We start from the raw sequence: 57,671 nt of genomic DNA, 5'->3' as shown, positions 1-57,671 counted from the left end.
TGACCGAATTCATGATGACAAAGCTCGCTTGACCAGTTTTTGGCTGGCACCCGATCTTGACTATCTACCCATCAAAGTCAGCCAAACCAATGACGGCAGAACCATCTCGATGGAACTTACCCAAAGAAATTGACCATGTTTCATTTGAGTTTGTCAAGATTTGACCTGCTTGTGCATGGGTGGCAATCGCCTTAATAAGATGAACAGATGATGATTAATCACGCATAGCAATAACAACTCCAACACATACATCAGCCAAACTGCCATCGGTGCAAGCTCATAGTAGCGAATCAAGGCCATCACGCCTGACACGCCTAAGTATGTGAGTGTGATGATGCTCAAATATATGAGTTTGGCTGGCTGATTGCCACGCATTACCGCAGGTGTCAATGCAAGTGCAGGGGCGAGAATGATGAGTTTCATCATCACAGCCATCATTCCTGATGCCTGCGTCGTTGTCATCAATGCCAAGGGGTGGCCCACCAATACCAACATCAGCCACAGCCACCAACATTTGATGAGACGCTGATGAATGGGCTTGGTGGGCTTATGAATGGGTGATTTTTTCATAAAAAAAACGGTCTTTATTTGATTGATTTAGTGATGACTGGACAATTTTTTAGCAATGATCGCAAGTCGCTCACCTTGATGAATAGCCAAAATACGCTCATCTGCTGTCATGGCAAGCTCATGCGATGTGCCAACCACGCTACTCACCCCATAAGGCGTACCACCACGAACCGTACGACTTAGCTCACCATACTCATAAGACAACCCAACCATGATCATGCCATGGTGCAACAATGGGAGCATCATGCTAAGCAAAGTTGCCTCATTGCCACCATGCATGGTACCAGTACTGGTGAACACCGATGCAGGCTTTCCTTGCAGACTGCCCGAAAGCCACTGCGAAACCGTATTATCCCAAAAATATTTCATCGAACCTGACATATTGCCAAAATGTGTAGGACTGCCCAACGCCAACCCCATGCAACCAGACAGCTCATCAGCAGTACAATAGGTATCACCTTGTTCGGGAATGCTTGGACTCACTTGCTCACTGACAGCTGAGACTTTCGGAACACAGCGAATTTTTACTGTTACGCCCACATTCATCACGCCTTCAGCAATCGCATAAGCAAGCTCTTTGGTGCGACCCTGTCCAGTATCATATAAGACAAGAATGTAAGGGTTGGTCATGGTCATACTCCTTCGGATTGTCTTTAATATTCATGTCATTATACCCACATATGCCAACCATTGCCAAATAAAATTACGCCAACCATCATCGCATGATCAGACAGTCTTTAATGAAAATCCAGCTTTCACCCTAAGGATTTTTGTCGTCAGAAGATGAGTATTGGCATGATGTATGGCTGACTAGGTGTGAATCATCATGAGCTTGTATGTTTTAAACAAACATTTGAAACATCGGTATTATTGATGAATTTTGTAATATTTCTCCAAAAAACCTTTAAAAATGTGTGATATTTGCTACACTATCAACTTGAAGATTTGGCTGATAAATCTTAATATTTTTTTTTTTGATTATTGAATTAACACTTAAAGAGTATGATGAGTTTTTTAAATAAATTACCCTTTGCCCATCACGGCTGGTTCATGTATCTGCGTCTTTTGGTGCGTCATTTTATAGAAGACGACTGCCAACAAAAAGCCGCCAGCCTTACCTACACCACCTTATTATCACTGGTGCCAATTTTAACAGTGATGTTGGTGGTATTTTCTAGCGTGCCTGCCTTGTCAGGCATGCGTGAACAGATGCAAACACTGATTTACAATAACCTACTGCCATCATCAGGAGCACAGCTTGGACACTATTTTGACAGTTTCGCTGAAAAATCCAGCAATCTGGGTATTGTCGGTGTGATCGGCTTATTCATCACCACCATCATGACCTTGGTTACCATTGAGACAGCATTCAATAAGATTTGGCGTGTCAAAGAGCGTTCTGGCGGCACTGCAAGCATCATTCGTTATTGGGCGTTAATTACCTTAGGACCTGTCGTTCTTGGCGTGGCATTTGGTGCATCCAGTGCCATGCAAAGCTTAGATTTTCTCAATCGTCAAATCGGTGGCTATGGTATTGACTGGTCCATTTGGGCTTATTTGGTCTCCATGTGCATTACCATTGCAGGCTTTATTGGCATGTATTGGTTCATTCCAAAAGTACAAGTACCCATCAAAAATGCCGTCATTGCTGGCATCGTCTCTGCACTGCTGTTTGAGATCTTGCGTACCATTTTTGGTACAGTGATGAGCAACTTTACCAGTTATGAAGCCATCTACGGTGCATTTGCCGCATTACCAATATTCTTGCTTTGGATATACCTATCGTGGAACATCATTTTACTGGGTGTGGAAATCAGCTACACGCTTACCATCTTTGATAATAAGGAAGTGCCTGTACGCCACCCATTACTCAGCTTGCTTGACATGCTCAATTTGGCTTACAAACGCTACCAAGAATCCAAAACAGTCAGCGAACATGAATTGCGTGAAATACTAGGTCGTAGGGAATTGCCTAAGTGGAGCTTATATATTGATCAGCTTGTTGAAAGCGAACTCATCACACGCACCAAAGATGATGACTATGTCCTAAAAACCGACCTAAACAGCATCAGCCTTTGGCAATTTTATAAAACACTGCCGTATCCATTACCCATTAAAGAAGAGCTTGATGCTCTAAAAGCAGCGGATTACGATCCTTGGTTCATTGAGCTTTATCACAACTTAACTAAGATTGAACGCACCGCCAAAGACGAACTGAACATGCGTTTGGCTCAATTGTTTGATAGCGCTCCGCTTCGACAAAAAGAAGAGATTGTACATATCACAGATGCAGATGCGGATGCAAAAAGTGATGTTGATGGCTTTAATCATGGCACACGCCGTGAAATTGACGAAAATGGTGAAGTATTCATCGTACCTGCTGGTAAGGCAATGTTGACCGAGAGTCGTCTTACTAAAGTCATACGCCTACTCAAAAAGGCTTATCATTTATTTAGTCAGGGTAAAAAAACTGTCAACGATGTCAAGCACGGTCTGAAATGATCAGCTTCTCAATAACAAATCGCCAAACAAATGTTTGGCGATTTGTTATTGACTTACCCATTACCAACAATCATCATGCTTGATGGTGATTTGTTGACATGAGTGATTAACATGTTCATTCATTAAAGAAAGTCGCAATCACTTTGCCAGTCAATCGCTTTTCTAAAAAAGGTGTGTTTTTGCCATTTGACAGCATGGCATCTTGACCAACTTGCCATGAAAGATTCGGATCAACCAAGACCGCCCCACCAATATTTTGATATGCTTGAATGCCTGCAATCTTGGCAGGTTTTAGGCAAATTTTATCAATCAACTGCTCAGCACTTAACATGCCATCAGCCACCAACTGACAACCCAAAGACACAAAAGTATCAAAATTGCTGATGCCTGCAACGCATTCGCCAAAAGGCGCTTGTTTGGCATTCGCCGACAATGGCTCATGATGGGAACAAATGGCATCAATCGTACCATCTTGCAAACCTGCAATCAATGCTTGCTGGTCGGTGTTGGAGCGAAGTGGTGGATAAACGAAAGCGTTGGTATTATAGCCTTCCAAATCGTCATCGGTCAGATGCAGCTGGTGCATGGCAACATCACAAGTGATTGGCAGACCACGCTGTTTTGCCCATCTGATCAGCTCAACCGAAGTGCGGCAAGTAATCTGACTAAAATGAGCAATAACCCCAGTCTCCTCCACCATCAATAACTGCTTGGATAAGGCAATGGTCTCTGCCAGCCAAGGAATGCCCTCCAATCCATGAAAAGAAGCGATGTAGCCATCATGTGCCACGCCTGTTGATAGGCTTGGTTCATTCGGATAAAAAAATACCTTAAGTCCAAAATTGGCAGCATATTCCAAGGTACGCAACATCACCAAATCAGAATCGAACCCACGGGCGGTATTCGTTACCCCAACGACCCCACCTTGCTTCAACCCTGCCAAATTGGCTGGCTGCTTACCCTCAAGTCCTAAAGTAAGAGCACCTAAAATGTGTAAATGCACACCACCATCATGGTAGGCTTTTTCACGCAATCCCTTAAAAAGCGAGCCATTTTCCAATACTGGATTGGTGTCTGGCGGCAATACAATATGCAAAATGCCATTTTCTCTTGCCGCCCTGCCTTCACTTGCCAGATTGCCATGAGACTGATGACCTGGCTCACGCAGGCGTGCGCACAAATCCACGATGGGCGGAATGAGCCATTTACCATCAGTATGAACACCATCTAGGTTTGGCTGTTGCCAATTGTGAGGGAGTAAATTTTTCATTGTTTCTCTCTTTGATTATCCGTATTTAAGCGATATGATTGTCAATCACAGCTTGATGTCTTAGTCATCACCATAAAGCCCCCAACCATGTGTCTGTTAGCCTAAGAGCTTTGGTTTGTGTGGCATTACTGTTCTTAGATCACCGACCTTTACCCTAAATCAGACCCTTCGCCTTATCCTGACCTTGCATCGCCATCGCCATGACCGCCATACGCACAGCAATGCCATTATTCACTTGTTTTAAGATGACCGATTGATGACCATCTGCCACACCAGAGGCTATCTCCACCCCACGATTCATCGGGCCTGGATGCATGACTAAGGCATTTGGCTTGGCAAGCTTGACACGGGACTCTGTGATACCATAATTTTTAAAATATTCATTGGTTGATGGCAATAAAGGTGAACCGATGCGTTCATTTTGAATGCGTAATCCAATGATGACATCTACGCCAGCCAAGCCCTGCTCCATATTTTCAAACACACTGACCCCATAACGCTTAATACCCTTTGGCAATAAAGTCTTAGGCGCAATGACTCGCAAATCCTTGACACCCAAAGTCTGCAATGCACAAATATCCGAGCGTGCGACACGGCTATGCTTAATGTCGCCAATGATCGCCACCGACAACTCATCAAAGGATTTTCCGTATTTGACACACAACTCACGATGAATGGTCAGCATGTCTAGCATGGCTTGAGTTGGGTGTGCATGCCAACCATCGCCTGCATTGATGATGGCAACATTTGGTGTAACTTCGGTCGCCATAAAATGAGCCGCCCCACTTGATGAGTGGCGAACCACAAACATATCAGCACTCATCGCTTCAAGATTCCATAGCGTATCACGCAAAGTCTCCCCTTTATTGGTGGAAGATTTGGCAATGTCAAGATTAAGAACATTTGCCCCAAGTCGTTTTTGTGCTGCTTCAAAAGTCGTACGGGTGCGGGTGGAGTTTTCAAAAAACAAATTCATCACTGTCTTACCAGCCAGCTCGTCGGTATTGACCAATCGACCATGGGCATCAAAATACCCCATCGCCTTATCAAGAATACATTCCAGCTGAACACAAGACAGCCCCTCCACACAAATAAAGTGTCGAATACCCCCATCAGAAGTCAGCTGAGGATGAGCCAAAGACTGATGTAGCCTAGTGCGAGTGTCAATGTCATTCATGGTGCTTCCTGTTATATAAAATTAAAATTTGCAACCACATTCTACCAACTTCACCCATGTTTGAAAAGTAAAATATCTAAGCCTGGTTACACGCATCAGAAACACCACCAACACCAACTACCCAATCCATGTCATGACCACCCAACACCCCACAATAAAATTACTGACGCTTGATTTTTTCGTACAAACAATGACCATATCGGACAAATCTCTTAAAAATCATGTTAAAATAAGCCACACCAATCATCAACCAATCATCTTGTTAACAAAGGACATGACATGACCATTTTTGCTCAAAATCTAGACCAATATCTAAAAGAGCACACCTCACCAGAGATCGCCAGTACCGTGATGACACTTGCTGATTCAAGCATTGCAATCAGAGACTTACTCAATAAAGGCGTACTGGCTGGTATCCACGGTGAGGCAGGTGGTCAAAACATCCAAGGCGAAACACAAAAAAAACTCGATGTCATCTCTAACGATCTGTTATTAAACGCCCTAACTCAAAACTCAAACTGTGCGGCAGTTGCCTCAGAAGAACTCGACGACATCAGTCCTGCCAATCAAGACGGCACACTGTTGGTTACTTTCGACCCACTTGACGGCTCATCAAACATTGACATCAACATGACCGTTGGTACGATTTTCTCCATATTGCCTTATCATCATCAAGGTCAAGTCGCTACTGAAACTGACTTCTTGCAAGCAGGCAAACACCAACTGGCTTCTGGCTATTTCATCTATGGCACCTCTACCATGCTGGCATTGACTTTTGGGGCGGGCGTGGCCATGTTTAGCCTCGATCCAGCCTCCAGACAATATGTTTTGATTAATGAACGAATCACCATCAGCCAACAAACCGCAGAGTACGCCATTAATGCCTCCAATCGTCGCTATTGGCTAGCCCCCCTAGCCCAATACATTGAGGAATTGACACAAGGGGATACTGGTGTACGCAATAAAGATTACAACATGCGATGGGTGGCGGCGATGATTGCTGATGTGCATCGTATTTTGGTGCGTGGCGGAGTATTCATGTATCCATTTGACACCAAGATTGCAGGCAAGGCAGGCAAACTCCGCCTCATGTACGAAGCCAATCCGATGAGCTTCATCATTGAGCAAGCAGGTGGTGCCAGCACAGATGGCGTACAGCGCATCATGGATATTGAGCCTGCTGGCATTCATCAGCGTATCCCAGTGGTATTAGGTGCAAAACAAGAAGTGGAGTACATCAAGTCACTGCATGATCAAGCAGGAATTTTGGCAAACGGTGAAAAAATCTAACTCGCCGACATCGCAGGATGGGTGGCATGATGACCGCTGATGGTCGGTTCCACTCTCTGATAACATCGCCGCTACCGACATAATGGTCTTGTCTTGATGGTCAAAACCAGCAAAACCCAAGATGAGACCATCATTAATATGGTTTTTTACATCATAACCAATGCCAAACATCAACACTTAAAATGACAACATCAAGCCATCCATGAATCCAATCACCTCCCTCAAAAACCCCATCATCAAACACGCCGCAACCTTACTCATCAATCACCGCCACCGCAAAAAGAACGGTCAGACAGTCTTAGAAGGCGTACATCTGTTAGATGCCTATCTAAAACAGGGGCTGGCGGTCGACAAAGTCATCGTCTCTGACACCGCATTGCACAATGATGAGGTCATTACTTTGATTCAACACATCAACAAAACAGACATCATTGTCGCTACTGACACCCTCTACAAACAGATCCGAACCTTGGGTGATGGCGTGGACATCATGGCAATCATTCGCACTCCCACTCCCACACTCGGCATCATTACTGGCGATTGCTTGATTTTAGACGGCCTACAAGATGCTGGTAATATTGGCACACTGCTACGCACCGCCTCAGCTGTCGGCATCACGACCATCATCACCACACCACATACCGCCCACCTTTGGTCACCTAAGTGCTTGCGTGCTGGCATGGGAGCAAACTTCGCCTTAGACATCTACGAACACATCAGTATTAATGACATCTTAAGTCAAGTCAAGACTCCTTTATACGCCACCAGCAGTCATACCAACAAAGTCATCTACAATCACGATTTGACATCGCACATCGCTTGGGTATTGGGGCATGAAGGACAGGGGGTGTCTGATGTTTTTTTACAAAACGCCACGCCCATCGCCCTACCCCAGCCAAATGGTCAAGAAAGCCTGAATGTCGGGGTGGCAGGCTCAATATGTTTTTATGAAATGTTGCGTCAGCGTCAATTTAATGAAAGTTTGAGTTGTTTATCATGAAGCATGCATCTAAAATTTTAGTAACCGCCGCCATCTTAGCGGCATTGACCGCCATCACACTCATCGCCATTGATGACAGACTCATCAAGCAAGACTACACTGCCAGCCATGTCAACAGCCAACATGAAATTACCATAGCCATCATCACCGACCTGCACAGTTGTTTTTATGGCGATGAACAAAAAGAAATCATCAACCCTTTAAAGAATCGTCGCCCTGATGTCATTTTATTGGGTGGCGACATTTATGATGATGATTTACCGCCGACGCATACGGACATACTGCTTCGCCAACTTACCAAAATTACGCCAAATGTGTACTATGTCAATGGCAATCATGAACTGTATCTGCCTGCCGCTGACTATGCCAACATAGAAAATAAAATCAAAAGTTACGGCATTACAATTTTACACGGTGAAAGCACTGCCTTATCGATTGATGGCAAACCCAGCAACATTCACATTCATGGCGTATCCGATCCTGTTTTTATCGATAAATTCAACCAAGACTTACGCACCGTTGGAAATCTTGCCAACTCAGATCACATTAATATCCTACTGACTCACCGACCAGAGTACATTAATGATTATCTACAATACCCTTTCGACTTTGTCGTCAGTGGGCATGCACACGGCGGTCAATGGCGTATCCCCTACATACTCAATGGACTGTTTGCTCCAGATCAAGGACTATTTCCAAAATATGCCGGTGGTAGCTACCATTTTGATAATCAACAATCACACAGCCATCACACTCAACTGATCGTCAGTCGTGGACTGGCCAAAGAATCCACACGCTTCATACCCAGAATATTTAATCGCCCAGAATTGGTATTCTTAACCATTCCCAACGGTTAGGTTAAACAAAATCCCCATTGAGCCATGGGGATTTTTATTCAGATGCTCAAGGTCCATCATAGTTTTGTAGTCAGCTCTGGCAATGCCGTGAAGATGTCCGCTTCTAGGAAATAATCTGCCACTTGAGCAATCGGTGCATCTGGATCGTTATTGATTGCCACGATGACTTTAGAATCTTTCATGCCTGCCAGATGCTGAATGGCACCAGAAATACCAGCAGCAATATAAAGATTCGGTGCGACGATCTTGCCTGTTTGACCTACTTGCATGTCATTTGGCACAAAACCTGCATCTACCGCAGCACGACTGGCACCAACCGCAGCACCCAACTTATCAGCCAATGGCTCTATGTACTTAGAAAAATTCTCACCACTGGCCAACGCACGACCACCAGAGACAACGACATCGGCCGAAGTCAATTCAGGACGATCTGATTTAGCAAGCTCTTCTTTGATGAACACCGATTTACCAGCATCGCCGCCCAGGGACACATTCTCGATACTTGCATTGCCACCAGTTGCCGCCGCTGCATCAAATGCGGTGGTACGCACACTTAGAATGATCTTATCCTCACTTGTTTGAACGGTCTGTATGGCATTGCCTGCATAGATAGGACGGTCAAAAGTATTGGTACTGATCACAGCAACGATGTCTGATATCATGCTGACATCTAGCAATGCCGCCACGCGTGGTAAAAAGTTTTTACCTGTGGTGGTTGCAGGGGCGATGATATGACTGTATTCTCCAGACAAATCCTTAACAAGTGGTGCCACATTTTCAGCCAGCTGATTGGTAAAAGCGACATTATCAGCAAGCAATACTTTACTCACGCCAGACACTTGAGATGCTGCATCTGCGACATTTTGAGCATTAAAGCCTGCCACCAATACATGAATGTCATCACTAATTTGGGCAGCGGCAGTAACGGCGGATAGTGTTGCATTTTTTAGTTCTTTATTGTCATGTTCTGCATAGACTAGTACGGTCATGATTTTTCCTTTGAAATTTTATTAATGATGATGAAAATATCTTGATGTCAGATGACCTTGGCTTCGTTTTTTAGCTTATCGATCAATTCATCAACGCTTGCCACTTTCACGCCCACGCCACGCTCTGCTGGTGCTTTGACTTTCAAAGTGGTCAGTTTGGAAGTCATTTCCACACCAAAGTCGGCTGGTTTTTTGATGTCGATTGGCTTTTTCTTGGCGGCCATGATGTTTGGCAGCTTTGGAAAGCGAGGTTCATTCAAGCGAAGGTCTGTGGTGATGATGGCGGGCAGCGTCAACTCAACTGTTTGCAAGCCACCGTCAATCTCACGCGTTACCATCACTTTATCACCCTCAACCACCACTTCAGATGCAAAAGTACCTTGCGAAGCAGACATTAAGGCTGAAAGCATCTGACCTGTTTGGTTATTATCATCGTCAATCGCCTGCTTACCCAAGAGAATGAGTTGGGCATCTTCAGACTCTGCCACGCTTTTTAAGATTTTAGCGACTTGTAGTGGATATGGTTTTTCATCAGTTTCAATCAATATGCCACGGTCAGCACCCAATGCCAAAGCCGAGCGGATTTGCTCTTGAGATTGTGTCGTACCCACCGACACAGCGATGATTTCAGTTGCCACGCCTTTTTCTTTGAGACGCACCGCCTCCTCAATGGCGATTTCACAAAATGGATTGACACTCATTTTAGCATTGGCAAGCTCTACGCCCGTCTCATCAGCTTTGACACGCACTTTGACATTATGGTCAATAACGCGCTTGACAGCAACTAATACTTTCATAAGGACTCCGTTTTTTGTAGATTTTTTAAAAGCGAATTTGATAAAATATATCACACTTGATTGTTTTATGCTAGAACGATTGTCTAAAATTTCCCAACCTTGGTCAAATATTTATCATGAACGCACAGTCATTTTTTATCCAAATCAAATGACCAAGTTCATACCATTCAAAAAAAGCACCCAAACAGTGGGTGCTTTAGTGCTCAAACGGCAGCGATCATATTTTCTCAATTTCTTCAGCTTGAGGACCTTTTTTACCTTCACTTGGGATAAAAGCGACCTTTTGACCTTCAGCCAAAGTCTTAAATCCACTACCAGTGATGGCACTGTAATGAGCAAAAACATCTTGACCGCCATTATCTTGAGCGATAAAACCAAAACCCTTGGCCTCATTGAACCACTTGACCGTACCTTGAACTTTATTTGACATAGCAAATTTTCCTATATGATTGAAAATGTGGCAAAAATTACCAGACTTAAATATTTATGTTGCCAAAACTGCAAAAAGCCTTAGTATCAAAGACGCTTAATTTTCAACCAATACAAAACAATGTTCAAATATTGCTCAAATACGCCCAAAAACCCACTCATGTACAAGTTTTAAAGTCGTTTTTACATCCGCCAAAGGCACTGTGCAAAAGCTACTAATGGTACATAAATACCATGTTTAAGTATAACAAACTTCACCTTCAAAAGGGGAATTATTTTAAGAAAACAGCATTTATTTATAACCAAACACCGCAGCAATTGGCAAATAAGAACTGCTAATCACAAAAACACACAACAACGCAAAGACCAGAGCGAATGATCGACCAAAATTTAAATATTTGGGAGGCATCACCAAATCCATGGGGTCGTCAACATCAGCCACAGAAATCAGCTTAGCACCATAAATCCAGCTCACCAAAAAATAAATGCCATAAGAAACAGGCACACTCATCTGTAAGTTAGTAAAATCTAAGAAAAACAACGCCAAGCCTGACACGACCAACCACGATGAAGTGATAAGACTGATGATGGCAAAACTGCTTTTTTGTGGCAATTTTCCTTGGTTGTTTAGTATCCAAGTCGTTTCAATCCACAGCAGCACCGCCACCACCAGACTGGCAAGTACATACATCCGCCCAAAATCCAATTCACCAAACATACTCATCATGCTTTACAACACTCACTGACAAAATTTAAAACATCGCACATGCCACTCACCTGATCATACGGCAGACCACAACCCACCTTAATCTTTATGGTAAAGTCAACTTCTGGCATCATCGCTTGTGCTGGGCGTATTGTACATGAATTTGAAGAGAAAGTTAGGATTTTTGTCATCAATGCCATCATCTCATGCGACTTGATCCACAAGATGATTACATTAACAATTAAGCACACACCTCACTCAGTCCTCTTACTCACTCAAAAAACCCATCAATCCACCCATCTGGCATGTTGTCAAGCGTGTATCGCCATTGTGGGTTTTTGTCTTTATCAATCAATAAGGCTCGCACACCTTCTTTAAAATCACCCTGAATAACACAATGAACTGCCACCATGTTTTCAATCTCAAACATTTGGCGAATCGATTTGGGTCTCATGCCATGATACAACCGCCAAGTGATTGCTTTGGTCGTGTCCGAACCTTTCAGATAACTGTCAATGGCATTTTTGATGAATGGACTATCGCCTTGATAATTTTTTAACGCTTTATCCACCTCCATGAGTGTTCCTTGATTCATCAGATGGTTGATTTCATGAAAGCATTCGATGACTTGACTGGACTTGGTGGGATTTTTGTGAAAATGTGTCAAAATCTTCGATACCTCACCATGGTGATTGCCCTGCCAATCATTATCAACCAGAGCTTCTAAGACCGCATCAAAATGCTCATTTTCCAAATACGCATCACCCAAGCCTAAGTACAACGCATCCACTCCATGAAAACGACCACCAGTCAAACCCAAAAACAACCCCACCTTCCCCATCATGCGATTCAAAAACCACGAACCCCCTGCATCAGGAAACAGCCCAATAGACACCTCAGGCATTGCCATCATCGTATCGGCGGTTACTACCTTATGACTACACGCTGACAACAAGCCCAATCCACCACCCATCACCACGCCATGACCCCATGCCAACACTGGTTTTGGGTATTCATACAGCATTGCCATCAGTTCATATTCTTGCTCGAAAAACTGTCGCACACTGTCCACATCATGAGCCTGTGCCAGCGACTTGATGTCGCCCCCTGCACACAACGCACGATTCCCCGCCCCATGAATGACAATGACGACAACGCCTTTGTCATCTCGCCATGCTCTCAACACCTGTCTGACAGTCTGCACCATGTCAAGATTTTGAGCATTAAGAGCCTTTGGGTTGTTCAGCATGATGACACCAATCATTTTGCCATCTTTGGTAAGGATTTTATGAGCATTAATCAAATCTGTCATGGCACTCTCCTTGCTTATCAGATTGGACATGCTTGAGCATAGCAAATTTGACACCCCAAGACAAGTCAATCAAAAAATCAACCAACCAGCTTGATGGATTTAATTTTGCGTTTTGGCAAATTTTACCTATAATAAGGCATCTGTGTGAATCGCATTTAAAACAACCATCATCAACATTGGAAATCTCAGATGTACTTCTTATTGTCTCCTGCCAAAAACCTAGATGAAAAAACCCCTGTCCCACTAAGCCTTGACACTCAATACAGCCAGCCCGCTCTCATTGAGCATGCCATTGATTTGATGACAACTTTAAAGACCAAAGATGTCATAGACCTTCAAGAACTCATGCACATATCCGCCAACATTGCCCAGCTCAATGTCATGCGTAATCAAGCCTGGACCTACCCTTTTGATCACGCTGCCAAGCCTGCCGCCTATCTATTTGATGGCGATGTCTATACAGGGCTGGACGCCTATGCACTCAACCAAGAACAAATGCTTTATTTAAACAAACATCTGGGGATATTATCAGGATTGTATGGGCTATTAAAACCGCTGGATTTGATGATGCCTTACCGCCTAGAGATGGGTACAAAATTAAAAGTTGGCGATGCTGATGATCTGTATCACCATTGGGGAGATTTGATTACCAATTTGGTCAATCAACGCATTCATGAAAGTGGCGATGATGTCTTGGTTAACTTAGCCTCCAACGAATACTATAAAGCAATCAATCCACAAAAAATTAATGCCAGCATCATCACGCCAAAATTTCTTGACCAAAAAAATGGGCAGTATAAAATCATCAGCTTTTATGCCAAAAAAGCTCGTGGCCTGATGGTGAATTTCGCTGCCAAAAACACCATCACCAACCCAGAACACTTAAAGAATTTTGATGTTGATGGTTATTATTTTGATGACTTGGCAAGCACAGATACCGAATGGATATTTAAAAGAGATGAGTCAAAATAAAAGTTAAGGACTTTGATTTTAGTGGCTTGTTTTAATCCCAACAGACACTAAAACCCAAAAATAATGGCGAAAAAAAATGACATTTTAAAAAGCAAGTCAAATGTTTGGCGTCATCATTAAAGACTGATGGCAACCACCCACACAAAAAGACAATAAAACATCAATCGTAAGAAAAATTTGGATCACTCATGCTTACCTGCCCCATCTGCCACACTCTCTTAACATTACAGGATAAGACCTACATTTGCCAAAACCGACACAGCTATGACATCAGTAAGGACGGCTATGTCAATCTGCATGTCGTTCAGCACAAAAACAGTCATCATGCAGGAGATACGCCAAAATCAGTGCAAGCTCGCAGGCGATTTTTATCCAATGGGCATTATCAGCCATTACGCGATAAAATTGCGACCATCATCAAAGACCTATCGCCAAAGACGATACTAGACATCGGTTGTGGCGAAGGTTATTATACCCAGCATTTGGCTGGTGATGGCAGGCATGTCATCGGACTGGACATTGCTAAAGTAGCCATCATCGCTGCTGCCAAAGCTCACAAAAGACAGGCTTATTTTGGCAATGTCTCATGGGTAGTTGGTACAGGTAAGGTTTTACCTGTGGCTGATGGCAGCATGGATATTTGCACCAGTTTTTTTAGCCCCTTGCCAAAAGCAGAGATGCTTAGGGCGTTGCAAGCAAAAGGGCATGTGTTGGTCGCAACGCCAGCACCAAATCATTTGCATGCGATGCGAGCCAAGTTATTTAATGTGGTCAAACAACACAACCCCAAAAAATTCATCGCAGAACTTTCTCCTGAATTCACACTTATCGATGAATGGCATGTGAATGCACCAATGATGCTAGACCAGCAGTCTTTGACCGATTTGATTGACATGACACCTTATACTTATAAAGCAAAATTAGAACACAAAGCAGCATTAAAATCCCAAGATAGCTTTCAAGTCAATGCTCAATTTTGTGTGTATTTATTCAAAAAATCATCTCAATAACACACTGTTTTATCAAGGATATTTACCCAGCCATATTTTTTGATTGACATCAATCACTGAACGGTTTTTTGAAAAAGCCGCACATCATAGCCGTTTTGCTTGGCGATTTGTAAATATCGCTCATAATCATCATCACCAAGCGTTTTATCACGAGACAAAATCCATAGGTATTTATGATTGGGCGTACCCACCAAAGCTGATTGATAGCTACCACCTTCACCATCTAGAGCCAGCACCCAATAGTCAGCCCGCCCAAATGGCAACTTTTTAAGAAACGATGGTAAGAATGAGACTTTCAGTTTGGCATTGGTGTCATCAACCACATAAGCTTCACCATTGGCGACACTGATGCTGCCCTTGTGCGTCAAACATTCGTTTTTAATACTGATGGTATTGCTTGATTTTAGTGTGTAAGTGGCTTTGACTTTGGCCACACATTTATTTTGAAATGGCATGGGCAATCTACCAATTTCATACCACTCGCCAAGATACTCATCCAGCATCACATGTGGCACAGTGGCAGGCACCAGAGCGGATGCTAATGGTGCATACCACATGGCAGATAATAAGACAAACATCATCAAAGATTTTTTTAAGGTCATTTCTCATTCACTCCAACAGTCAACATAAGCTTCACTCTTTTACCCAAGCATCATTTCGCCACACCAAAGCAAAACGAGTTGCCCTACCGTTTTTTTCAGAGCCAATGTATTGCTCGGCATTTTTACGAGACCAGCGTAAAATGGTAGGATTGCCCTCATCATCCACATCAGGTGCCAAGAACAGATATTGAAATTTATCTTCTAACTGCTCTTTGATTGGACGCAATTCAGCAAGTTTTGGTGGGCGAGTTTCACGAATTTTAGGGAATTTGCTGGCCGCCAAAAATAAGCCAGTCGCTCCCTCACGCAATACATAATGGTCATCAAACTTTGTTGAACGCAATTGCGGCATTGCAATTGCCGCCATTCTTGGTGGTGCAGGTTCGCCATTTTTAAGCATCTTGCGAGTATTCTTACAGCTGTTGCAGGCAAAATATGCCCCAAATCGACCTGTTTTTAGACTCATCTGCCCATCACATTTATCACACGGAATGCTTGGCGCATCATCTTTGTTACCAGCCCCGGACATCTCAAACACACCTTTTTCTAGCAAATACCCATCACAATCTGGGTTGTTGCCACAGATGTGTAGTTTTAGACCACCATCAACGATGTAGCCTTCCATAGCGGCGTTGCATTTTGAACAGCGTTTCTTTTCCATCAGTGCGTTCACTTCCGCCGAGTCGTCTTCAACTTCAACATCAAAGACAAAAGAAGCAACTGGCATCAGGTTTTTTGTACCCTTGCAGCGTTCTTTTGGTGGCAAATTGTAACCTGTACAGCCCAAAAACACACCTGTTGAACCCGTGCGAATTTGCATTGGACGGTCACACAAGTCACAATGAATGTCTGGCACATTGGTTGGATTATTTGGACGCATGCCATCTTTGCCTTTGGCAGTATCAAGCCTTCCCTTAAAATCGCCATAAAAATTATCAAGCACTCGCTTCCAGTCTTGATGACCTTGAGCAACCTCATCCAGCTTATCCTCAAGACCTGCCGTGAACGCATAATCCATCAAATCTGGAAAGCTCTCCACCAATCGTTCAGTAACAATGTCGCCCATCTTTTCTGCATACAGGCGTTTATTTTCCAATCGAACATAGCCACGCTCTTGAATCGTTGAGATGATGGAAGCATAGGTTGAAGGTCTGCCTATACCAAGGCTTTCTAGTTCTTTGACAAGACTGGCTTCAGAATATCTGGCTGGCGGCTTAGTAAAGTGCTGACTTGGCTCTACACTCACAAGTGGCAATCTCTCACCCACTTGAACATCAGGCAGTAACACATCATCACTTTTGGCAGGTGGTTGTACTTTGGTGTAGCCATCAAAGACAAGGGTTCTACCCTTGGCTTTTAGTTCCACATCACCTGCCTTAACAATAAGGCTGACCGAGCGATACCGAGCAGGAGTCATTTGGCATGCCACAAACTGTCGCCAAATCAGCTCATACAGACGCTGAGCATCTCTTTCCATCGTTGTCAGCTGGCTGGACTTGATGGTAACATCAGATGGGCGAATCGCCTCATGTGCCTCTTGGGCATTTTGCTTATTTCCATAAAAATTTGGCTTTTCTGGCAAATAGGCATTGCCATAATGTTGCTCAATATGCGTACGCACCGCCACCAAAGCATCTTGACTTAAAAATGTCGAGTCTGTACGCATGTAAGTAATATGACCTGCTTCATACAGACGCTGAGCAAGAATCATCGTTTTTTTGACACTAAAACCTAGGCGAGTGCTGGCAACCTGCTGTAAGGTTGATGTGATGAAAGGTGCAGATGCTTTTGATTGTGTAGGTCTTTCGTCAATGGCAGAGACGATGAAATCGGCTTGATTTAGGGCATCAACAACGCCATCGGTCTGCTCTTTATTAGCAAGCCTTAAGGTCTTTCCTTGATATTTGGTCGCTTCTAGGCGTAGGTTTTCGCCAGCGGCGATGTTGTTGGTGTGTATTTCCCAGTACTCCACAGGAACAAACGCCCGAATCTGCCTTTCTCGCTCCACCACCAAACGAGTCGCCACCGATTGAACACGACCAGCCGACAAGCCACGAGCCACTTTCGCCCATAAGAGTGGCGACACCATAAATCCTACGACACGATCTAAAAATCGGCGTGCCTGCTGGGCATGAACACGGTCAAGATTGATTTTGGCAGGCTGCTGAAAAGCGTTTTGTACGGCAGTTTTGGTGATTTCATTGAACACCACACGGCTATATTTGGCATCATCACCACCAATGACTTCTTTGAGATGCCAGGCAATTGCCTCACCCTCCCTATCTAAGTCCGTTGCCAAATAAATAGCACCAGCATCTTTGGCCAAGGATTTTAATTCCTTAATAACCTTAGTTTTATTGGGTAAAATTTCATATACCGCCCGCCAGTCATGTTCAGGATCCACCCCCATGCGACGCACCAAAGCACGCTGGGCTTTTTCTTCACGACTCAACCCTGTTTCATCGTCTTTATTCTTGGCTCTATCAGTACCCGAGACAGGCAAATCTCGCACATGCCCCACGCTTGAACGCACGATGAAGTCATTCCCCAGATATTTATTGATGGTCTTAGCTTTGGCAGGCGATTCCACAATGACGAGCGACTTGCCCTTGGCCAATGGCTTAGCACTATTGGCCTTGTCGGTCTTTTTGGTCGTTGTTTTTACAGCCATGAAGTTACCTTTGTTATTTTCATTGTTAAATGGTTCATACAATCAAAAAAAAAATTGACAAAAAAATCGTATCAATTTTTATAAAATAGCACACAAAACCCAGCATGACAAGATGGCAAACGCATCAATGATCAAGCCCAAATCAGTGCGTCAAGCCTTTTTCATGCTCACACAATCACCCAATTTTGTTAATACTTGATGCAACGCCTGCAAGTCTTCTTTGGCAGCGTCAGTATTGAGCTGATGCTTTTCATGCTCCTGATAGCGAACATCTGACCAGTACAGTGCCGCATTATTGGCTTTTAACTGTATCGCTAAGGCATGATTTGCAATAGACTTTGGTAACTGATTGATGATGGATTGACATTCATCACTTAACGCACCACCAATCATCTGCCATCTGCCATCTTGACGCACCAAGCGATATTGGGTCATTCGCCATTCATCATTGATGATGCCGTACATTGCCACAAGGTCGATTTTGGCAACATGATGATTTTGCCTTTGGGGTCTGGCAGGCAACCAATCTGGACGCACGGTAAGCTTAGGATTAAATCCAAACTGGCGAGCGAGCAGGCGAAAATCTGCCGAACGCATCTCATGAGCTTTGGGCTTTAAAGCAAAGATATTACCCAAAAAAAACCCAATCACCCCAAGCACCACGATGATGGGCAGATGTTCTTGAATGTCCATCTCTTCAACCTCAATTCATCATCATTCACATTAAAATTTGGCGTTTGCCATTATTGTCCGCCGCAGAGACAATGCCACGCTCTTCCATCATATCAACAATGCGAGCCGCACGGTTATAGCCAATGCTAAACTTGCGTTGCAATGCTGAGATGGATACCTTGCGAGTCTCTAAGATGTGCGACACCGACAAATCAAAATATTCATCATCACCGCCACTACTGGTATCTCCAGAACCCTCACCTTCAAAAGTATAGCTTTCACTAAGATCGATATAATCAGGTGCTCCCCGCTCTCGCCATGCGTCCGTCACGCGATTCACCTCATCATCTTTAACGAATGCCCCATGCACACGCACGGTCTCAATCGCACCAGGAGCTAAGAACATCATGTCGCCATGCCCCAGCATGTTCTCTGCACCAGACTCTTCAATGATGATGCGGCTGTCGGTCGCTGAATTGACACGCAAGGCAACACGCACAGGAATGTTTGACTTGATCAAACCTGTTACGACAGTAGCCACAGGTCTTTGAGTGGCTAAGATTAGGTGAATGCCAGCAGCACGAGATTTTTGGGCAAGGCGGACAATCGGCTCTTCGGCAGTTTTGCCAAGCTGCATGATCATATCAGCAAACTCATCAGCCACCACCACGATCTTTGATAGCGTCTTTTGCTGCGGCACAGAATCACTGACATGGTCAGAAGCATTCCACATCAAATCTAAGATCGGCTCGCCAGCATTTTGTGCATCTTTAATTTTTTGATTAAAAGCAGCGATATTACGCACACGCAATTTACTCATCAACAAATAGCGACGCTCCATCTCTGTCACACACCAATTAAGAGCGGCGGTTGCCTCCGTCATGTCAATGATCACTGGAGTCAATAAATGCGGAATGTCGCCATAGTTAGCAAGCTCCAACTGTTTTGGATCAATCAATACCAACCTAAGCTCCTCTGGCGTGTATTTTAAGAGCATGGACATTAAAAATGAGTTGACCAATACGGATTTACCAGAACCTGTTGTGCCAGCGACAAGCATGTGCGGAGCTTTGGCAAGATCAGCAATCACAGGATTGCCATTGATGTCTGCACCGATGGCGATGCTGATACCTGCGTTAGGATCTTGATAGTCTTTGGTGTCTAATAATTCAAGCAAACTGACGATTTGGCGTTTTTTGTTCGGCACTTCAATGCCAATATAAGGCTTGCCTGCAATCACAGGAATCACACGCAATGAAGTCATGCTCAATGAACGAGCCAAATCCTGTGCGATTTTTATCACACGACTTGCTTTTACCCCTGCTGCCAAGTCCACCTCAAAACGAGTCACCACAGGTCCCACCATCGCACTGACAACATTGGCTTTTATATTAAATTCTTGCAGCTTAATTTCAAGCAGTTCAGAAAGCTCTTGAAGTTGCTCTGATGTGTAGATGGCGAACTTTTGAGGCTTGGGATCCAAGATGTCCAGCGACGGTACGGGGCTTAGGCTCATGCGATACTCAAGCGTACTCATGGCATGAGATTTTGGTCGAACCGTGCCAGTTGCCATTGAGGCTGGCAGATGGCCAACCGTGTCGCTGATGACAGGTGGCGTGTTAGTCTCCTGCGACACATCGCTTACTGCTAAGATTGGCGTTGGCGATTCCACCTCTTGTTTGGCGGCGTCATCATGCCACTGTTGCCATTCGTTGATTGGATGATTGCCCTCTTCGTCTGTTGTATCGCATGATACTACCAAATTGGGCTTTTGAGAAAATACCTCATTACCATCATCATTAAAGACATCTTGTACTGGGCGATGGATTGGGACATCTTGTCCGATGACCATGTCATCAGTGATGGCAGTAGCTACAGACGATTCATTCATTTGGTCGCTTTGATCAAATGCCTCTAGAGTGTCCTTATCTGCCCACAACACCTCCATGACCTGATTAATATCAGCGGTCTTTGTGTTGTGTTGCTCGTGTTGTTCATCATGTTTTTTAGCAATCAGATCATCACGCAATCCTGAATTAACCAAAAAACTCTCTAACGCCCCTTCGTGATTATGTGATGGATAAACAGGCGTCTTTGGGAGGTGTTTGCCAAGACTGCTTTCATCATGACATTCCTCGTGATTGTCCATCTCCTGCTTTTCGCCATCTGACACACATACCATGGCATGCTTAGATTTTCGCCATAGTCCAGACCAGCGAATATCAAAAGTTAAGGTCGCTATGACAAACCCAAACAGTGTCAAAAATCCCACTGACAACGCCACGCCCAGCATGCCCACCAACGCCATCATCAGTTCATACCCAAGCATGCCACCAAAAATTACTGGATCAGCTGACCACCACACACCCAAATATGCAAGCATCGCACTGATGCACAACAATAAAAAGGCATAGGCAATCAGTCTCAATGGCCAAAACACGCTTTTAGACATCTGCCATGAACGCACCAACTCATAACCAAGCACCGCCACCAAAAACCAAGCACCAATCCCAAACAATGATCGAAAAATATCTGCTGTCCATGCCCCCAAACGACCGCCAACATTCGTCATGCTTTGGCGGCTGCTCATGTGCGACCAAGCAGAATCCATCGGATCATAAGAAAATAAAGCGATGAACAAAAAGACAAAGAACACCCCTCCAATCACGCTAAAAAATAAGCGTTTGATGGTAGGCAGATGGCCAAGCATTCGATTGACAAAATCGTACTGTAATAATTTCATGATGGTTGATGGGTTGTATGAACAATGAATGAAAAGCTCTACATTATATAGGATAACAGTATGACGCCGCAAAGTTTTTAATCAAGATTTGCAAAAATTTCATACGCTAATGATTCTTGGGCAAAACTCCTATTGTCAAAACCGATATTTTCACGCAATGGTCTTGCAATTTTCGGCGTATTTGCCCTATACTAGATCAAATTTATTCACTTGGAACTCCCCATGACTCACCACAAACTCATCATTTTAGGCTCTGGACCAGCAGGATATTCTGCTGCCGTCTATGCTGCTCGTGCCAATCTAAACCCCGTCATCATCACAGGGTTGACCGTAGGTGGGCAGCTGACCACCACCACCGAAATTGATAACTGGCCAGGTGGTCGCCATGGTCTGACTGGTACGGCACTTGTCGAAGAGATGAAAGAACACGCTGAACGCTTCGGCACGCAGTTCATCTATGATCACATCAATGCCGTGGACTTAGGCAGTCGCCCATTCAAACTCACTGGCGATGACGGCAATTACACTTGTGATGCTCTCATCATCGCCACAGGAGCAACTGCTCAATACCTAGGCTTGGAAAGTGAAGCCAAATTCATGGGCAAAGGTGTATCTGCATGTGCAACTTGCGATGGATTTTTCTACAAAAATCAACAAGTCGTAGTGATTGGCGGTGGCAACACCGCAGTCGAAGAAGCACTGTATTTATCTAACATTGCAAAACATGTCACACTAATCCACCGTCGTGATGTTTTGCGTGCCGAAAAAATCATGCAAGATCAGCTGTTTGAAAAAGTAAAAAGTGGCAACATCTCTATTGAATGGAACAGCACAGTCAAAGAAGTGGTTGGAGATGACATGGGCGTCACTGGCGTTGTGATTGAAAATACTGATGGCAGTAGCAAAGTTCTTGATGCCATGGGCATGTTTGTTGCCATCGGTCATACGCCAAACACTGGCATATTCAACGGTCAACTGACCATGAAAGATGGCTACATTGTCGTTAATAGCGGTCTAAACGGTAATGCCACAGCCACAAGTGTCGAGGGTGTTTTTGCCGCAGGCGATGTCGCCGATCACATTTATCGCCAAGCCATCACTTCTGCTGGCACAGGGTGCATGGCCGCCTTAGATGCCGAAAAATATTTGGATAATTTATGATTGGATAAGCTTGTCCATCAGATAAAAAACTCAAATGCCATGATGATTGACATTTGAGTTTTTTAGTGCATTAATCTACCCAAAACGCACCAAATCAAGCGGATTTAAGGGCAGTGAGGTGGGTATGGTGGTTTATTAACCAACACTTTTTGGTGCGATGATGGCAATCTCCACACGACGGTTAGGCTCATAAGCCATGCCGAATTTCGTGGTTGCCCCATGACCCAGTGAACTGATGCGAGTGGCAGAAACCCCTTGATTGATCAAATGGCGAGCCACAGCATCTGCACGGTCTAATGAGAGTGTTTGGTTAAATGCCGCATTGCCTTCAATTGAAGCGTATCCGTTGACGATGACTTGAGTTTGATTGTACTCATTCAAGGTTCTTGCCACTTGATTTAAAGTACCATAAGATGATGGCTTGATGGCGTACTGCCCCTTATCAAAGGTAATGGCTTCTGGAATGGCAAGATTGATGTTATTGGTAACAGGATCGCGGGTAACCTCAATGCCAGTGCCAGCGGTCTGCTGTTTTAGTTTGGCTTCTTGCTTACTCATGTATGCACCAACGCCTGCCCCTAGCACCGCACCAATGGCAGCATCACGACCAGTTTTCTCACCGCCAGTAGCTTTAGAAATGGCAGCAGCACCCAAAGCACCTGCCAATGCCCCCAAGCCAGCTTTTTTGGTGGCATCATCGTTATAATTGCCAGTACTTGCACAGCCAGAGATAACCATACTAGACGCCAATGCTGATACAGCCAATAGATTTAATTTACTCATGACAAACTCCTAGGTTGTTGCTAAATGATGTGATCTCTGCAAAGCTTAAAAGCCTGCACAACATGAATTTGACATATTATGAACCAAAAAAAATTCTTGTCTGTTGTAAGTGTGTATCTCATCGGTTAGATTTTAATGATCATCACACAGCCTCCACCTCATGGCAGACAATGACAGCTTAGTCTGATATGATCACAGCCATCAATGGACCTGATTGCACCTCCATTCACCATGGCCGAAACTTTAATCATTAAAAAGATTACTCATTAATATTGTATCAAAAATTTTCAAGCAATCGCTTTTACACAAATTTATGGTGAAATCTTGCTGATTTGTGATAAAAATTTGGTAAAATAAACAACAGTTTTTATTTGTACACTGATTTTAATGCTCAATTTAATGACTTAACGCATGATGACCGCACAAACCAACCCAATCAGGCACAATGATTTATAGGATAACCCATGATTAAGACCAAGCGTAAGACCCTACCATTTTTTCAAAAATTGCACGACACAACGCCCAATTTGGCTCGTAAGCTGTCTTTTGTCGTCAGCACAGGCGGCATTGCGGCCAACAGCTTGGGGCTGTCTGTGCCAATCTATGCTGCAGGGCTTGCAAAGGTTTTTGGCAAATCAAAAGTCGCCGATGATGCCATTGTCAGTATGGCTGACTATTGGATTCGTTCAAACAACTTCATGATTGACGCCATTCTACCCAAGAAAGATTGGCGTATCAGCTTACCCAACAACCTTAAATCCGATGGCAAATATCTGCTCATCTGCAATCATCAATCATGGGTGGACACCAGCATCATTCAATATGTCAGCGAAGGCATTTTACCCATCACACGCTTTTTTGCCAAACATGAGTTGCTATATATTCCTGTTGTGGGTCAAGCTTTTTATTTTTTAGATTTTCCAATGATGAAGCGTCACAGCAAGGAACAAATTGCAAAAAATCCAGCACTGGCTCATCGCGACATCGCAGAAGCACGCCGTGCTTGTGAGTTGCTTGCCAACAAGCCTTTTGTGTTACTCAATTACTTAGAAGGTACTCGTTTCACGCCTGCCAAGCACGCCAAACAACAATCCCCCTACCACCACCTACTCAAACCAAAAGCAGGCGGTTTGGCACTTGCCATCAGCAGTCTTGGCGAGAAGATTGATGGCATTTTAGACATGACGCTTGTCTATCCTGATGGCATACCTGAGTATGGCGATCTGTGGCAAGGAAAACTGACACGACTTGGTGTGGACATTCGCCACATTGAACCAAACCCAAGCTTATTTGACGCACTTAAAAATGGCGAATATGATCATAATGCTGATATTAAAGCCGAGTTTTTTAAATGGCTTGACGACATTTGGCTGGACAAAGATGCACGCATCAATGAAATGCTGGCAGATTTTCAACATACCCATCATAGGCATCATCAATGCAACACACCTCACAACCAAAAAACCTAAGCATTCCTCAAGCACACGAAATCCCTGATGATGTCGTACCGCTATATGGTGGCGATCATGACGACAAGCCCAACCGCCCAAAAATCATCTACGACATCATCATGCTTGGTTTGCTGATCATAGACTTATTACTGATGTTCATCGATGGCGTAATGATGAGTACGATGACTGGATATGTCTCCGCATGGCTTGGGGCAGATGATATTTTAGCAGTCTATCACACCCAGCATCACACGGCAGTGGCGACCATCAGCGGTGCATTCACACTATTTTGGGTGGCAGAATTGACCACTCGCTGGGTACTTGCGATTGTCAATCACACCTATCACCGCTGGTTCTTTTTTCCTTTTATGCATTGGTATGAGACCTTGGCGTGCTTTCCTGCTCTGCGTGCACTCAGATTGTTGCGTGCCGGCATCATCATCAAACGCCTACATAAAGTCGGAATCAAAATCATTCCAAAACGATGGATTAATTCAGGGAAATTTTACTATGGCGTGCTGCTAGAAGAGCTTTCTGATCGTGTCATTTTAACAGCCACAGATAACATACGCACACAGATCAAACGCTCAAAAAAACATGACAAACTCATACAAGACACACTCAACAAAAACCGCCCTGCAATTGAACAAGCGGTTTTAGAGTTGTTGCGTAGCGAGCTGACACCAAGATTGCAAAATGCCTTTAATCATGCCGCTGGCGAACAGCTATCTAAAGACATTGGCATTGCCGTAGAACAGGCACTCATTGACACGCCAGAGATTGGCAAATACTTAAAGCTCATTCCTGTGGCAGGATCTCTCATAGAAAACCAAATCACCACGATTGGTAAGCGCATCGGAGTCAATGTCGCCACATCGGTCAATGCTCATCTTTTTGACCAAGAGACATTGGACGGCTTGATGATGCAGATTGCCCATGGCATCGCCAGCATTGACATCAACCGCCCCGCCCTACAACAATTGGTAGCCAACATCACCGAAGATGCACTCGACGCTTTTGAACAGCAAATCAAAGCCCAGCAATGGAAACATACCGAGCAAATCAAAGTGGCGGTATCCGAACACCACTGATGGCATGGTAACAACAAAGAACATAAAAACCGCATGAATTAATGGAGTTTATTGTTTTTTCATGATGAAAAAAATGCTACAATTTAACTCCTTGATTGATGAACATCTGTTGAGCATCTGCATTGGTATTTTGACATTTTTGTTTATGGTTGATGATTATGAGTAAACCCATTCAGTTATCTGGTAAAATGCTGGCATTTAGTCGCATCAAAATTCTTTCAGACAGCATGAGCGACATTCAAACAGCACTGGGTGAGCTGGTTAATAGCAATAAAGCGACGACTGGCATTCCTGTAGTCATTGACAGTAAATCCATGCTTGCGTTAGACACACTCATTGATTTTATGTGGTCAATCGGCATACAGCCAATCGGCGTGATTGACGGCATCTTAAATGCACAAGCCAAACAGTTACGCTTGGCAATCTTTCCTGCTGATGGCAAACGCATTGAGCGTTTAGCACCAAAAACAGACAGCATTGAGCAACCAATTCAACAGGCTCAACAGACTGACACATCACCCATCACATCCAGCATACACACCCAAATGGTGCGTTCAGGACAAAGCATTCACCATTTTGGTGGTGATTTGACAGTTGTTGGCGGGGTCAATCATGGGGCTGAGGTCATCACAGACAATAGCTTGCATATTTACAGTCATGGTTTGGGTCGCTTGGTGGCTGGTGCGACTGGCGATAAGCATGCACGCATTTTTTGCCAAAAATTCAATCCGACTTTGGTGTCAGTAGCAGGGACTTATTGCTTGCGTGAAGACATTCCAAGTCAGATGATTGATCAAGCCGTGCAAGTCAGCTATGATGAGGTTAAAGGACTGGTCTTTTCTTTAATCAACAGTTAAATGGTTGGCGTTATTTCATCTTAAGATTGACAAATGTCATTGATGTCATCAATACATGTTGTCGCATTCTCATAATGACAGCGAAGATGCCTTGTGTGTCCAATTGCCGTCATGAATATTTACATTTACCATGGGTCTGCTTGGTAAGTGAACTTTTATTGCATTAAGGAGTGCCGTTGTGGCGAAAATCATCGTAGTAACTTCAGGTAAAGGTGGTGTTGGTAAAACCACCACCAGTGCATCATTCGGTGCGGGTCTTGCCAAACATGGTCATAAAACCGTCATCATTGATTTTGATGTGGGCTTGCGCAATCTTGATCTCATCATGGGTTGTGAAAATCGCATTGTGTACGACTTTGTTGATATCATCAATGGCAACGCCAAATTAACCCAAGCTTTGGTAAAAGACAAACAACTTGACAACCTGTACATTTTACCAGCTTCACAGACCCGTGATAAAGATGCTCTGACTGATGAGGGTGTGGCCGCAGTCATGAAAGAACTTTCAGAGGATTTGGGCTTTGACTACATCATCTGCGACAGCCCAGCTGGAATTGAGCGTGGTGCTCAACTTGCCATGTATCATGCTGATGAAGCACTCATTGTTACCAATCCAGAAGTATCAAGCGTACGCGACTCCGACCGCATCATCGGCATTTTACAATCTCGCACCAAGCGAGCTCAAGAAGGCAGTAGCGTCAAAGAGCATCTCGTCATCACTCGCTATAATCCAGAGCGTGCCGCCCAAGGTGAGATGATGGACATTGACACCATCGCCAATGAAATTCTACGCGTGCCTTTGATTGGTGTGATTCCAGAGAGTAATGCGGTGCTAGAAGCATCCAACCATGGTCAGCCTGTCATTCACTATCCAGAATCTGCCGCAGGGCAATGCTATGAAGACATCGTGGCAAGATTTTTAGGTGAAGAGCGACCACTTCGCCATCTGGAAGTGAGAAAAAAAGGCTTCTTTACAAGATTGTTCGGAGGTTGAGATGAAAAAAGGATTTTGGGCATCATTATTCGGTGGTAACGACACGCCAAGCAGTGCCGACATCGCCAAGGACCGTCTGAAAGTCATCGTTGCCAGCTCTGACAGACTTAATAATCGCTTGACTGCTGAGCGTATCGAACAAATGAAACGAGAGATTTTGCAGGTAGTCAATAACTATGTCAATGGTGTACAAATCAGCGATGTGAACATCAATCATCATCATGAAGATGACATTGACATGTTAGAGATGAGTATCAGCCTGCCCGATCGCAAATGATGTTTTGAAACCTTGAATATTTGGACATTTGATTGTTAAAATAAAAAAACAGCCATCAATTGATGGCTGTTTTTTTTCGTACTGAATTAGAATTTTAGATGAGCACTCACACCCCACATAGAAGCGTCTGAACCTAAGTAGTCATATCCTGCTTCAAGACCGACATTTGTGGTGGCATTAAAGCCTACTGCCACACCGCCTGCCAAACCAGTCTTGTCAGATACAGAGATGCTGTTGACACTTAGACCCTTGTTTTTCACCTTGGTTTTTGCAATGCCCAGTTTACCCTTGGCATAAACTGGTGTGTTATTAAAATGGTAACGATAAGTACCATACACGCCATAAGTTTTTGCATCGTACTCGTAGTTATTTAAGCCTTTGGTATAGCCTTTGGTTTCAGAACCCACATATTCCACTTGTGCACCGATGTTTTGATCGAAGTTATAGCCACCGTACACACCGTACGAAGTTGCTTTGCTTGGCAGACCATCAGCATTTATTTGACCAAGTTTGACACCAACATAAGGCTGACCTTGTGATGATGAGCCATAAGTGATGGCCGCGTTTGCACTCATTGCTAGGACTGATGAAGCACCCAATGCCAAAATTGCTTTACTTAGAGTTTTCATGATTTTTCTCCTAAAAAGGCGGTTGAGTCGCCATTTGTTGTGTTTTAACCAAAGAACAATTCATACTGCTCTTTGTGTTGGTATCATAGTAACAAAATATTTCTTAAAAACTGTGCTTGTTTATGGATTAAAGTGTAAAGTTTTGCAAAGATTCTCTGTTGCTCAACAACATTTGCCACTTTTGGCGATTGTTTGTTACGCATTTTTTAAAGATGTTCAACACGCTATCAAACACCATCATTCGTATCAATTCCATATGATGCGAACGGTCAATCAAATAAGCAGAGTGTCATACGGATGGCATCAGACAGCCAACTTAGATTTTTATTTAATCAATTTATGCTACAATACCTCAAGTATTTATTTTAAAAATCAAGGCATGATTAAAAAACCATGACTGTTTTAACAAAGAAATCCCTCATCATTTTTGATCTTGATGGCACCCTCATTGACAGCTTGCCAGATTTAGCAACAGCAGTCAATGCAACCTTGACAACCCTAAATGCACCAAATGCAAGCACGAATGACATACGAAATTGGGTGGGTAATGGTTCGCAGGCACTCATCAAGCGAGCGTTAGCATGGGCAAATTTATCCGCAGACATGCTTGATGAGGCTCATGCAATCTTTCTAAATCATTATGCCAACACTCATGATGACACACGACAGTACCCAGGTGTGACAGCTGGGCTAGAACAGCTATTGAAACAAGGCTTTCTGCTTGCTTTATGCACCAATAAACCAACACAGTTTCTACCAGACATCATTCAACGCATGGGATGGGAAGATAAATTTGCCTGCATCTTAGGCGGAGACAGTCTGCCTGTCAAAAAACCAAGTGGCATGCCCTTGTTGCACATCTGCCAAACACTTGACATGGATGTGGCGCACACCGTCATGGTGGGTGATTCACAAAATGATGTCATGGCGGGTAAAAATGCAGGCATGACCACACTGGGCCTCACCTATGGTTATAATTACGGCAAGCACATCAGCCAAAGCAATCCTGATGCGGTCTTTGATGACTTTGAAAGTTTGGTCAATCACCTCACAAATCAGTTTAGGAAATGACGCCAAATCACTGCATTTAGCCTCGATAACTCAATGCCTCTGCCACATGTACCGTACCGATGTCATCTGCTTCTGCCAAATCTGCAATCGTACGAGCCACCTTTAAAATTCTATGATAGCTACGAGCAGACAAATTAAGACGAGATTGGGCTGCCTTGATGAGATTTTTTTCATCATCTCCAAGTCGAATTAGACGGTCGATATCGCCTGGACTAAGCTCATTATTGGATTTTCCTTGACGCTTTAAAGCAACATCACGAGCTTTAGCCACACGGATGCGGACATTGGCAGACGACTCACCACAAGGAGCATTTTGTAAATCATCCAGCGGTAAAGCTGGCACATGAATATGCAAATCAATGCGATCAAGAAGCGGTCCTGAGAGTCGGTCTTGATAACGACGCACTTGCTCATTTTTGCAATGGCAACGGTTCGTGCCATCGCCATGGTAACCGCACGGACAAGGATTCATTGCGGCGATGAGTTGGAAATCTGCTGGAAAGGTTACCTGACTGCTTGCACGACTGATGATGATTTGTTTGGATTCGATTGGTTGACGCAACACCTCAATGACTTTTTTATCAAACTCTGGCAACTCATCCAAAAACAGCACGCCCTTATGCGCCAAAGAAATCTCTCCAGGTTTTGGGCGAGAACCCCCACCGACCAGTGCCACGCCAGACACCGTATGATGCACTTGGCGGAATGGACGAATGCCATAATCATACTCCATGCCCGCCACCGAGTAGATACTTGCCACTTCCAAAGCCTCTTCGTCTGTCAAAGATGGCAGAATGCTTGGCAATCGGCTTGACATTAAGGTTTTGCCAGAACCAGGTGGACCTTTAAACAACAACGAATGTCCACCTGCTGCTGCAATCTCCAAAGCACGGCGTGCATGGTGTTGACCTTTGATATCGGATAAGTCTGGATAACCATTCATTTGGGCTTGAGTGATGGTTCTTACAGTAGGCAAGATGACATCTGACTGATTTTGACTCACGCCACTCACCACATCCAAATGACGGCATACCGCCTGCAAATTGTCCGCACCAAGCACAGCAACTCCCAATACTCGAGCCGCCTCTTCAGCATTCGCCTTTGGAACGATGAGTGTTCGTTTTTGTGGAGAGTTTTTCATTGCCAAAGCAACAGACAATGCACCAGCCGTGGGACGCAACTCACCGTTTAGAGCAAGCTCACCAATGAACTCAAATCCATCAAGGACTCGATCGTCTACTTGACCGCTGGCGGCCAAAATTCCGATTGCAATCGGCAAATCAAGGCGAGAACCATCTTTTGGCAAATCCGCAGGAGCAAGATTGATGGTGAGTCTGCGGCTAGGAAAGTCAAACCCACTATTTATCAGTGCCGAACGCACTCTATCTTTACTCTCTCGCACCGCTGCCTCAGGCAGCCCAACTATCGTCAAAGCTGGCATACCTTGGGACAAATGCACTTCTACCGTTACTGCTGGTGCGTGCAATCCTACCACCGAGCGTGTCAAAACCTGAGCAAACGACATTGATCATTCCTTGTTAATATTTACCAATGGCAAATCCGTAAAACACCGCATGTCATCGTCATTTGCAGCATCGACTCATCAGATTGCCAGTTTTGTTAATTTCTAGCATCAAGACACCAATCAAAACACCATGAAAGCATTACGATGGTTTGACACACACCAGCACACGAATGCTATCAGGCACTAATGACAGAGCAGACAGTGCCTCCACCCCCTGATCCAACATTTTTTCAAGTGCATTGATTTCCTCATTTCGGACATTAGGATTGATTGCTCGCAAGCGTCTTAAACGACCAATCTCCTTATTCAAATACTCACTGTATTGAATGATTGCCTCACGGCTGATTTGCTCAAGCTGAGCACAGGCCAACTCTTTTGCATGAGCTGCTTGTTTTTCGATCACGGACGCACGAGCCTTGATGACTTGTCTGGCTTTTGCTTTGTCTAAGCGTTCGATGAGTGGCAGTATTTTTTCACTGGTGGCAACTTTGGTCAAGTCATCACCTCTTTCAGTCAAAAACACTCGTAAGACTTGCTGTGGCAAATAGGCTGACAGATTAAAGTGTTTTGGACAAATCGCTTCAATGCGGAAATGAGTCTCAATCAACAGCATGCCCTGCGGCATGGCGGCGGACTTTAAAATGGCGACCTGAGTGTTGCCAAATGTTCCTGACACAATCATGTCTAAAATACTGGTGATCAGTGGGTGTTCATAAGTCATGTAATCCATGTCTTCACGAACCAATGCCTGCTTACGGTTAAAAGTCAAAGTCATGCCATCTTCACTAAATGGTAAAGACTCAATCCCTTCAATATTCACCTCCTGGGCATCAATGGGGTGCACAATCCATGAGTGATCACGCTGAATGCTATAATCGATATTCACCGCCTCAAAATAGCGATCTAAAAATAACGGCAGTAGCTTATCATTATCAAGCTCCATCATCGCTTGTGTGATTCGACCAACCACATTAGGGCGACAAGAATTATATTCAAGCAACCTGTCTCGCCCTGCCTGCAATTCCTCTTCCAACTCAGCTCTTAGCATGGCACCTTGTGCAATCAGCTGTGCCAGTGCTTCACGATTTTCTTCGCTGTCTTGCGATTCTAGTAACGGCTTTAATTGGGTGATGAAGTGTTCTTGTACCGATTGGGCGGTTGGGCTGATTTGGTTAAAGATGTTCAGTGCGCCATCATACCAATGGTATAGCCGCTCCTGTGCCGTTCCCATCACAAAAGGCACATGCAGACGAATTTTGGCCACCTGCCCTATGCGATCAAGCCGACCAATACGCTGCTCAAGCGTGTCAGGATTGGCTGGTAAATCAAACAATACCAAATCCTGTGCAAACTGAAAATTACGCCCCTCTGAGCCAATCTCACTACATAGCAATATCTGAGCCCCATTGACATCAGCAAAATATGCCGCTGCTTGGTCTCGCTCCAAAAGACTCATCTGTTCGGTAAAAATGGCTGTGCGTATGCCCGCATGCAGTCTCAATACCGCCTCAAGACTCTCAGCCGTCGCTCCACTTCTGGCGATGAGAAGGACTTTTTTATGACGCAATGATTCTTTTAGTAACTCAATGAGCCATTTAACACGAGGGTCGGATTCCAACCAAGAGCCATCTGGATAATTCTCTTCACCCCAAAGTTGTTCACGCAACTTACCGTGTGTGTAGTGAGTACCTTGCCAAGCTGTCGGTAAAGGTAATTGATAAGGAATGCTGGTTCTACCATGGAATCCTTGCACACTATCACGAGTGTTGCGAAATAACACACGACCCGTCCCATGTCGATCCAGCAATTCATTAATGATGTGCGTACGAAGCTTGTCATTATCGTTAATGTCAGCCACCTGCTCCACACCAAACCCAAGCAAGCCAGCAATGGCAGTGATTTGCTTATCAGATAAAGTCTTACCCTCTATCAGTAAAGTCGCCACAGCTGCCACATCGCTAAACGCCTCTTGAGCGGCAATAAACTCTTCTAAATCACCAAAACGATGGGGGTCAAGCAGTCTTAGACGAGCAAAATGACTCTCAATACCCAGCTGTTCTGGCGTTGCGGTCAGCAACAAAACACCTTCAGTCTGTGCTGCAAAATCTGCCACAAGGTTGTATTTGTCATTACCCCCTTGCTCCTCGTCCCATTGCAAATGATGCGCCTCATCAACCACCAACAAATCAAAACCCGCAGCGAATGCTTGCTCATACAAATCATGATGATCCAGCAAAAGTTCGATGCCTGCAATGATGTATTGCTCGGTAGCAAAAACATTTTGGTCAGGATTATGCTCTTTAATAGATGCCGTACGAACCAAGTCAAAAATAGAAAAATCCAGATTAAATCGGCGTTTTAACTCAATCATCCATTGATATTGCAAACTATCAGGCACTAAGATGAGCACACGATCAGCCTTACCTGTGATGATTTGCTGGTGAATGATGAGACTGGCCTCAATGGTTTTTCCCAGCCCCACTTCATCAGCCAATAGCACACGAGGAGAAAGACGCTTACCAACTTCATGGGCGATGTATAATTGATGACTGATGATGTCAACCCTAGCACCCATCAAACCCCTTAAAGGATGACGAGACAGCATGGCTTTTAATCGCAATGCGTCTTGACGCAAGTCATACCACTCACCATGTTCGATACGCCCAGCCAACAGACGCTCCAAAGGCTTGGCCAAGGTAATGTTCGCCGCCAGACGAGTTTCCATGAGTGACTTGCCACAAGTCAGGTGATAACGCATCACGCCGCCCAGATTTTCACAGCGAGCCACCGTGTGCTGATTGCCTTCTTGGTCAGTGATGACATCGCCTTCAAAAAATACCACACGAGACAGCAACGCAGATGCTTTGGCATAAACACGCGTTTCTTCAGAATGCGGGAACAGCACCGAAACCGTCCGCTCATCCACATCAATGATTACCCCAAGCCCAAGATTGCTCTCAGAATCTGATAAGTAGCGTTGACCAATGGCAAATTGACTCATAAAATACTCTTTATTTATCTAATTAGGGTTTTGTAGTGATTGCGTTTTAAAACCCTTTATTTTACTAAAAAAAGTAAAATTTATCATCAGTTTTCGCATTTTTAAGCCATACTCACTCAACATATCGAACTTTTCTGTTCCTATGATGCCGTTCAAAAACCCAGTCAGGCATGAATGCTTGCGTTGGTGCCACAAAAAGTCGCTGAATTTTATTCCAACCCAGCATCAGTGTGTGATACACTAAAAAAAACGACAAGCATCAAAAAAACAGACTCAAAAAGGCATTTGCTGGCTTTTTGGTGTGTCGTTCAATCGCCGAATGTCGCCCAATGTATGGATGCACGACGGACAAATCGCCCTAAAATTATTTGATTGGAATATCATTCATGAAAGCTGTATTTTTAGACACCAATACTTTTTCTGCCCAAACCGACTTATCTTTACCAGCAAGCATCACCGACTACATCAAACATGACAACACCCCCAATGATGCCAAAACAATCATTGAACGCTGTCAAGATGCCGACATCGTCATCACCAATAAAGTTGAGATGAGTGCTGATGTCATCGCACGCCTTCCAAAGCTAAAACTCATTCATGTTACCGCCACAGGCATCAATAATATTGACACCAAAGCTTGCCAAACGCATCAAGTAGCCTGGAAAAATGTCGCAGGCTACTCTACGGTCAGTGTGCCAGAGCATACTTTCATGCTCATACTCACCATCATGCGAGCAGGTTTGTTTTATCATCAAAAGGCGACTGATGGCACATGGCAAGACGATGGACGATTTTGCCTAATTGATGAGCCAATTTTTGATTTATCAGGCAAAACCTTGGGCATCATAGGTGCAGGTAACATTGGTCGTAGCGTTGGTCGCATCGCCACCGCTTTTGGTATGAATGTGCTGTATGCCGAACATCGCAATAAACAACCAAGAGACGACAGCCGTACGGACTTTTATGAAGTGTTGGCAAACTCAGACATCATCAGCCTACACTGCCCTTTAACTGATGATACCACCCACCTGATCAATGATGAAACCATCGCAGCAATGGGTAAAAAACCCATCATCATCAATGTTGCTCGTGGTGGCGTGGTGGACAGTCAAGCCATCGTTACCGCCATTAACAGTGGGCAGATTTTAGGCTATGGCTCAGATGTCTTTGAATCTGAACCTTTCGATGCCAAAGAACCCCTACTGACACTAAAAAATCACCCACGAGTATTTTTCACACCACACAATGCTTGGGGCAGCCTACACGCTCAAGTAAGACTGTGGGAGATTTTATGCACGCAAATAGACGAATTTGTCAAAGCTTACCAGCCAGAGCAGTCGTCTTAAGCCATCAAATCAACAAAGGCATTTCTTGGCTACTTTATTCATGCCAAGTTTGTTATAATATTTAAAAGTCAAAGTTTTGGGTAACAATCATAAAAGGCATGGCTGTCTTGAACGGCCAACACGACTTTCTGTCGTCTATAACGAAGTGTTTGAGATGATTTTTCCAAGACGAAATCAGCCATGCCTCAATAGGACAGACGCCTTATGACGATCACACCCATGATACAGCTACACCAAGTTAGCAAAGTATTTCATACACAAAAAGACGGTGAAATGGTGGCATTGACCGCCATAAAGCCGACCGACTTAACGGTCAATCAAGGTGAAATATTCGGCATCATTGGCTCATCAGGGGCGGGTAAGTCCACACTTATTCGCTGCGTTAATTTATTAGAAACCCCAACCACAGGCACGGTAACTGTTGATGGTGTTGAACTGACCGCCCTATCTCAACAAAAGCTCATCATAGCACGCCGATCAATCGGAATGATCTTTCAGCATTTTAATCTGTTGCATTCTCGCACAGTCTTTGACAACATTGCTTTACCACTTGAATTGTCAGGCAAATCCAAAACCATCATCAAACAAAAAGTCAGTGAGCTGACCAAATTGGTTGGATTGAGTGATAAGCATGATGTCTACCCTGCCAACCTTTCAGGTGGACAAAAACAGCGGGTTGCCATCGCCAGAGCTTTGGCTTGCGACCCAAAAGTCCTACTGTGTGATGAAGCCACCAGTGCTTTAGATCCTGCCACCACACAGTCCATTTTAACACTTTTAAAACAGATCAATAAAACTCTTGGCATCACCATCTTACTCATCACGCACGAAATGGATGTGGTCAAACGCATTTGTGATAAAGTTGCCATCATTCATGACGGTGTGCTGATTGAACAAGGCAAGGTAAGCGATATTTTTGCCAATCCGCAAACCGACCTTGCCAAGACTTTCATCAACTCAACTTTTGACATCGGCTTGCCTGATGAATTTTTGGCCACGCTAAAACCCACAGCCACCCACCTGACCCACCCTGTCATCAAATACGAATTTACAGGAAGTTCGGTAGATTCACCCTTATTTTCACAAGCAAGCAAGCAATTTGGTGTGGAATTTAGCATCTTAACCTCGCAAATGGATTATTTGGGGGGCATCAAGTTTGGTTTTACCATTGCAGAGATCATTGGCGATGATACTGCCATCATACAAGCCAATGAATTTTTGGCAGCACATGGTGTTACTTTGGAGGTTTTAGGGCATGTGGGATAAGATTCTTACTGATTTTATGACAGAAATGCACCCTAGAATGTGGCAAATGGTCGCTCAATCCACTTATGAGACCATCTACATGGGTCTGGCAGCGACAGCAATTGCCGTCATTTGTGGTGTGCCGTTTGGATTTTTGGCGTTTTTAAGTGGCAAAGGGCGCATTGTAGAAAATGCCATCTTATTTAAAGTCTTAGATGCCATCATCAATATCGGTCGCTCCATTCCTTTCATCATTTTGCTCATCATTTTAATGCCCGTTACTCGCCTGCTTGTCGGCACAACCCTCGGTACGACAGCCGCCATCGTGCCTTTGAGTGTCGCAGCAACCCCTTTTGTCGCCCGCTTGACCGCTAACGCCTTAATGGAAATCCCCACAGGTCTGACAGAAGCTGCCAAGTCCATGGGGGCAACCAACTGGCAAGTGGTGAGTAAATACTACCTGCCAGAGAGCCTACCCATGATCATTAATGCCATCACACTCACTTTGGTTACGCTCATCGGCTATTCAGCGATGGCTGGCGTGGTTGGTGGTGGTGGACTTGGCAATCTTGCCATCAGCTACGGCGAACATCGTGGCATGACCTATGTCAAGTGGATCGCAACCATCATCATTGTGGCCATCGTGATGATCTGTCAAAAAGCAGGGGATATGATTGCCACATACACCGATCATCGCTAATTTGATCAAGAGTTGATATGCTTATTTGGCATATGAAATTCCCAAAAATAACAACTTTGCCATATTGAATTGACGCATGCTTTATGGTTTAATATATAAAAATGTTACAGTCTTATGACATTTTTGTATTTGCTGGTTAATCCATTCATCTATCCTAAAAGGCATTCTTATGAAATTAAATAAATTTTTCGGTCTGTGTGTATTGGCGTCTGGCATTGCCTTAGCTGGGTGCAGTGCTGACAAAAAAGCTGAGCAAGTTACCGCTCCTGCCGACACCGACAACATCGCCCAAACCATCAAAGTGGGTGTGATGAGTGGGCCTGAGCATGCTGTGGCAGAAGTGGCCGCAAAAGTCGCTAAGGAAAAATACGGTCTGACCGTTGAATATGTTGAATTTAATGACTACGCTCTGCCCAACGAAGCAGTATCTAAAGGCGACTTAGATGCCAATGCCATGCAACACAAGCCTTATCTTGATGAAGAGATTGCCAAAAAGCATCTTGACAATTTGGTCATCGTTGGCAACACTTTCGTCTACCCACTGGCTGGTTATTCTAAGAAAATCAAAAGCCTTGATGAGCTAAAAGATGGTGCCACCATCGCTGTGCCAAATGACCCATCAAATCTGGCTCGTGCATTGATTTTGCTTGAAAATCAAGGATTAATCAAGTTAAAAGACAATAAAAATCTGCTATCCACTTCGCTTGACATTGTCGAAAATCCAAAAAATCTCATCATCAAAGAAGTAGACACCTCGGTCGCCGCTCGTGCATTAGATGATGTGGACTTGGCGGTCGTTAATAATAACTACGCAGGTCAAGCGGGTCTGAGCGCAAAAGACGGAATATTCGTCGAATCTAAAGAGTCGCCCTATGTGAATATCATCGTTGCTCGTAGCGACAACAAAGATTCACCAGCCATTCAAAATTTCGTCAAAGCATATCAGACGGACGAAGTTGAAGCCGAAGCAAAAAAACAATTTAAAGACGGTGTTGTCAAAGGCTGGTAATTCACCATATCAAAAAACCCTTTTGATGTTCTCAAAGGGGTTTTTTATGGGCAAAGACGGCTTAAGAATGACATGCTGATTACCACATGGCAACATGGCTAAAAATCTACTTCCGATAAGCATGGTTTAGCGTATTTGTTATCATGTCAAGCACTTCTGGCTGTGCAGTCTGAGCAGTGTGGCGAATCAGTTTTGATGGTGCGTGCGTTAGCGTCTGTGTTAAGACTCTGGCAAATTCAGTCATCACTTCTGCAGCAGAATCACCTTGGGATAAACGATACAATGCGGTTGCTAAGAGTCGGTTCTTATGAATTTCAGCAGCTTGCCGATAATTAATAATCTGCGTGCGTGCAGTTTGTACCTGCATCTGATGTTCAATATCAAGCACCAACTGACTGACCAAAAGCTCTGCTTCTACCGCTGCTTGTTTGCGTTCCTCCAGATTGCCTGCGATGACATGCTGCAAATCATCAACAGAGTACAGATACACATCATCAAAATCACCCACTGACGGCTCAACATCTCTTGGCACCGCCAAATCAACCATCAAAATCGGACGATGGCGGCGCATCTTTAGGGCGGATTTGACCATATCGCATGTGATGAGTGCGTTCATGCTACCACTACAACTACTTACCACATCAGCTTGCGATAAATATCCATCCAACTCCTCCAATGGCACCAACTCAATTTGCACCACACGATTGGCATTTTTTGACATATCCGTCAACTCAGCCGCTAGAGATTCGGCACGCTCACGGCTACGATTGGCGATGATGATTCGTCCCACACCAAGTGCCGCCACATTATGAGCAACCAAACGATTCATCTCGCCTGCTGCCACCAACATGAAAGTCAATCGGTATGGATCTTCAAAGATTTGTGTAACCAGTTTGGCAGTCGCAAAGCCCAGCGTTACCGCTTGAGCACCGACTTTGGTATCACGACGCACCACCCTAGCAGCGGCAAAAACTTGCTGGGTCAGCCAGTCAAAACCACACCCCATAGCACCACGCTCACGAGAAATCGCCACCGCTTGACGAATCTGCCCTAAAATCTGCGGCTCTCCCAAAATCATTGAGTCAAGACCCGCTGCCACACGCAGCCAATGATTCAACGCTCGGTCATCTTCATAAATATACAAAAATGGTGCTATTTCATCTAACGCCAACCCCTTAAAATCCGCCAGCCATGCACGAATTTTCTGTACAGACTCACTCAGCCCAACAGGCTGTATCCTAGCGGAATTGGTAGCGACATCAGAGCCATCTAGATCATCAGGTAATTTGACATAAATCTCACTGCGATTACAAGTTGAGACAATGACTGAGCCGTCCGTCAAGGCTTTGAGTTCATCGATGGCATGTGGCAAATCCACCCCAAATGACAACTTCTCACGAAGTTCGACAGGGGCGGTCTTGTGATTGACTCCAATGACGGCTAATCTCATCTTATCAAATTACACTACTTCGCTTGGGTGATGAATAAACAAAACGACAACAAATTATCTATTATAGCAGTTTTTGACGCATTTGTGGCAAAATCCCAACCAAAAGACCCAACCGATGAAAAAACCCACAATATCCGTGATAAATCCTTGCACTTATCAAAAATCCTTTTATAATAGCCATAAACATTAAAAATCAACGCTTGACATCAAGCTTTTTCCCATCAAAACAACATCTAAGACCACTCATTCATGAAAATCACATTTTGGCGACCCTTACCCAACATCAAAGATGGTCATTCACCACCTTTTAAGGGTTGGTATGCCAAAAAAATCACTTCGGTTCTGTTATGCCTGACCGTGATGACACCACACATCACCCCTGCTCATGCTGGGGTGTTTGACCCTTTATTAAAAATTCTCCTACCTTTTTATAAAAAAAATACTGATGATGAGCCAGTGTCGCAATCTACCGATACCAGCACTGACGGCTTGCAAGACACACAAGGGAGTCAAGGCAACTCCACCATTCCTGATGATTTGCCCAGCGTACTGCTTGATGACAGCTTATTCGCTAATGACAGCACACCAGCATTTGACAAACCAGATTTATACGCACTTTTGACAGCAGAGTTTGCCGCTGATCGTGGCAATATCAAGCAAGCATTAAACATCTACAAAACTGAGTCTTTTAAGGCCAATAGCACCGCCATTTTTGAGCGTGCATTAAGTTTGTCGATTGAGTATGAAACACCCAAAGAGTCTTTGGCGTTTGCAACCGCCTGGCAAGTCAAAAACCCCGAACACATTCCTGCATGGTTTTATGTGACGCACTTGGCGTTAAAGGCGAACGACTATGATAAAGCCTCACAAATGCTGGCGATGATTTTAAGATATGACCCGAATGCAGACTTGACGCAAATTTTTGAGAATATCTTTCCCACCAATGCCAAAGATCAAGAGACTTTGCTAAGTGCTTTGCGTAAAATTGACAGCGATAACACTTCGGTAGCGGCTCTACGCTCAGGTCTACTCATGCGCCTTGGTGATTATGAAGCATCTTTATTTCACATCAATAACGCTCTTAAAGCCGAGCCTAACAATCTTGCCTTCATCAATCTAAAGCTTGACATTCTAAGCTTGGCAAACCAGACTGACGAATTATGGCAATTTTTACACGCCAAACAGCAAGCCCTCCCTCATGAGACTTCGCTTTATTTGTATGAAATACGCCACCTCATCAACCAAGGTGATTTGAAAAATGCCTGGCAACTGCTATTGACTGCCAATAAGAACACCCACAATCCCGATGTGATACTTTTAGCAGGGCTTGTTGGGCTTGACATTGGTGAGTACAGGCATTCCATAGAGCTACTCACACCACTCATTAAGAATCCTGATTTTGCCAGTCAAGCACATTACTATCTGGGCATTGGATATGAACGCCTAGGTGATGCCCTACATGCAAGGCAGCACTACGAGAAAGTCAGAACTGGCGAGAATGTGCTGGATGCACGCACCAAGGTGGTGGGTTTTTACCTGCTTGATAATAATGTTGCAGCCGCCATGTCCACGCTGATAAGACTGCGAGATGAATACCCAATTTATGCCACCGACAGCTATCTTTTAGAAGCAGAAATCCGTCTGCGTCAAGGCAATCTCCAAGCAGCCAAAGACATCTTGGCCACCGCCAATCACCAAAACCCCGATGACGACCGCTTACTATTTGCCAGCTACGAATTGCTTGAAAATGAACTTACCCAAGATGAGCAACAAGACATCATTACAAGACTGATTCGTATGGATGAGCATAATCCACGCTACCAACTTGCACAAGCCAAGCTAAATTTACATAAAAATCCAGATGATCAAAACGCTTTAGCGACCGCTAAAACACTCAGTCAAATTCCTGCAGACGACCCATCATATGATACCGAAACGCATCTTGGCGCTCTATTATTGCTTGGTGAAAACGCCCTACATCAAGGACATTACCAGACCGTCTTGAGTTATCTACAAGCACCTTATGAGGTATCGCTGGATTTAAATGCGGGGATTTTATTGGTTCGAGCTTATCAAGGATTGGGTGATGATGAGATGGTCAAAAAAACCCTGTCTCAATTACAAAGTAAATATGGCTTCGATGATGATAAAACAAAGACCAACATCACTCAGCTTTATTAACACCATAACACCCCTATTGAACAGCAAACAGGAAAAACACCATGACAACCATCACCCAAAAATCACACCTAGCATTACTCATGGGGGCATGTTTATTATCTGGCTGCCAAACGCTTCCTAAAATCACACCCATAACCACAACAAACACCCAATCCATCAAAATGCCGATTGCCTTTAATATCAGTGGCAAAATCAGCATCACCAGCACATCACCAAATGGCAATCAGTCAGCTACAGCATTTTATTCGTGGGCACAGCAAGGCGACAGATTCGCCATTGAATTGACAGGTGCACTTGGAATCGGTACGACCGCCATCAGCTTTGATGGACAAACCGCCAAACTTGATGGCAATCAAGGCAGTCTCGTTGCTGACAGTCCAGAAAGCTTGCTATTAAAGGCAACAGGCTGGCAAGCACCCATCAGCCAACTGCCCTATTGGATCATCGGACATACCGCCCCAAGCGACATTGATCAACAATACGATCAGCAGGGCAAGCTCATTCGTGCTGTCAATGGCGACTGGACTGCTAATTTTGACTACAAGGCCAATATCCCCTATCGCCTAAAAATCACACATACTGATGGTCATCGCCTCGTCATGGTCATCGTGCATGACAAGTGATGTGATATTGACATGCAGACACTACGATTATTCTCCCCTGCCAAAATCAATTTATTTCTACACATCACCGCACAGCGTAACGATGGCTATCACGATTTACAAAGCGTCTTTCGATCGGTGGATTTTGGCGATCAGATTGACTTTTATCTGGCTTATGATGATGACAACAGTAGGCAAGCCAACTGTTTGCTGACGCTCACGGGAGCAGATCATCTGACCGACAGCCTGAATGACAATCTCATCAGCAAAGCAGTGCAGACACTCGCCCTACATTACCCACAACATGCCAGACCCCTACGCATCCACCTAGATAAACGCATTCCAACAGGGGCAGGACTTGGCGGCGGCTCGTCCAACTGTGCTACCACACTCATTGCACTCAATCAACTTTGGGATCTACGCCTTAGCACACAAACACTCATTGACATCGCCGCCACGCTCGGAGCTGATGTGCCATTTTTTATCTTTTCCCACGCCCATCAAAGTGATGCCATCGCCACAGGCATTGGAGAAATGCTAACACCGATTCATCTGCCAAAGCGTTCTTATCTGCTACTCATGCCAGATGACCACTTGGCAACTGCTCATTTTTTTAAACACCCAGCACTCCAAAAAAACACCCCTATCATTAGTGATTTGGATCAGCAGATTGACAAATTTGAGTTACAGTTGACATTGCCATTTCATAACTGCTTTGAAGCCATCGCCATGCAAGACAGCCTGCCAGTCAAAGATGCTTTGGCATATTTGCACAATCTGCCTTGCCAAGCCAGACCACGAATGACTGGTACAGGTAGTGCGGTATTCATACCATTGTGTGATGATGAGTACAAGCACGCCAGTATTTGGCAACAACTTGCTCCTTGCCGTGCGGTCATTTGTGATGGGTTGTATGGTTTGTAAGTATCTGATATTCGATGACTTTTTCCATAATTAATGATTTTTTTAAATTTTTTTATAAAAAACACTTGCATAATAAAAAAAAATCGGTATAATTGTCTGCCTATATAGGGGCGTCGCCAAGTTGGTAAGGCATCAGGTTTTGATCCTGACATTCGTTGGTTCGAGTCCAGCCGCCTCTGCCATTTTTGAAAGTTTTTAAAAACTTTTAGGGGTATCGCCAAGTTGGTAAGGCATCAGGTTTTGATCCTGACATTCGTTGGTTCGAGTCCAGCTACCTCTGCCATACTCAAGCTTAGCTTGTATAAAAAAGTCAATCCTTTTTGGGTTGGCTTTTTTTATTTACGCAAGACATGCCAACAGCCTGCCTGTTACAAGAAAATTCGCCAAAGCGGTGCAAATCGTATATAAAAAATGGTAGAATAAGCCTGTACTTTTCCAACCCTTTTTATAGGATCATCATATGTCATACATGGCCATCTTCTCAGGCAGTGCCAACCCTGAGCTTGCCCAGACTGTCGCTGACCATCTCCATATCCCTCTTAGCAAAGCTGACATCACTCGCTTTTCTGATGGCGAAATCGCCATTGAAATCAAAGAAAATGTGCGTGGTAAAGATGTGTTCATCTTGCAACCGACCTGCGTACCCACCAATGACAACTTGATGGAAGTCGTACTCTTGGCAGATGCCCTTCGTCGCTCTAGTGCAGGTCGTATCACAGCAGTGATTCCATATTTTGGCTATGCCCGCCAAGATCGTCGCCCACGCTCGGCTCGTGTACCCATCTCTGCCAAAGTGGTCGCTGACATGCTGTCAATCTCTGGCATTGACCGTGTGATGGTCGTGGATTTACACGCCGACCAAATCCAGGGCTTTTTTGATGTGCCTGTGGACAATCTGTACGGCACGCCTGTATTATTAAGCGATCTAAAACAACAAAACTACGACAACCTGATGGTCGTCTCACCAGATGTTGGTGGCGTGGTGCGTGCGCGTGCGATGGCCAAGCTGCTCGGCGATGCCGACCTTGCCATCATCGACAAGCGCCGTGCGCGTGCCAATGAATCGCAAGTGATGCACATCATCGGCGATGTCGATGGTCGTGATTGTGTCATCATTGATGACATCGTGGATACTGCAGGCACGCTATGCAAGGCTGCTCAAGCCCTAAAAGACAATGGTGCACGCCGAGTGGTGGGCTACATTACCCATCCTGTATTGTCAGGCAAGGCGATTGACAACATCAAAGATTCTGCTCTTGATGAGATTGTCGTTACAGACACCATTCCATTATCAGACTCTGCCAAATCTTGTCCAAAGATTCGCCAAGTAAGCATTGCTTCTTTACTGGCAGAAAGTCTAAGACGCATCAATAACGAAGAATCCATCAGTGCGTTGTTTGAGTATAGCATCTGAATGCGGTTACTAAGTCAAGCCCCATCAAAAAATTGATGGGGTTTTTTATTGCATGATAAAATCCAATAAAAATACCCCAAATTCACACTTGAGGCATTTTTATCATCAGATACTATTTGAGCATTTTTTCCATTTGTTCAAAACGCCCAACGATAAAATCTTTTGGTGGGCTTGTCATCAGACTAACCACGATGGTTGTCATAAAACTTGCCCCAAAACCTGGTAAGATGGAATAGATGGCATCATTAGCAGGCTGACCACCAATCTCAAAGCCACCATACACCCATACAATCACTGTCAATGCACCAACAATCATGCCTGCCAACGCCCCGTTTCGATTCATGCGTTTCCACATCAAACTTAAAATGACCAAGGGGCCAAATGCCGCACCAAATCCTGCCCAAGCATGCGATACCAATTTTAGCACCGAGCTGTTACTGTCTGCTGCCAAGATAATTGCCACAATCGCCACCAGCACCACCGACAAACGACCGACCAGTACTTGGCGAGATTCTGAAGCTTCTTTATCAAAAAATAATTTATACACATCACGAGTCAATGAACTAGACACCACAAGCAACTGACTAGAGATGGTACTCATGATTGCCGCCAAAATCGCCGCCAGCAAAAAGCCAGAAATTAAGGGGTGGAATAGCACTTGGGAAAATACCAAAAAAATCGTCTCAGGATCATTAAGCGACATGCCAGTCTTAGCAATATAAGCAACCCCAGATAGCCCCACCATCAAAGCACCAATCAAGCTGACAATCATCCAACTCATGCCAATAGCGGTTGCTACTGGCACATCTTTCACCGAACGGATTGCCATAAAACGCACAATGATGTGCGGCTGACCAAAATACCCAAAACCCCATGCCATCAAAGAAATGATACCAGCCAATGTTACGCCATTAGTCCAGTTGAACACTTGGGGATTGGTCATCTTGGCCACTGCCAACCCTTCGCCCACACCACCAATCTCAGTGAAGGCGACGATTGGCACCAATATCATGGCAATGAGCATGATGACCCCTTGCACAAAATCAGTCAACGACACTGCCAAAAAACCGCCAAAAAGTGTGTAGGCCACTACCACACCTGCCGTTACCCAAAGACCCAGACTGTATGACAACCCTAGCGAGCTTTCAAAGAGTTTTCCACCAGCCACTAAGCTTGCTGCCGTATAGACGGTAAAAAATACAATGATGACCACTGCTGACATGATGCGCAACAGATGAGAAGTGTCATGAAAGCGGTTGGAGAAATAGTCAGGCAATGTGATGGCATTATCCACCACCTCAGTAAAGACACGCAAACGAGGAGCTACGATGAGATAATTAGCGAATGCACCGATGGTCAAACCAAGAGCAATCCAAATGCTCACCACCCCAGATGCGTACATATAGCCTGGCAACCCCAACAGCAGCCAACCTGACATGTCTGATGCCCCAGCTGACAATGCCGTTACCGCAGGTCCCAAATTACGACCGCCTAACATATAGCCCTCAACATCATTTTTTTGTTTAAAATAAGCATACACACCGATGGCGATCATCAATAAAAAATAAATTGCCAACGAAATCCATACACCAAATGCCACATTCATAGCACCCTCCTTCATGGTATTTTAAAAGATCACAACTTTTATTCACCAGCCCATCTTTGTCATCACAAACATCAATCAAGGCGTGATGTTACTATAATAAAACCACCCATTATATATTAAAATGACATACAATGTGTCGCATAAATAAGAATTTTTCTCAATGGATACATTTTTATCAACTCACCCTAAGGCATGATAACCCTCCATGCTTGATCATATGCACAAAACCTTTGCCAATGGGTAAAATTTTTGGTACAATTACTGGCTGATTTTCTAGAAATCTTAATGGATGGCTAGAAAGCTTAACAGACTGGTCGCAAGTCTAAACCATCATTCATTTCCCATTTAAGGAATCATCATGAGTTATACTCTTAATGCCGTAGTGCGTTCTAACGAGCAGCAGGGCAAAGGTGCGAGCCGCCGCCTGCGTAAAGAAAACCTAATCCCTGCCATCATCTATGGCGGTGAAGGTGAAGCAGTTTCTATCTGTGTCAAGACCAACGAGTTGGTTAAAGCCATTTCAGAAGATGCGTTTTTTTCTAGCATCATCAGCATTGAGCTAGATGGCACAAAACAAGAAGTCATCATCAAAGCACTACAACGCCACCCATCAAAAGGCTTCCCACTACACGCCGATTTCCAACGCATCGTTCGTGGTCAAGAAATGAACTTTAGCGTGCCTGTGCGTGTCATCAATGAAGAAGAATCAGCTGGCAAGAAAACTGGCGGTGTTCTTACTCAGCTTGTCAATGACATTCAAGTGACTTGCTTACCACGCAATTTGCCTGAATTCATCGAGATTGATGTTGCCAAACTGGAAGTGGGTGATAACATCCGCTTGGGCGATGTGGCACTACCTCAAGGTCTAAGCTTGGTATTGCAAGACGACAGCGAACTGGAAAATGCGATTGTCAGCATGCAAGCACCAACCGTTGAAGAAGTTGAAGAGTCGACTGAAGAAGCTGACGCAGAAGAAGCAACCAAAGAGAGTGATGCTGACGCAGAAGATCAAGAATAATTTTTTATGATCATCTCTCAAAAGCAGTAAACCGTTACTGGCTTTTTTGTCCTTTTCTTTCTATTTGAATAAAAATTGACTATAATAACCATCAATTTTCACCAGTATCAATCAACATGACCATCAAACTCATTGTAGGACTTGGCAATCCCGGTAACGAATACAAAGACACACGACATAATGCAGGCTTTTGGTTCATTGATAAAGTTGCAGATCGATTTGGCATCTGCCTAAATCATGACAAAAAATTCCGTGGCGATGTCGGTCGTGGCAAAATCTTTGGGCAGGACATACGCCTACTAAAACCCGACACCTTCATGAATCTTTCTGGCATGGCAGTCGCTCCTTTGGCAAAATTTTACAACATTCAAGCAGATGAGATTCTCATCGCTCATGATGAGCTGGATATTGGTGCTGGCAGCATGCGCCTAAAAACAGGTGGCGGTCATGGTGGTCATAATGGACTTAAAGACATCACGCCCCATATCGGAGCTAACTTTCATCGATTAAGAATTGGTATTGGTCATCCTGGACATGCCAGCAAAGTAAGCGGTTGGGTACTATCCAAGCCAAGCAGTGATGATCTTATCAGCATTGATCGCGCCTTAGACTGCGCTATTGAACATCTAAAAATCATCATGACGGGGGATTTTGATAAGGCTCGCAATGGCATCAATGGCTTTAAACCCATTTCTTAACTCAACACCCCAACATAAAAATCACTAGGAATCCATCATGCTATTTTTTCTTTTGGCAGTGGCAGTCGGACTGGCACTGCTGGTATTTAGTGCTGACCAGTTCATCGATGGTGCTGTTGCCATAGCCACCAAATATCACATGCCTAAAATACTCATTGGAGCACTCATCATCGGCGTGGGTACTTCCGCACCAGAAATGTTCGTTTCGGCACTATCAGCCTTGTCAGGCAATCCAGGCATCGCACTAGGCAATGCCTATGGCTCAAACATCATCAACATCATGCTGGTACTGGGAATCACGGCACTCATTGCCCCCATTACCATTCAAAAAGATGTCTTAAAATCGGATTTTCTTTGGCTGATTGGTGCTACGATATTGGCAGCGGTACTCATCATAGATGGCAACATCAGTCGCCTAGATGCTGGCATTTTGATATTGATGATGCTTGCCCACATCATCGGTCAGATATATGTGGCCAAAAAGCACAATAAAAATAATCAACCAAACAGCACCCCTACCCCCCAGCAAGGAGATGTAGAAAATGATGACCTGCCCAACCCCAATGAAGTAAACATTACCACCTCTTTAATTCGGCTGGCGATTGGGTTGGTGGTGATGATTGCCAGCTCACAGCTCATTGTGTGGGGTGCGGTAGGATTAGCACAGACCTGGGGGATTCCTGATCTTATCATTGGTCTGACGATTGTTGCAGTTGGCACCAGTTTGCCCGAGCTTGTTTCATCTGTGATTGCAGCACGGCGCGGTGAGTTTGATTTGGCATTAGGCAATGTGTTAGGTTCTAATATCTTCAATACCCTAGCAGTAGTAGGTATCGCAGGATTGATAGAGCCGATGACGGTTTCTTCCGAGATTTTAAATCGTGATATGCTCGTCATGTGTGGCATCACAGCCACTTTGTTCATGCTGTGCATGGTCGCTTTAAAGACAGACGGTAAACTTGGGCGTGGTGTCGGTATCGGTCTTATCAGCTGTTTTATTGCATACAGCACCTGGCTGGCAATGAGTGCGATGGCCTGATCAACTCACCCATTATTAAGCACATCTCATGCGAATTTGGGGTGTGCTGATCAATCAAATCCACACACCACCCTTTTCATCATCAAGTGCTTGACAAATCAATTTCCCAATATGGCATTGTCCATCATTGTTAAGTCCTGCTTTAACAAAGTAAATGTGCTGACATTTTAGGGGCTGTCAAGGCTGCATTCACTGCTTGCTTGCCTTGTGGATAAATGATTGTCTTGACTGATGTCTTTTAATAATACCACTCAATAAATCCACAATCCTAAGACCTTAAAACAAAAAAGAGCCGAAGCTCTTTTTGTGGCAGATGAATATTCACTCCTATCTTTCGCCAAGTCCTTGGGACAATGTCTTGGTAATCGGCTTGGTCAGATAAGACAACACGCTACGCTCCATCGCCTTGATATCCACGCTGGCTGTCATACCTGGACGAATCACAATGTCTTCTGCCCTACCAGCAAACTCAGCACCAGAGATATGAATCCGCACACGATAATAAGGCTCTCGACCACGCTGAGTATCCTCCATGAGCGTGTCTGGACTAATATAGACCACCTCTCCTTTCATCGCCCCAAAGATGGAATAGTCATAAGCATCAAGCTTCACACTCGCCTGCTGACCTTCATGAACATAGGCGATATCCGCTGGACGCACCTTAGCCTCCACCACCAAGTCGCCATCCGTCGGTAGCAGCTCCATAATAACATCTCCTGAGCGAACCACACCGCCAATCGTTGTAACACGGATGTTATTTACTTTACCATCAGTTGGTGCCTCCAGACGCTTTTCGGTCAAAACTTGCTTACGATCACGCAAAAGCTCCATTTCAGCCTGCAAATCTTCTTGTGCACGAGTCAGTTCACTTTGCGCCTCTTCAAAATATTTATTTCGCTTATTTGTGATTTGGGCCTGGATATCCGCCACTTGACGACGCAGCCGAATCACCTCTGCCTGACTGACATCACCATAAGCCAGTAAAGGCTCATTCATTGCCAACTCCTGATTGGCCAAATCAAGCATTCTTTTTAATGACGACACATCTTGCTCAATGGCTTGGCGACGACGATTATAAAGCTCGGTCTGATTATGAATGTATTCTGGATAATCACCAACCGACTTAGGAAAAGACAGTCGTTTATTAAAAATCTCTGCCTCCAAACGGCTAACCTTAGCCTGTAAAGCCGCCACTTTCGATGCCGAATTATCAACCGCCGCCTTTGCACGCTCTTCTTCCAAAACAACCAATAAATCGCCCTTTTTAACTTCATCGCCCTCTTGTACCATAATTTGCGACACAACGCCACCCTCTGACGCCTGTATCTCCTGTGTGCGACTGCTGGCAATGACTGTAGCAGCCGCACGCGTGACTTGGTCTATTTTGGCAAAATAGGCCCAAGTCAATAAGCAAGCGATGGTAATAAGCATCACCCAGATGATCTTTCTTGCACGATGGGTATTTGGCTTATGTAGCTGATACTGGTACGGTTTGGTCATGATGCCTCCTGGGCATGTCATCTAAAATGGCTAAATAATCGGCAAGCCTGCCAAAAATCTGGCGAGCTTTTTACTCTTGGTTTTGCGACTGCCCTGCTTTTGATCTATGGGCAGCGTCTTCATTTTCACGCAGTTTATTAAGCACCGCCTGTTTAGAACCGTCCATCACAACACGCCCCTTGTCCATGATGATGATGCGATTCACAAGGCTTAATAATGACAATTTATGCGTAGAGACCACCAATGTCTTTTTGGTGTCTTGAAGTTCTTGTGCCAGCACTTGCAAACACTGTTGTTCTTGATTACTATCCATTGATGCAGTCGGTTCATCAAGCAGCCATACCGAAGGCTGGGTCAGTACCAATCGAGTAAAGGCCACCAACTGCTTTTGACCGCCTGACAGCCCCTTACCACCTTCAGAAATTTTTAGGTCCAAGCCAGCACTATGCCCAGACACCAGACGCATCAAACCCGTCCGATGCAAGGCTGTTACCAACACATCATCATTTGGCGTTGGCATACCAATTAGCAGATTATCTCTTAGCGTCCCTTCAAACAATCGGTGATCTTGTTGCAAATAACCCAAATGATCACTGAGACTCTCACGGCTAATATGCGTCATCTCAAGACCATCTAACAGGATATGCCCACGAGTGGGAGCGTACAATCCAGACAGCATTTTGAGCAAGGTAGATTTTCCTGAGCCAATCGCTCCCAAAATCGCCACCCTCTCTCCTGCCCTGATATTAAGCGATGGTATCACAACCGCAGGTCTGTCATTATCCAAATAATTAAAACCGACATCGCTAAGCTGATAATTACCAAAGATGGCAGCTGGCGATAGTGGATATGGCACACCCTCATTATCTTGTTGAAGCTTATAAAGACTCTCAATATTAGCAGCGGCCGCTTTTGCATGTGAGCACTGTACGAGCATGTTAGGCAAATTCATGATTGGTGCTAAGATACGCCCTCCTAGAATGGTACTGGCAATCAGACCCCCTGTTGTCATGTCGCCCCCCATCACAATATAAGCACCAACAATCACAATGCCCACATAGCTGATCTGTTGCAACATCTGCACGCCATAGTTCAGATTGTCATTCGCATGACGCATTTGCAAATCGTTATTGGTGGTGGTATTAAGCACATTTAACCAGCGAGATAAAAACTTCCAATTACCAGAACCTGCCTTAATAGTCTCCATACCCTCAACAGCTTCAACTAAAATCCCTGTCTTTTGATAGCTGGCTGCCGCACCATCTTTGGCAATGTCATCAATTTTTTTGCGACTCATCAGACCCAAAGCAATACCTATGATTGCCGCCGTAATTGGCACCAAAGTTACCCAAAAAGAACCAATTACACCAATGACGATGATAAATAAAATACTCAAAGGAATATCAACCAGGGTAAACAGCGTACTGGCAGTAAAAAAACTACGCACCTGTTCGTAGCCACGAAGTTGTGCTGCCAAAGAACCTACTGAAGCTGGCATCTGATCTACTCGCACTTTTAAAAGTCGCTCAAACACCGAACGAGACAGATCTTGATCCATGCCCACAACCATTCTGTCCATCACTTTTGAACGGGCAAACTTCATCAAAGCCTCAAACAAAATGACCAGCCCAACACCACTGGCCAAGATGATCAGTGTATGCTCACTGCGAGTTGGAATGACTCTGTCATATACTTGCATGGAGAAAAAAGAGACAGCCAATGCCAGCATATTAATCAACAATGATGCAATCACCGCTTCCACAACAACAGATTTGTGTCTTAATACGCTGGTTCTTAGTAGTCGCATGAATGTTACTTGATTGCTCAACCGTGCATTACCCAGCATGATTTTTGCGACCATCGTCAATTCTTGTGCGTCAATTCGATGGTTGCCATCAGACTGTGCAAATAACCATTGATCATCTTGTGGATTTTGGACAATACGCCCAAAGCCCAATTGCCTGTGCTTAGCAATGAGTGGCATATAAGCAGCATCAGGTGCGTCCAGTCTTTTGGGAGCTTCATCCACACCTAAGATCTGCAACATCGTAGACAAACAAGAAAAATCGTCCTGAATGCCACTTGACTGATTCAAACTGCTGTCCAAGCGGTTTTTGTCAACAGGGTAGCCCTGTTCTTTTAAAAGTGTCGCAACCGCAAAGCCTAATTCCCAAGATCGCTCTGCTGTTGATGCAGCTTGTTCTAATTGCTTTGACATGAGTCATTCCTTACCAAGAGGTAGCTGTGGTGCTTTGAACAAATACAGGGCAGTACTCAAAACCATGATGATTGACTTGTCGTTATTTTTAGATAGAATGACAACCTAGGTTACGACAAACCGATATTACGACTACCAAGCACATCTTTTATTAGCTTATTATTAAAAAACAATAAAACACCAAGCTTAAAATATCTAAAACATGATCATCTGGATGATGGGATATGAAGATGCATGCCGCCATCCGGTGCGTCATCTGGCAGTGGGTCTCCCATCGGACCAAAATCATCATACTTTGGCATTGCCACACCCCAAGACGGATTTTGAGTTGATGTATCAACCATTGCTTTTGAATGGTTTTTCAAGGATTTTCGACGGCTCATCGCCCATTCTTGTGCTGCATGCATGGGGTTAAAGTTGCCATTGGGAATGCTTAACGCCTGAATTTGTGATTGTTGCCATGGCATTAAGCCAAAATCCACCTGCAACTTATAATAACTGGCAATCATCTGGGCTTGTGCCTGTCTAAGCTGTTGCTCATATTGTGATTGATCACGCACCGCATTGAGTACTTCAAGCCAGCTTTTTCGTCCAGCAATGAATTGGCGACGATACGAATCAAGGACAATCTTTGCTCCAGAGGTCGACGCCATCAGTGCCGACTCTTGATCTCTGGCAGACACAAATTGTTGGTATTGAGTTTGGATATTCTCCATCACCGTGCGACGAGATGCTTCTTGATTGTACATCAAAGCGTCAACGCGTGCCTGAGATGCTCTTGATAATGCCAAATTGGAAAAACCAGCACCTGGATCGTAGCTCACACCCAGCATCACACCATGATCAAAATCATGAGTTTTTTGATAATAATCGTTTTTTAGTTGAATGAATACACTAGGATAGCGACTGGCCTGCTGCACTTTCATCTCATGCTTGGCAGACTCCACAGCATAATGTTGACGAATGACGCTAGGGTGTATTTGGATTGCATCTTTGAATGCCAAAGTCTCAAAATTCATTGACCCCCTTTTGGCACTCTGCACAAGGTGGGTCAACTGCAAATTATTCATGCCAGACGCAATCGGCTGACCGATGATCTGTTCTAGTCTGGCTTCGGCAATTTTTTGTTGTTCGATCGCTGCTTGCAGAGAGCTTTCATCTTGCAATATGCGGTTTTTTATCAGATCACGCTCAATACGCGCTGACACGCCTTTTTCAACACGGCGTGTTATCATTTTTTCAAATTCGCCAAGCTGTTTAATTTGGTTGCGATATAGCGTCTGTAGCGATAACGCATAGATGTAGTCTTTCCAAATATCAATGGTGTTCTTAGCCACTTCATTTTGGCGTTCTAGTATGTTGGCAGCAGCAGCTCTATCATCATTCATCGCTTGGTTGACACTCGCCGTCAGACGACCGCCCGTCCATAACGGCTGGCGAACAGTCAAACTGACCACTGGCCCATCATTTTGATTGTATGTAGATTGAACCGATGGCGTTGGTAAAAAGGCCAATTTGGCCGCAGTTAATCCCTCTGTGGTTGCTCTCTTATCTGCCACAGCAGAACCAACCAAAGGGTGTGTCTGCACCGCATGGGTTACTAGCTCATCGATTTGTAATGGATTGATTGCCGCCCAAACGCTTTGGGTGGATAAAACAGCCAAAATTGACACTATCTTTAAAGAAGTTTTTAGCATGGATGCGTTGTCTTAAATTGTTGGTTTTACTCGTTCATATGTCTTTTAAAAAAATAGGATCTTGCTCAATTGACTGTCAGTCAATCTGTTAAAAAGCTTGATGCGTATTATAACACAGCAAGAGTATTCGCTTATTATTTTCATATACATAAAAACTGACTGATACATGGCCTCAAGTCGATCACATTCAAATCTGATGCACATGTTCTGCGTCATAATAAAGCCACCCCCAACTTCAGGGGTGGTTTTATATTCATCAAACTACTAAAGATTAGATAACATTGATGCCATCTTGAATATAGATGAGCGTGGTCTTATCGGTATTAACCATATAAGCACTGTAGCCCTCTGGAACCAGCACATCAGAGAATGTGTCCTCATCCAGCTTGACAAAGCCACCCATGCTATGTTGGCCACCTAGGTCAACAGTATCTGAAGAGTCGCCTTTGATGAACAGTCCCTGATAGGTGATGCCATCAATCTCTTGAGATTGTGCTTGGTTGTGACGCACTGAATTTTGATCTATACTCAAGGTATCCTGATGACCGTTAGTTAGGTCAATCGTCTCAAAGCCTGAGATGTCAGACAGGTTGATCGACACACTCTCACCAACAAAGTGCAGCGTATCAACATCGCCATCCTCTCTTGGGCCTTTCTTCCAAGGATTTTGATTGTTAACCCAGTTTTCTTCGTCATCGCCATAAACTTTAGCACCATTACCAATACCACCATAGATCTCGAGTGTATCACTGCCTCTACCCATGATGATCTTTGAGTCATCTGCAACGCTAAGCTTCGACCCAATGGTCAAGTCTCTACCAGTACCCAAATCTGGATCACCGATGCGAGCAAAGTCATTGCCATCACCCATATCCAGCTTACTATACCATCTTGCATAGGCTTTGAGTAAGAAAGCATCATCTCCTTTACCCATGTCTATCTGGATGCCATGCTGCATGGCACCTGTTGCAAAGACAATATCATCACCTGCACCAAAGTCAATAGAGCCTGCTTTATCTATCTCTTTCGCCTGTGCACCTGCAGCGCCCAAATCTCCTGTACCCAATCGCTTGTTGGTATTGATGTCATGACCAAGAGATAATAAATTATTCTCATTTTGGATTGGGTTCAGATAGCTATTAAAATCACTGATCTTGTGATATTGGCTAGCACCTCCTTTGGTCAGACCTGGAGCTTGATAGAAGGTATATCCATAGTTTTTGTCATAAACATTACCTGCCTTATCCTCAGCGTGAATCCTGAATGAAAGATCACCTTTGTGAACGCCACTCGCACCAAAAGGATTGGCGGTAAACTTACCATTAGCATCAACTTGAGCCTTAACACCATTGACAGTAACGGTCGCACCAGGTTCGGCTTGGCCTTTCAATATGGTGTCATGTCTGCCATTTGATGTGAGAACCAAGTTGGCAATCGCAGTCTTTGTATCTAAAGTTAGATCCTTAGCTACTAAACTGGAGATTTCACCTGCTTTATGTTCACGAATCTCCACTTGATGCTTTTGACCCATCAACTTATCATTAGATGGCAAGACGATGCCTTGATTTGCATCATAGTCTTTCCACTGTGCAGAACCATCTTTGCCATCAATTCTATATTGGAACGACGCACCAGCATTCGCAGGATTACCTTCAATGATGACCTTAGGCTTATTACTGATACCATCATCAGGAGTGCCAGTATCTTCCGCAAACTTCACAGTCGCTGTCGGTTGCTTCAATTCAACATTACCAACATTAAAAGTGATGTTAGCAGGTCTAGACTCTCCGCCTTCGCTGGTGGCGGTAACGCCTAAAGTAAAGCTGTTTGGAGTTTTTTCATAGTCGTTTGGTGCTGCCGACAGACCTTTATCTGTTAGGCTGATGTTGCCCTGATTGTCGATGGTGAAATAACCATCATCATTGCCTGAAGTAATCTTATAGCTGGTGATTTCACTTTCTGGATCAGTTGCTTTCACTTTACCCAAAGATGCACCTTTGCCTTGATTTTCATTATAGGCAAATGTTTGTGGCTCAATGGTTGGTGGTGTGGTGTCTACCAACTTGCTGACTGGTTGAGTGGCTGAACTTGTCACAGCTTCTTTGTTACCAAGTTTATCAGTGTAAGTTGCTTCAACCGTGATGGCTTTACCTACCTGATCTTTGGCTGGGGTTAAGGTTTTACCGTTTTGACCATTGATGATTTGACCATCTGCTTTCCACTGATAAGTGATGTTATCTGGCACGCCATCTTTATCAGAGACTTTCGCTGTTAGAGGCGAACCTTCTTTGGCTTCGCCCTCAATTGAGACGGTGCCTTCGTTATTGTTCTTCTCATTAACCGCAGGCACTTGAACTGGAGCAACCTTGTTCACACGATCTTGTAGTGACTCTTTGGTGTTGCCTTTGTCGTCTTTGGCACCTTGTGGCAATGCTTTAACAGCTTGATCTGCTTTTTGCTTAGCTTGGTTAACTGCTTGGTTAAGTCTGTTTAGTTCATCAACTTCTTGTTGGCTGATGACGCCATCTTTTTTGATGTCGTTTAGCTTATCTTCAGCAGCTTTTTTAGCATCTTCTGCTTTTTTCACCAAGGCTTCTGCTTCGGCAATTTTTGAT

General features: G+C 44.3%; 48 protein-coding genes, 2 tRNA genes and 2 pseudogenes (1 of these 52 running past the window's edge). 28 read left to right on the top strand and 24 right to left on the bottom strand.

Going from position 1 to position 57,671, the window contains the following annotated elements; translation table 11 throughout:
- A protein-coding gene (locus M2R47_RS03225) for a DUF3108 domain-containing protein (RefSeq protein ID WP_249098870.1) crosses the window boundary here: on the top strand, positions 1-133 show its 3' end. 557 nt of this gene lie to the left of the window's left edge; only the last 133 of its 690 coding nucleotides appear in the window; the start codon falls outside the window, past its left edge; it ends in the stop codon at positions 131-133.
- Positions 134-153: 20 nt separating this feature from the next.
- Here the strand turns inward: M2R47_RS03225 and M2R47_RS03220 are convergent, their stop codons facing one another.
- Positions 154-570, bottom strand: a complete 417-nt coding sequence (locus M2R47_RS03220; RefSeq protein WP_249098867.1) for a hypothetical protein — start codon at positions 568-570, stop codon at positions 154-156.
- A gap of 27 nt (positions 571-597) precedes the next feature.
- Positions 598-1,200, bottom strand: a complete 603-nt coding sequence (gene wrbA / locus M2R47_RS03215; protein WP_249098864.1) for an NAD(P)H:quinone oxidoreductase — start codon at positions 1,198-1,200, stop codon at positions 598-600.
- A gap of 372 nt (positions 1,201-1,572) precedes the next feature.
- Here wrbA and M2R47_RS03210 point away from each other — a divergent pair, with 372 nt between their 5' ends.
- On the top strand, positions 1,573-3,072 hold the full coding sequence (locus M2R47_RS03210) for a YihY family inner membrane protein (RefSeq protein WP_249098861.1): 1,500 nt from the start codon (positions 1,573-1,575) through the stop codon (positions 3,070-3,072).
- A gap of 115 nt (positions 3,073-3,187) precedes the next feature.
- Here the strand turns inward: M2R47_RS03210 and M2R47_RS03205 are convergent, their stop codons facing one another.
- Positions 3,188-4,342: a dihydroorotase gene (locus tag M2R47_RS03205; RefSeq protein WP_249098859.1), complete on the bottom strand. Its 1,155-nt coding sequence runs from the start codon at positions 4,340-4,342 to the stop codon at positions 3,188-3,190.
- Positions 4,343-4,496: 154 nt separating this feature from the next.
- A complete protein-coding gene (locus tag M2R47_RS03200; RefSeq protein ID WP_249098856.1) occupies positions 4,497-5,519 on the bottom strand; it encodes an aspartate carbamoyltransferase catalytic subunit in 1,023 nt (340 codons plus the stop codon).
- A 279-nt stretch (positions 5,520-5,798) separates the two neighbouring features.
- Here M2R47_RS03200 and M2R47_RS03195 point away from each other — a divergent pair, with 279 nt between their 5' ends.
- The 3 genes from M2R47_RS03195 (at position 5,799) to M2R47_RS03185 (ending at position 8,666) form a co-directional block, all read left to right on the top strand.
- Positions 5,799-6,809: a class 1 fructose-bisphosphatase gene (locus tag M2R47_RS03195; RefSeq protein WP_249098853.1), complete on the top strand. Its 1,011-nt coding sequence runs from the start codon at positions 5,799-5,801 to the stop codon at positions 6,807-6,809.
- A 202-nt stretch (positions 6,810-7,011) separates the two neighbouring features.
- Positions 7,012-7,809, top strand: a complete 798-nt coding sequence (locus M2R47_RS03190; protein WP_249098850.1) for a TrmH family RNA methyltransferase — start codon at positions 7,012-7,014, stop codon at positions 7,807-7,809.
- Positions 7,806-8,666 carry a metallophosphoesterase gene (locus M2R47_RS03185; RefSeq protein WP_249098849.1) on the top strand — a complete coding sequence of 287 codons (861 nt, stop codon included), beginning with the start codon at positions 7,806-7,808 and terminating at the stop codon, positions 8,664-8,666. The genes M2R47_RS03190 and M2R47_RS03185 overlap by 4 nt, the downstream gene beginning before the upstream one ends.
- 56 nt (positions 8,667-8,722) lie before the next feature.
- Here M2R47_RS03185 and M2R47_RS03180 read toward each other — a convergent pair whose 3' ends face one another.
- The 5 genes from M2R47_RS03180 to M2R47_RS03160 form a co-directional block, all read right to left on the bottom strand.
- Entirely contained in the window at positions 8,723-9,655 is a 933-nt protein-coding gene (locus M2R47_RS03180; protein WP_249098847.1) for an FAD-binding protein, read from the bottom strand.
- 47 nt (positions 9,656-9,702) lie between these two features.
- Positions 9,703-10,452 (bottom strand): electron transfer flavoprotein subunit beta/FixA family protein, encoded by a 750-nt coding sequence (locus M2R47_RS03175; RefSeq protein WP_249098844.1) that lies wholly within the window; start codon positions 10,450-10,452, stop codon positions 9,703-9,705.
- 217 nt (positions 10,453-10,669) lie between these two features.
- Positions 10,670-10,882, bottom strand: a complete 213-nt coding sequence (locus M2R47_RS03170) for a cold-shock protein (RefSeq protein ID WP_249098841.1) — start codon at positions 10,880-10,882, stop codon at positions 10,670-10,672.
- Between the two features lie 291 nt (positions 10,883-11,173).
- A complete protein-coding gene (locus M2R47_RS03165) occupies positions 11,174-11,608 on the bottom strand; it encodes a hypothetical protein (protein WP_249098838.1) in 435 nt (144 codons plus the stop codon).
- A 250-nt stretch (positions 11,609-11,858) separates the two neighbouring features.
- Entirely contained in the window at positions 11,859-12,899 is a 1,041-nt protein-coding gene (locus M2R47_RS03160; RefSeq protein ID WP_249098834.1) for an enoyl-CoA hydratase/isomerase family protein, read from the bottom strand.
- 189 nt (positions 12,900-13,088) lie between these two features.
- Between M2R47_RS03160 and yaaA the strand changes: the two genes are divergently transcribed.
- Both yaaA and M2R47_RS03150 read left to right on the top strand, forming a co-directional pair.
- Entirely contained in the window at positions 13,089-13,871 is a 783-nt protein-coding gene (gene yaaA / locus M2R47_RS03155) for a peroxide stress protein YaaA (RefSeq protein ID WP_249098831.1), read from the top strand.
- 188 nt (positions 13,872-14,059) lie between these two features.
- Positions 14,060-14,881 carry a putative RNA methyltransferase gene (locus M2R47_RS03150; RefSeq protein WP_249098828.1) on the top strand — a complete coding sequence of 274 codons (822 nt, stop codon included), beginning with the start codon at positions 14,060-14,062 and terminating at the stop codon, positions 14,879-14,881.
- A gap of 53 nt (positions 14,882-14,934) precedes the next feature.
- On the opposite strand, the gene M2R47_RS03145 is transcribed toward M2R47_RS03150, so the two are convergent.
- From M2R47_RS03145 to M2R47_RS09625, 5 genes and pseudogenes are all read right to left on the bottom strand, one after another.
- The gene (locus tag M2R47_RS03145; RefSeq protein ID WP_249098827.1) at positions 14,935-15,483 is read right to left on the bottom strand and encodes a lipocalin family protein; all 549 of its coding nucleotides are present in this window, start codon (positions 15,481-15,483) and stop codon (positions 14,935-14,937) included.
- Between the two features lie 31 nt (positions 15,484-15,514).
- Complete coding sequence (gene topA / locus M2R47_RS03140; protein ID WP_249098821.1) at positions 15,515-18,154, bottom strand: type I DNA topoisomerase; 2,640 nt, start codon at positions 18,152-18,154, stop codon at positions 15,515-15,517.
- Between the two features lie 150 nt (positions 18,155-18,304).
- Positions 18,305-18,847 (bottom strand): hypothetical protein, encoded by a 543-nt coding sequence (locus M2R47_RS03135; protein WP_249098817.1) that lies wholly within the window; start codon positions 18,845-18,847, stop codon positions 18,305-18,307.
- Positions 18,848-18,872: 25 nt separating this feature from the next.
- Positions 18,873-20,276 (bottom strand): annotated as a pseudogene (locus tag M2R47_RS09630) (DNA translocase FtsK); the annotation flags it as partial.
- Between the two features lie 759 nt (positions 20,277-21,035).
- Positions 21,036-21,536 (bottom strand): annotated as a pseudogene (locus M2R47_RS09625) (DNA translocase FtsK 4TM domain-containing protein); the annotation flags it as partial.
- A 255-nt stretch (positions 21,537-21,791) separates the two neighbouring features.
- Here M2R47_RS09625 and trxB point away from each other — a divergent pair.
- Positions 21,792-22,730, top strand: coding sequence for a thioredoxin-disulfide reductase (trxB, locus tag M2R47_RS03125; RefSeq protein WP_249098810.1), 939 nt, complete (start codon positions 21,792-21,794; stop codon positions 22,728-22,730).
- 135 nt (positions 22,731-22,865) lie between these two features.
- Here the strand turns inward: trxB and M2R47_RS03120 are convergent, their stop codons facing one another.
- Positions 22,866-23,513 (bottom strand): OmpA family protein, encoded by a 648-nt coding sequence (locus M2R47_RS03120; RefSeq protein WP_249098807.1) that lies wholly within the window; start codon positions 23,511-23,513, stop codon positions 22,866-22,868.
- Between the two features lie 464 nt (positions 23,514-23,977).
- On the opposite strand from M2R47_RS03120, the gene M2R47_RS03115 reads away from it, so the two are divergent.
- The 5 genes from M2R47_RS03115 to minE all read left to right on the top strand — a co-directional run bounded on the left by M2R47_RS03115 (position 23,978) and on the right by minE (position 28,183).
- On the top strand, positions 23,978-24,982 hold the full coding sequence (locus M2R47_RS03115) for an acyltransferase (protein WP_249098804.1): 1,005 nt from the start codon (positions 23,978-23,980) through the stop codon (positions 24,980-24,982).
- Positions 24,952-26,055 (top strand): hypothetical protein, encoded by a 1,104-nt coding sequence (locus tag M2R47_RS03110; protein ID WP_249098800.1) that lies wholly within the window; start codon positions 24,952-24,954, stop codon positions 26,053-26,055. Before M2R47_RS03115 ends, M2R47_RS03110 begins: the two co-directional genes overlap by 31 nt.
- A 158-nt stretch (positions 26,056-26,213) precedes the next feature.
- Complete coding sequence (gene minC / locus M2R47_RS03105; protein ID WP_249098797.1) at positions 26,214-26,912, top strand: septum site-determining protein MinC; 699 nt, start codon at positions 26,214-26,216, stop codon at positions 26,910-26,912.
- A 178-nt stretch (positions 26,913-27,090) separates the two neighbouring features.
- The gene (gene minD / locus M2R47_RS03100) at positions 27,091-27,906 is read left to right on the top strand and encodes a septum site-determining protein MinD (protein ID WP_249098794.1); all 816 of its coding nucleotides are present in this window, start codon (positions 27,091-27,093) and stop codon (positions 27,904-27,906) included.
- Position 27,907: 1 nt separating this feature from the next.
- Positions 27,908-28,183, top strand: a complete 276-nt coding sequence (gene minE, locus M2R47_RS03095; RefSeq protein WP_249098790.1) for a cell division topological specificity factor MinE — start codon at positions 27,908-27,910, stop codon at positions 28,181-28,183.
- A gap of 86 nt (positions 28,184-28,269) precedes the next feature.
- Here the strand turns inward: minE and M2R47_RS03090 are convergent, their stop codons facing one another.
- On the bottom strand, positions 28,270-28,812 hold the full coding sequence (locus M2R47_RS03090) for a porin family protein (RefSeq protein WP_249098786.1): 543 nt from the start codon (positions 28,810-28,812) through the stop codon (positions 28,270-28,272).
- Between M2R47_RS03090 and M2R47_RS03085 the strand changes: the two genes are divergently transcribed.
- On the top strand, positions 28,811-29,209 hold the full coding sequence (locus M2R47_RS03085; protein ID WP_249098783.1) for a hypothetical protein: 399 nt from the start codon (positions 28,811-28,813) through the stop codon (positions 29,207-29,209). The two genes, M2R47_RS03090 and M2R47_RS03085, sit on opposite strands and share 2 nt — an antisense overlap.
- A complete protein-coding gene (locus tag M2R47_RS03080) occupies positions 29,206-29,883 on the top strand; it encodes a phosphoglycolate phosphatase (RefSeq protein WP_249098780.1) in 678 nt (225 codons plus the stop codon). Before M2R47_RS03085 ends, M2R47_RS03080 begins: the two co-directional genes overlap by 4 nt.
- A gap of 16 nt (positions 29,884-29,899) precedes the next feature.
- On the opposite strand, the gene M2R47_RS03075 is transcribed toward M2R47_RS03080, so the two are convergent.
- Together M2R47_RS03075 and rapA are read right to left on the bottom strand one after the other, a co-directional pair.
- Positions 29,900-31,408: a YifB family Mg chelatase-like AAA ATPase gene (locus M2R47_RS03075; RefSeq protein WP_249098777.1), complete on the bottom strand. Its 1,509-nt coding sequence runs from the start codon at positions 31,406-31,408 to the stop codon at positions 29,900-29,902.
- 139 nt (positions 31,409-31,547) lie between these two features.
- Positions 31,548-34,409 carry an RNA polymerase-associated protein RapA gene (rapA, locus tag M2R47_RS03070; protein ID WP_249098773.1) on the bottom strand — a complete coding sequence of 954 codons (2,862 nt, stop codon included), beginning with the start codon at positions 34,407-34,409 and terminating at the stop codon, positions 31,548-31,550.
- Between the two features lie 386 nt (positions 34,410-34,795).
- Here rapA and M2R47_RS03065 point away from each other — a divergent pair, with 386 nt between their 5' ends.
- The 4 genes from M2R47_RS03065 (at position 34,796) to M2R47_RS03050 (ending at position 38,709) form a co-directional block, all read left to right on the top strand.
- A complete protein-coding gene (locus M2R47_RS03065; RefSeq protein WP_249098770.1) occupies positions 34,796-35,755 on the top strand; it encodes a D-2-hydroxyacid dehydrogenase in 960 nt (319 codons plus the stop codon).
- 204 nt (positions 35,756-35,959) lie between these two features.
- Positions 35,960-37,021 carry a methionine ABC transporter ATP-binding protein MetN gene (gene metN / locus M2R47_RS03060; RefSeq protein ID WP_283162899.1) on the top strand — a complete coding sequence of 354 codons (1,062 nt, stop codon included), beginning with the start codon at positions 35,960-35,962 and terminating at the stop codon, positions 37,019-37,021.
- Positions 37,011-37,700, top strand: a complete 690-nt coding sequence (locus M2R47_RS03055) for a methionine ABC transporter permease (RefSeq protein ID WP_249098767.1) — start codon at positions 37,011-37,013, stop codon at positions 37,698-37,700. Before metN ends, M2R47_RS03055 begins: the two co-directional genes overlap by 11 nt.
- A 169-nt stretch (positions 37,701-37,869) precedes the next feature.
- Positions 37,870-38,709: a MetQ/NlpA family lipoprotein gene (locus tag M2R47_RS03050; protein ID WP_249098764.1), complete on the top strand. Its 840-nt coding sequence runs from the start codon at positions 37,870-37,872 to the stop codon at positions 38,707-38,709.
- Between the two features lie 106 nt (positions 38,710-38,815).
- Here M2R47_RS03050 and hemA read toward each other — a convergent pair whose 3' ends face one another.
- Positions 38,816-40,159, bottom strand: a complete 1,344-nt coding sequence (hemA, locus tag M2R47_RS03045) for a glutamyl-tRNA reductase (RefSeq protein ID WP_249098760.1) — start codon at positions 40,157-40,159, stop codon at positions 38,816-38,818.
- A gap of 249 nt (positions 40,160-40,408) precedes the next feature.
- On the opposite strand from hemA, the gene M2R47_RS03040 reads away from it, so the two are divergent.
- From M2R47_RS03040 to M2R47_RS03015, 6 genes are all read left to right on the top strand, one after another.
- Complete coding sequence (locus tag M2R47_RS03040) at positions 40,409-42,340, top strand: tetratricopeptide repeat protein (protein WP_249098757.1); 1,932 nt, start codon at positions 40,409-40,411, stop codon at positions 42,338-42,340.
- A 41-nt stretch (positions 42,341-42,381) separates the two neighbouring features.
- Positions 42,382-42,963 carry a lipoprotein insertase outer membrane protein LolB gene (gene lolB / locus M2R47_RS03035; protein WP_249098754.1) on the top strand — a complete coding sequence of 194 codons (582 nt, stop codon included), beginning with the start codon at positions 42,382-42,384 and terminating at the stop codon, positions 42,961-42,963.
- A gap of 12 nt (positions 42,964-42,975) precedes the next feature.
- Positions 42,976-43,866 (top strand): 4-(cytidine 5'-diphospho)-2-C-methyl-D-erythritol kinase, encoded by an 891-nt coding sequence (gene ispE / locus M2R47_RS03030; RefSeq protein WP_249098752.1) that lies wholly within the window; start codon positions 42,976-42,978, stop codon positions 43,864-43,866.
- Positions 43,867-43,972: 106 nt separating this feature from the next.
- A tRNA-Gln gene (locus tag M2R47_RS03025) sits at positions 43,973-44,048 on the top strand.
- 25 nt (positions 44,049-44,073) lie between these two features.
- Positions 44,074-44,149 (top strand) — tRNA-Gln (locus M2R47_RS03020).
- Between the two features lie 177 nt (positions 44,150-44,326).
- Positions 44,327-45,280: a ribose-phosphate pyrophosphokinase gene (locus M2R47_RS03015; protein ID WP_249098748.1), complete on the top strand. Its 954-nt coding sequence runs from the start codon at positions 44,327-44,329 to the stop codon at positions 45,278-45,280.
- A gap of 112 nt (positions 45,281-45,392) precedes the next feature.
- Here M2R47_RS03015 and putP read toward each other — a convergent pair whose 3' ends face one another.
- A complete protein-coding gene (gene putP, locus M2R47_RS03010) occupies positions 45,393-46,886 on the bottom strand; it encodes a sodium/proline symporter PutP (protein WP_249098744.1) in 1,494 nt (497 codons plus the stop codon).
- 355 nt (positions 46,887-47,241) lie between these two features.
- On the opposite strand from putP, the gene M2R47_RS03005 reads away from it, so the two are divergent.
- The 3 genes from M2R47_RS03005 to M2R47_RS02995 all read left to right on the top strand — a co-directional run bounded on the left by M2R47_RS03005 (position 47,242) and on the right by M2R47_RS02995 (position 49,641).
- Positions 47,242-47,904: a 50S ribosomal protein L25/general stress protein Ctc gene (locus tag M2R47_RS03005; protein ID WP_249099040.1), complete on the top strand. Its 663-nt coding sequence runs from the start codon at positions 47,242-47,244 to the stop codon at positions 47,902-47,904.
- A gap of 116 nt (positions 47,905-48,020) precedes the next feature.
- A complete protein-coding gene (gene pth / locus M2R47_RS03000; protein WP_249098740.1) occupies positions 48,021-48,602 on the top strand; it encodes an aminoacyl-tRNA hydrolase in 582 nt (193 codons plus the stop codon).
- A 37-nt stretch (positions 48,603-48,639) separates the two neighbouring features.
- A complete protein-coding gene (locus tag M2R47_RS02995; RefSeq protein WP_249098737.1) occupies positions 48,640-49,641 on the top strand; it encodes a calcium/sodium antiporter in 1,002 nt (333 codons plus the stop codon).
- A gap of 327 nt (positions 49,642-49,968) precedes the next feature.
- Here M2R47_RS02995 and M2R47_RS02990 read toward each other — a convergent pair whose 3' ends face one another.
- The 4 genes from M2R47_RS02990 to M2R47_RS02975 all read right to left on the bottom strand — a co-directional run.
- On the bottom strand, positions 49,969-51,141 hold the full coding sequence (locus M2R47_RS02990; protein WP_249098734.1) for a beta-barrel domain-containing protein: 1,173 nt from the start codon (positions 51,139-51,141) through the stop codon (positions 49,969-49,971).
- Between the two features lie 70 nt (positions 51,142-51,211).
- The gene (locus tag M2R47_RS02985; protein ID WP_249098731.1) at positions 51,212-53,359 is read right to left on the bottom strand and encodes an ATP-binding cassette domain-containing protein; all 2,148 of its coding nucleotides are present in this window, start codon (positions 53,357-53,359) and stop codon (positions 51,212-51,214) included.
- Between the two features lie 206 nt (positions 53,360-53,565).
- Positions 53,566-55,056 carry a TolC family protein gene (locus M2R47_RS02980; RefSeq protein WP_249098728.1) on the bottom strand — a complete coding sequence of 497 codons (1,491 nt, stop codon included), beginning with the start codon at positions 55,054-55,056 and terminating at the stop codon, positions 53,566-53,568.
- A gap of 271 nt (positions 55,057-55,327) precedes the next feature.
- The coding region (locus M2R47_RS02975) for a GA-like domain-containing protein (RefSeq protein ID WP_249098725.1) at positions 55,328-57,671 on the bottom strand (2,344 nt) is incomplete at its 5' end.

The organism is Moraxella oculi (assembly GCF_023336735.1).
Taxonomy (GTDB): domain Bacteria; phylum Pseudomonadota; class Gammaproteobacteria; order Pseudomonadales; family Moraxellaceae; genus Moraxella; species Moraxella oculi.
The sequence above is the reverse complement of the archived record's forward strand: the minus strand, read 5'-3'. Positions and strand labels throughout refer to the sequence as shown.

What these genes read in the sequence shown, in the direction of transcription:
- M2R47_RS03200 (WP_249098856.1), bottom strand. Translation starts at nt 5,519, where the DNA reads ATGAATGACATTGACACTCGCACTAGGCTACATCAGTCTTTGGCTCAT.
- M2R47_RS03040 (WP_249098757.1), top strand. Translation starts at nt 40,409, where the DNA reads ATGAAAATCACATTTTGGCGACCCTTACCCAACATCAAAGATGGTCAT.
- wrbA (WP_249098864.1), bottom strand. Translation starts at nt 1,200, where the DNA reads ATGACCAACCCTTACATTCTTGTCTTATATGATACTGGACAGGGTCGC.
- M2R47_RS03205 (WP_249098859.1), bottom strand. Translation starts at nt 4,342, where the DNA reads ATGAAAAATTTACTCCCTCACAATTGGCAACAGCCAAACCTAGATGGT.
- M2R47_RS03110 (WP_249098800.1), top strand. Translation starts at nt 24,952, where the DNA reads ATGCAACACACCTCACAACCAAAAAACCTAAGCATTCCTCAAGCACAC.
- M2R47_RS03190 (WP_249098850.1), top strand. Translation starts at nt 7,012, where the DNA reads ATGAATCCAATCACCTCCCTCAAAAACCCCATCATCAAACACGCCGCA.
- M2R47_RS03135 (WP_249098817.1), bottom strand. Translation starts at nt 18,847, where the DNA reads ATGGACATTCAAGAACATCTGCCCATCATCGTGGTGCTTGGGGTGATT.
- ispE (WP_249098752.1), top strand. Translation starts at nt 42,976, where the DNA reads ATGCAGACACTACGATTATTCTCCCCTGCCAAAATCAATTTATTTCTA.
- M2R47_RS03175 (WP_249098844.1), bottom strand. Translation starts at nt 10,452, where the DNA reads ATGAAAGTATTAGTTGCTGTCAAGCGCGTTATTGACCATAATGTCAAA.
- M2R47_RS03065 (WP_249098770.1), top strand. Translation starts at nt 34,796, where the DNA reads ATGAAAGCTGTATTTTTAGACACCAATACTTTTTCTGCCCAAACCGAC.
- trxB (WP_249098810.1), top strand. Translation starts at nt 21,792, where the DNA reads ATGACTCACCACAAACTCATCATTTTAGGCTCTGGACCAGCAGGATAT.
- M2R47_RS02980 (WP_249098728.1), bottom strand. Translation starts at nt 55,056, where the DNA reads ATGCTAAAAACTTCTTTAAAGATAGTGTCAATTTTGGCTGTTTTATCC.
- M2R47_RS03185 (WP_249098849.1), top strand. Translation starts at nt 7,806, where the DNA reads ATGAAGCATGCATCTAAAATTTTAGTAACCGCCGCCATCTTAGCGGCA.
- M2R47_RS03180 (WP_249098847.1), bottom strand. Translation starts at nt 9,655, where the DNA reads ATGACCGTACTAGTCTATGCAGAACATGACAATAAAGAACTAAAAAAT.
- M2R47_RS03120 (WP_249098807.1), bottom strand. Translation starts at nt 23,513, where the DNA reads ATGAGTAAATTAAATCTATTGGCTGTATCAGCATTGGCGTCTAGTATG.
- yaaA (WP_249098831.1), top strand. Translation starts at nt 13,089, where the DNA reads ATGTACTTCTTATTGTCTCCTGCCAAAAACCTAGATGAAAAAACCCCT.
- M2R47_RS03080 (WP_249098780.1), top strand. Translation starts at nt 29,206, where the DNA reads ATGACTGTTTTAACAAAGAAATCCCTCATCATTTTTGATCTTGATGGC.
- putP (WP_249098744.1), bottom strand. Translation starts at nt 46,886, where the DNA reads ATGAATGTGGCATTTGGTGTATGGATTTCGTTGGCAATTTATTTTTTA.
- M2R47_RS02990 (WP_249098734.1), bottom strand. Translation starts at nt 51,141, where the DNA reads ATGACCAAACCGTACCAGTATCAGCTACATAAGCCAAATACCCATCGT.
- hemA (WP_249098760.1), bottom strand. Translation starts at nt 40,159, where the DNA reads ATGAGATTAGCCGTCATTGGAGTCAATCACAAGACCGCCCCTGTCGAA.
- pth (WP_249098740.1), top strand. Translation starts at nt 48,021, where the DNA reads ATGACCATCAAACTCATTGTAGGACTTGGCAATCCCGGTAACGAATAC.
- M2R47_RS03165 (WP_249098838.1), bottom strand. Translation starts at nt 11,608, where the DNA reads ATGATGAGTATGTTTGGTGAATTGGATTTTGGGCGGATGTATGTACTT.
- minE (WP_249098790.1), top strand. Translation starts at nt 27,908, where the DNA reads ATGAAAAAAGGATTTTGGGCATCATTATTCGGTGGTAACGACACGCCA.
- M2R47_RS03150 (WP_249098828.1), top strand. Translation starts at nt 14,060, where the DNA reads ATGCTTACCTGCCCCATCTGCCACACTCTCTTAACATTACAGGATAAG.
- M2R47_RS03050 (WP_249098764.1), top strand. Translation starts at nt 37,870, where the DNA reads ATGAAATTAAATAAATTTTTCGGTCTGTGTGTATTGGCGTCTGGCATT.
- minC (WP_249098797.1), top strand. Translation starts at nt 26,214, where the DNA reads ATGAGTAAACCCATTCAGTTATCTGGTAAAATGCTGGCATTTAGTCGC.
- M2R47_RS03090 (WP_249098786.1), bottom strand. Translation starts at nt 28,812, where the DNA reads ATGAAAACTCTAAGTAAAGCAATTTTGGCATTGGGTGCTTCATCAGTC.
- lolB (WP_249098754.1), top strand. Translation starts at nt 42,382, where the DNA reads ATGACAACCATCACCCAAAAATCACACCTAGCATTACTCATGGGGGCA.
- M2R47_RS03055 (WP_249098767.1), top strand. Translation starts at nt 37,011, where the DNA reads ATGTGGGATAAGATTCTTACTGATTTTATGACAGAAATGCACCCTAGA.
- metN (WP_283162899.1), top strand. Translation starts at nt 35,960, where the DNA reads ATGACGATCACACCCATGATACAGCTACACCAAGTTAGCAAAGTATTT.
- M2R47_RS02985 (WP_249098731.1), bottom strand. Translation starts at nt 53,359, where the DNA reads ATGTCAAAGCAATTAGAACAAGCTGCATCAACAGCAGAGCGATCTTGG.
- M2R47_RS03160 (WP_249098834.1), bottom strand. Translation starts at nt 12,899, where the DNA reads ATGACAGATTTGATTAATGCTCATAAAATCCTTACCAAAGATGGCAAA.
- M2R47_RS02995 (WP_249098737.1), top strand. Translation starts at nt 48,640, where the DNA reads ATGCTATTTTTTCTTTTGGCAGTGGCAGTCGGACTGGCACTGCTGGTA.
- M2R47_RS03145 (WP_249098827.1), bottom strand. Translation starts at nt 15,483, where the DNA reads ATGACCTTAAAAAAATCTTTGATGATGTTTGTCTTATTATCTGCCATG.
- M2R47_RS03170 (WP_249098841.1), bottom strand. Translation starts at nt 10,882, where the DNA reads ATGTCAAATAAAGTTCAAGGTACGGTCAAGTGGTTCAATGAGGCCAAG.
- M2R47_RS03220 (WP_249098867.1), bottom strand. Translation starts at nt 570, where the DNA reads ATGAAAAAATCACCCATTCATAAGCCCACCAAGCCCATTCATCAGCGT.
- topA (WP_249098821.1), bottom strand. Translation starts at nt 18,154, where the DNA reads ATGGCTGTAAAAACAACGACCAAAAAGACCGACAAGGCCAATAGTGCT.
- M2R47_RS03085 (WP_249098783.1), top strand. Translation starts at nt 28,811, where the DNA reads ATGATTTTTCTCCTAAAAAGGCGGTTGAGTCGCCATTTGTTGTGTTTT.
- M2R47_RS03195 (WP_249098853.1), top strand. Translation starts at nt 5,799, where the DNA reads ATGACCATTTTTGCTCAAAATCTAGACCAATATCTAAAAGAGCACACC.
- M2R47_RS03015 (WP_249098748.1), top strand. Translation starts at nt 44,327, where the DNA reads ATGTCATACATGGCCATCTTCTCAGGCAGTGCCAACCCTGAGCTTGCC.
- rapA (WP_249098773.1), bottom strand. Translation starts at nt 34,409, where the DNA reads ATGAGTCAATTTGCCATTGGTCAACGCTACTTATCAGATTCTGAGAGC.
- M2R47_RS03075 (WP_249098777.1), bottom strand. Translation starts at nt 31,408, where the DNA reads ATGTCGTTTGCTCAGGTTTTGACACGCTCGGTGGTAGGATTGCACGCA.
- M2R47_RS03210 (WP_249098861.1), top strand. Translation starts at nt 1,573, where the DNA reads ATGATGAGTTTTTTAAATAAATTACCCTTTGCCCATCACGGCTGGTTC.
- M2R47_RS03115 (WP_249098804.1), top strand. Translation starts at nt 23,978, where the DNA reads ATGATTAAGACCAAGCGTAAGACCCTACCATTTTTTCAAAAATTGCAC.